The sequence below is a fragment of the Thermodesulfobacteriota bacterium genome (genome assembly GCA_030583865.1).
GTDB lineage: Bacteria > Desulfobacterota > GWC2-55-46 > GWC2-55-46 > GWC2-55-46 > UBA5799.
Genome location: CP129479.1, coordinates 2,591,138 through 2,648,147 on the forward strand (window position 1 = coordinate 2,591,138; position 57,010 = coordinate 2,648,147).

At 58.6% G+C, this 57,010-nt stretch carries 52 protein-coding genes, 2 tRNA genes and 1 other RNA gene (2 of these 55 cut by a window edge); 7 read left to right on the forward strand and 48 right to left on the reverse strand.

The window, feature by feature from the left end; translation table 11 throughout:
* From QY316_12345 to QY316_12505, 33 genes are all read right to left on the reverse strand, one after another.
* Nucleotides 1-562, reverse strand: the 5' portion of a protein-coding gene (locus QY316_12345; protein ID WKZ32685.1) for an NGG1p interacting factor NIF3. 392 nt of this gene lie to the left of the window's left edge; the window shows 562 of its 954 coding nt (coding positions 1-562); it begins with the start codon at nt 560-562; its stop codon lies beyond the left edge, outside the window.
* Between the two features lie 686 nt (nt 563-1,248).
* Nucleotides 1,249-1,695 (reverse strand): GatB/YqeY domain-containing protein, encoded by a 447-nt coding sequence (locus tag QY316_12350; GenBank protein ID WKZ32686.1) that lies wholly within the window; start codon nt 1,693-1,695, stop codon nt 1,249-1,251.
* A gap of 157 nt (nt 1,696-1,852) precedes the next feature.
* Nucleotides 1,853-2,440, reverse strand: coding sequence for a GTPase domain-containing protein (locus QY316_12355; protein WKZ32687.1), 588 nt, complete (start codon nt 2,438-2,440; stop codon nt 1,853-1,855).
* A gap of 229 nt (nt 2,441-2,669) precedes the next feature.
* Nucleotides 2,670-3,152: a roadblock/LC7 domain-containing protein gene (locus QY316_12360; GenBank protein WKZ32688.1), complete on the reverse strand. Its 483-nt coding sequence runs from the start codon at nt 3,150-3,152 to the stop codon at nt 2,670-2,672.
* Between the two features lie 221 nt (nt 3,153-3,373).
* Complete coding sequence (locus tag QY316_12365) at nt 3,374-4,309, reverse strand: thiamine pyrophosphate-dependent enzyme (protein WKZ32689.1); 936 nt, start codon at nt 4,307-4,309, stop codon at nt 3,374-3,376.
* Nucleotides 4,310-4,376: 67 nt separating this feature from the next.
* Nucleotides 4,377-5,567 (reverse strand): pyruvate ferredoxin oxidoreductase, encoded by a 1,191-nt coding sequence (gene porA / locus QY316_12370; GenBank protein WKZ32690.1) that lies wholly within the window; start codon nt 5,565-5,567, stop codon nt 4,377-4,379.
* On the reverse strand, nt 5,567-5,848 hold the full coding sequence (locus QY316_12375; protein ID WKZ32691.1) for a 4Fe-4S binding protein: 282 nt from the start codon (nt 5,846-5,848) through the stop codon (nt 5,567-5,569). Before QY316_12375 ends, porA begins: the two co-directional genes overlap by 1 nt.
* Nucleotides 5,849-6,039: 191 nt before the next feature.
* Nucleotides 6,040-6,645 (reverse strand): 2-oxoacid:acceptor oxidoreductase family protein, encoded by a 606-nt coding sequence (locus QY316_12380; protein WKZ34123.1) that lies wholly within the window; start codon nt 6,643-6,645, stop codon nt 6,040-6,042.
* A gap of 83 nt (nt 6,646-6,728) precedes the next feature.
* On the reverse strand, nt 6,729-7,325 hold the full coding sequence (gene recR, locus QY316_12385; protein ID WKZ32692.1) for a recombination mediator RecR: 597 nt from the start codon (nt 7,323-7,325) through the stop codon (nt 6,729-6,731).
* A gap of 104 nt (nt 7,326-7,429) precedes the next feature.
* On the reverse strand, nt 7,430-7,753 hold the full coding sequence (locus tag QY316_12390) for a YbaB/EbfC family nucleoid-associated protein (protein WKZ32693.1): 324 nt from the start codon (nt 7,751-7,753) through the stop codon (nt 7,430-7,432).
* Nucleotides 7,746-9,425: a DNA polymerase III subunit gamma/tau gene (dnaX, locus tag QY316_12395; protein WKZ32694.1), complete on the reverse strand. Its 1,680-nt coding sequence runs from the start codon at nt 9,423-9,425 to the stop codon at nt 7,746-7,748. Before dnaX ends, QY316_12390 begins: the two co-directional genes overlap by 8 nt.
* 212 nt (nt 9,426-9,637) lie before the next feature.
* An RNA gene (gene ffs, locus QY316_12400) (signal recognition particle sRNA small type) lies at nt 9,638-9,736 on the reverse strand.
* 242 nt (nt 9,737-9,978) lie between these two features.
* Entirely contained in the window at nt 9,979-11,436 is a 1,458-nt protein-coding gene (locus QY316_12405) for an efflux transporter outer membrane subunit (GenBank protein ID WKZ32695.1), read from the reverse strand.
* A complete protein-coding gene (locus tag QY316_12410) occupies nt 11,433-14,552 on the reverse strand; it encodes an efflux RND transporter permease subunit (GenBank protein WKZ32696.1) in 3,120 nt (1,039 codons plus the stop codon). Before QY316_12410 ends, QY316_12405 begins: the two co-directional genes overlap by 4 nt.
* Nucleotides 14,553-14,564: 12 nt before the next feature.
* The gene (locus QY316_12415; protein WKZ32697.1) at nt 14,565-15,689 is read right to left on the reverse strand and encodes an efflux RND transporter periplasmic adaptor subunit; all 1,125 of its coding nucleotides are present in this window, start codon (nt 15,687-15,689) and stop codon (nt 14,565-14,567) included.
* 191 nt (nt 15,690-15,880) lie between these two features.
* Nucleotides 15,881-15,968 (reverse strand) — tRNA-Ser (locus tag QY316_12420).
* Between the two features lie 235 nt (nt 15,969-16,203).
* Nucleotides 16,204-16,293: transfer RNA gene (locus QY316_12425), tRNA-Ser, on the reverse strand.
* 345 nt (nt 16,294-16,638) lie between these two features.
* Complete coding sequence (locus QY316_12430) at nt 16,639-17,214, reverse strand: hypothetical protein (protein ID WKZ32698.1); 576 nt, start codon at nt 17,212-17,214, stop codon at nt 16,639-16,641.
* A gap of 77 nt (nt 17,215-17,291) precedes the next feature.
* Entirely contained in the window at nt 17,292-18,662 is a 1,371-nt protein-coding gene (locus QY316_12435; protein WKZ32699.1) for a peptidase MA family metallohydrolase, read from the reverse strand.
* 12 nt (nt 18,663-18,674) lie between these two features.
* Nucleotides 18,675-19,385 (reverse strand): GAF domain-containing protein, encoded by a 711-nt coding sequence (locus QY316_12440; GenBank protein WKZ32700.1) that lies wholly within the window; start codon nt 19,383-19,385, stop codon nt 18,675-18,677.
* Nucleotides 19,386-19,544: 159 nt separating this feature from the next.
* On the reverse strand, nt 19,545-20,489 hold the full coding sequence (locus QY316_12445) for a DUF4115 domain-containing protein (protein WKZ32701.1): 945 nt from the start codon (nt 20,487-20,489) through the stop codon (nt 19,545-19,547).
* A 361-nt stretch (nt 20,490-20,850) separates the two neighbouring features.
* The gene (locus QY316_12450; protein WKZ32702.1) at nt 20,851-21,606 is read right to left on the reverse strand and encodes a tetratricopeptide repeat protein; all 756 of its coding nucleotides are present in this window, start codon (nt 21,604-21,606) and stop codon (nt 20,851-20,853) included.
* Nucleotides 21,607-21,663: 57 nt separating this feature from the next.
* The gene (locus QY316_12455) at nt 21,664-22,575 is read right to left on the reverse strand and encodes a PfkB family carbohydrate kinase (protein WKZ32703.1); all 912 of its coding nucleotides are present in this window, start codon (nt 22,573-22,575) and stop codon (nt 21,664-21,666) included.
* An 88-nt stretch (nt 22,576-22,663) separates the two neighbouring features.
* Nucleotides 22,664-23,536 (reverse strand): S-methyl-5'-thioadenosine phosphorylase, encoded by an 873-nt coding sequence (gene mtnP / locus QY316_12460; GenBank protein WKZ32704.1) that lies wholly within the window; start codon nt 23,534-23,536, stop codon nt 22,664-22,666.
* Nucleotides 23,537-23,786: 250 nt separating this feature from the next.
* A complete protein-coding gene (gene rlmN / locus QY316_12465; GenBank protein WKZ32705.1) occupies nt 23,787-24,812 on the reverse strand; it encodes a 23S rRNA (adenine(2503)-C(2))-methyltransferase RlmN in 1,026 nt (341 codons plus the stop codon).
* A 64-nt stretch (nt 24,813-24,876) separates the two neighbouring features.
* Nucleotides 24,877-25,761, reverse strand: coding sequence for a protoglobin domain-containing protein (locus tag QY316_12470; protein WKZ32706.1), 885 nt, complete (start codon nt 25,759-25,761; stop codon nt 24,877-24,879).
* A 13-nt stretch (nt 25,762-25,774) separates the two neighbouring features.
* Nucleotides 25,775-26,194: a nucleoside-diphosphate kinase gene (gene ndk, locus QY316_12475; protein ID WKZ32707.1), complete on the reverse strand. Its 420-nt coding sequence runs from the start codon at nt 26,192-26,194 to the stop codon at nt 25,775-25,777.
* A gap of 18 nt (nt 26,195-26,212) precedes the next feature.
* Nucleotides 26,213-26,998 carry a hypothetical protein gene (locus QY316_12480; GenBank protein ID WKZ32708.1) on the reverse strand — a complete coding sequence of 262 codons (786 nt, stop codon included), beginning with the start codon at nt 26,996-26,998 and terminating at the stop codon, nt 26,213-26,215.
* A 618-nt stretch (nt 26,999-27,616) separates the two neighbouring features.
* A complete protein-coding gene (gene nth, locus QY316_12485; GenBank protein ID WKZ32709.1) occupies nt 27,617-28,276 on the reverse strand; it encodes an endonuclease III in 660 nt (219 codons plus the stop codon).
* A 330-nt stretch (nt 28,277-28,606) separates the two neighbouring features.
* Nucleotides 28,607-30,163, reverse strand: coding sequence for a TerC family protein (locus QY316_12490; protein ID WKZ32710.1), 1,557 nt, complete (start codon nt 30,161-30,163; stop codon nt 28,607-28,609).
* A gap of 321 nt (nt 30,164-30,484) precedes the next feature.
* Nucleotides 30,485-30,850: a hypothetical protein gene (locus tag QY316_12495; protein WKZ32711.1), complete on the reverse strand. Its 366-nt coding sequence runs from the start codon at nt 30,848-30,850 to the stop codon at nt 30,485-30,487.
* 357 nt (nt 30,851-31,207) lie between these two features.
* Nucleotides 31,208-32,857 carry a chaperonin GroEL gene (groL, locus tag QY316_12500; protein ID WKZ32712.1) on the reverse strand — a complete coding sequence of 550 codons (1,650 nt, stop codon included), beginning with the start codon at nt 32,855-32,857 and terminating at the stop codon, nt 31,208-31,210.
* A gap of 48 nt (nt 32,858-32,905) precedes the next feature.
* Nucleotides 32,906-33,193 (reverse strand): co-chaperone GroES, encoded by a 288-nt coding sequence (locus tag QY316_12505; protein ID WKZ32713.1) that lies wholly within the window; start codon nt 33,191-33,193, stop codon nt 32,906-32,908.
* 428 nt (nt 33,194-33,621) lie between these two features.
* Here QY316_12505 and QY316_12510 point away from each other — a divergent pair, with 428 nt between their 5' ends.
* Together QY316_12510 and QY316_12515 are read left to right on the forward strand one after the other, a co-directional pair.
* Nucleotides 33,622-33,822: a cold-shock protein gene (locus QY316_12510; protein WKZ32714.1), complete on the forward strand. Its 201-nt coding sequence runs from the start codon at nt 33,622-33,624 to the stop codon at nt 33,820-33,822.
* A gap of 292 nt (nt 33,823-34,114) precedes the next feature.
* Nucleotides 34,115-34,687, forward strand: a complete 573-nt coding sequence (locus QY316_12515; GenBank protein WKZ32715.1) for a hypothetical protein — start codon at nt 34,115-34,117, stop codon at nt 34,685-34,687.
* Between the two features lie 174 nt (nt 34,688-34,861).
* On the opposite strand, the gene QY316_12520 is transcribed toward QY316_12515, so the two are convergent.
* The gene (locus QY316_12520; protein ID WKZ32716.1) at nt 34,862-35,701 is read right to left on the reverse strand and encodes a Clp1/GlmU family protein; all 840 of its coding nucleotides are present in this window, start codon (nt 35,699-35,701) and stop codon (nt 34,862-34,864) included.
* 206 nt (nt 35,702-35,907) lie between these two features.
* Here QY316_12520 and gcvT point away from each other — a divergent pair, with 206 nt between their 5' ends.
* The 4 genes from gcvT to gcvPB are packed head-to-tail and all read left to right on the forward strand — an operon-like array spanning nt 35,908 to nt 40,313.
* On the forward strand, nt 35,908-37,005 hold the full coding sequence (gene gcvT / locus QY316_12525; protein ID WKZ34124.1) for a glycine cleavage system aminomethyltransferase GcvT: 1,098 nt from the start codon (nt 35,908-35,910) through the stop codon (nt 37,003-37,005).
* A gap of 43 nt (nt 37,006-37,048) precedes the next feature.
* On the forward strand, nt 37,049-37,435 hold the full coding sequence (gene gcvH, locus QY316_12530) for a glycine cleavage system protein GcvH (protein WKZ32717.1): 387 nt from the start codon (nt 37,049-37,051) through the stop codon (nt 37,433-37,435).
* A gap of 6 nt (nt 37,436-37,441) precedes the next feature.
* On the forward strand, nt 37,442-38,785 hold the full coding sequence (gene gcvPA / locus QY316_12535) for an aminomethyl-transferring glycine dehydrogenase subunit GcvPA (GenBank protein WKZ32718.1): 1,344 nt from the start codon (nt 37,442-37,444) through the stop codon (nt 38,783-38,785).
* Between the two features lie 52 nt (nt 38,786-38,837).
* Nucleotides 38,838-40,313 carry an aminomethyl-transferring glycine dehydrogenase subunit GcvPB gene (gene gcvPB, locus QY316_12540; protein ID WKZ32719.1) on the forward strand — a complete coding sequence of 492 codons (1,476 nt, stop codon included), beginning with the start codon at nt 38,838-38,840 and terminating at the stop codon, nt 40,311-40,313.
* Between the two features lie 101 nt (nt 40,314-40,414).
* Here the strand turns inward: gcvPB and QY316_12545 are convergent, their stop codons facing one another.
* From QY316_12545 to QY316_12560, 4 genes are all read right to left on the reverse strand, one after another.
* Nucleotides 40,415-40,753 (reverse strand): cupin domain-containing protein, encoded by a 339-nt coding sequence (locus QY316_12545; GenBank protein ID WKZ32720.1) that lies wholly within the window; start codon nt 40,751-40,753, stop codon nt 40,415-40,417.
* Between the two features lie 185 nt (nt 40,754-40,938).
* Nucleotides 40,939-41,550: a redoxin domain-containing protein gene (locus QY316_12550; GenBank protein ID WKZ32721.1), complete on the reverse strand. Its 612-nt coding sequence runs from the start codon at nt 41,548-41,550 to the stop codon at nt 40,939-40,941.
* 37 nt (nt 41,551-41,587) lie between these two features.
* Nucleotides 41,588-42,613, reverse strand: coding sequence for a hypothetical protein (locus QY316_12555; GenBank protein ID WKZ32722.1), 1,026 nt, complete (start codon nt 42,611-42,613; stop codon nt 41,588-41,590).
* Between the two features lie 222 nt (nt 42,614-42,835).
* Nucleotides 42,836-43,207 (reverse strand): hypothetical protein, encoded by a 372-nt coding sequence (locus tag QY316_12560; GenBank protein WKZ32723.1) that lies wholly within the window; start codon nt 43,205-43,207, stop codon nt 42,836-42,838.
* Nucleotides 43,208-43,453: 246 nt separating this feature from the next.
* Between QY316_12560 and QY316_12565 the strand changes: the two genes are divergently transcribed.
* Nucleotides 43,454-43,966 carry a DUF2062 domain-containing protein gene (locus QY316_12565; protein ID WKZ32724.1) on the forward strand — a complete coding sequence of 171 codons (513 nt, stop codon included), beginning with the start codon at nt 43,454-43,456 and terminating at the stop codon, nt 43,964-43,966.
* 115 nt (nt 43,967-44,081) lie between these two features.
* Here QY316_12565 and QY316_12570 read toward each other — a convergent pair whose 3' ends face one another.
* The 10 genes from QY316_12570 to uvrA form a co-directional block, all read right to left on the reverse strand.
* Nucleotides 44,082-45,623, reverse strand: a complete 1,542-nt coding sequence (locus QY316_12570) for a sodium-dependent transporter (GenBank protein ID WKZ32725.1) — start codon at nt 45,621-45,623, stop codon at nt 44,082-44,084.
* 109 nt (nt 45,624-45,732) lie between these two features.
* Nucleotides 45,733-47,262, reverse strand: coding sequence for a mannose-1-phosphate guanylyltransferase/mannose-6-phosphate isomerase (locus tag QY316_12575; protein ID WKZ32726.1), 1,530 nt, complete (start codon nt 47,260-47,262; stop codon nt 45,733-45,735).
* Between the two features lie 220 nt (nt 47,263-47,482).
* A complete protein-coding gene (locus tag QY316_12580; GenBank protein WKZ32727.1) occupies nt 47,483-48,277 on the reverse strand; it encodes a glycosyltransferase family 2 protein in 795 nt (264 codons plus the stop codon).
* Nucleotides 48,274-49,407 carry a glycosyltransferase family 1 protein gene (locus QY316_12585; GenBank protein WKZ32728.1) on the reverse strand — a complete coding sequence of 378 codons (1,134 nt, stop codon included), beginning with the start codon at nt 49,405-49,407 and terminating at the stop codon, nt 48,274-48,276. Before QY316_12585 ends, QY316_12580 begins: the two co-directional genes overlap by 4 nt.
* Complete coding sequence (locus QY316_12590; GenBank protein WKZ32729.1) at nt 49,404-50,354, reverse strand: GDP-mannose 4,6-dehydratase; 951 nt, start codon at nt 50,352-50,354, stop codon at nt 49,404-49,406. Before QY316_12590 ends, QY316_12585 begins: the two co-directional genes overlap by 4 nt.
* Nucleotides 50,347-51,312 (reverse strand): GDP-mannose 4,6-dehydratase, encoded by a 966-nt coding sequence (gmd, locus tag QY316_12595; protein WKZ32730.1) that lies wholly within the window; start codon nt 51,310-51,312, stop codon nt 50,347-50,349. Before gmd ends, QY316_12590 begins: the two co-directional genes overlap by 8 nt.
* 280 nt (nt 51,313-51,592) lie before the next feature.
* On the reverse strand, nt 51,593-52,009 hold the full coding sequence (locus tag QY316_12600; protein WKZ32731.1) for a helix-turn-helix domain-containing protein: 417 nt from the start codon (nt 52,007-52,009) through the stop codon (nt 51,593-51,595).
* A gap of 76 nt (nt 52,010-52,085) precedes the next feature.
* Nucleotides 52,086-53,528 (reverse strand): phosphomannomutase/phosphoglucomutase, encoded by a 1,443-nt coding sequence (locus QY316_12605; protein WKZ34125.1) that lies wholly within the window; start codon nt 53,526-53,528, stop codon nt 52,086-52,088.
* Between the two features lie 54 nt (nt 53,529-53,582).
* Nucleotides 53,583-54,068 (reverse strand): tRNA adenosine(34) deaminase TadA, encoded by a 486-nt coding sequence (tadA, locus tag QY316_12610; GenBank protein WKZ32732.1) that lies wholly within the window; start codon nt 54,066-54,068, stop codon nt 53,583-53,585.
* A 140-nt stretch (nt 54,069-54,208) separates the two neighbouring features.
* Nucleotides 54,209-57,010, reverse strand: partial view of an excinuclease ABC subunit UvrA gene (uvrA, locus tag QY316_12615; GenBank protein WKZ32733.1) — the 3' portion only. It continues 42 nt past the right edge of the window; only the last 2,802 of its 2,844 coding nucleotides appear in the window; its start codon lies off the right edge, out of view; its stop codon occupies nt 54,209-54,211.

Consider the following 57,010-nt stretch of genomic DNA (forward strand, 5'->3'; position numbering starts at 1 on the left):
CAAAGAGCCTCTGGAGGTATTCGGTCACCGCGTTGTCAGAGGGCGTGTGCACGCACATGAGCGGGATATCGAGGAGGCGCGCGGCGTCTACCGCCCTCGTATGGTTCGTGGGCATGAGCCTCCTCTCGACCTCCCTTATGCGCTCGTCCATTATGTCCTCTGCGACGTTAATGGGCACGCCGTACTTCAGGAGTATTCCCGACTGCATGTCCATGACCTCGTAGAGCTTGGCCATTGCCATGCCCTCGGGGTGGTGGGCGATTATGAGGTCTATCCGCTCGCCCCTTTCCCTGAGCCTGTCCGCGAGCACTATCTCGCCTACCTCTATGTCTATCCCGACAAGGACCCGTTTGACCTCACGTTCCGGGTCGCCGTAGAGTATGCGCGAGTCGGAATAGGGGTTCTTCAGGCGCTCGACGTCGAACCATCTGCGGTCCTTTTCCTTGAGCTCGTCATATTCCTTTTTCGCGCGCTCAAGCTCGGCCCTGACCTCCTCGGCGCCCCTTGGGTCGAGCTCCATCCCCCTCTTTATCGCCTTCTCGTATATGTCTTTTATCTTCATGTCCCTGGAAAAACCCCTTCCCCAAGTGTGGGGGAACATTATAGCCCGATTATATCGTAAGTTCTATATTTTTGCGCTTGTGGCAATGCCTTGCAAAGGCTCTTAACGCGCTGCCGCGCTCTTTTTGGGCATAAGCTAAAGGCCCTTTCCGCACCGCCGTGGGGTTTCGAGGGTAAAGCTCGCTTGCTGTCTACCTCCCCCACCCCGTGAACGGGCCCTTAAAGTCGCTTTGCTCCTGACTTCCCCGGCCCGTTTACGCTCAGCCTCCCCTTATGCAGCGCTCGCCTTACCCTCAGGGGTTTGTGAAAGACAAAAAAATCTGCGCGAGTGGCGGGATTGCGTTTATGTTTCGTCTTTCAAAACAAACCCCGGGGCATAAGGCGGAGCGAACATAGGGATGGGGGAGGGGCGGGCGAGGCGGGGCTGTTAGGAGCGAGGCCGAAGGCCGAGCGACATAAGGGCCGAGCCCGGAGGAAGGAGGCGGAAAGGGCGCGGGGCCTTATGCCCAAAAAAAGCGCGGCAGCGCGATAAATGGCCTTTTCAGCAAAGCGTGCATACCGGATTTTCAGTGGCTCCGCTCACCTGAATACTGCACTAAAGGAAAACTCAAGCCCTGATGATTCCTGAAATGATAAAGGGCCCAAGCTGCAGGCTTGAGCCCCTGAAAATGCCCTAGAGCGCGGGAGCTAGCCCCCCAGCACCTCTTTCACTATATCGTTCACGAGCTTGCCGTCTGCCTTGCCCTTTACAAGCGGCATTACGGCCTTCATGAGTTTGCCCATGTCCCTGGGCCCGGCTGCGCCGGTCTCCTGGGCGGCCTTCTTTATTATGTCCCTCACCTCGTCGGCCGAGAGCTGGGGCGGGAGATAGCCCTTGAGGACCTCGACCTCCTTCGACTCCTTCAGAACGAGGTCCTCCCTTCCGCCTTTCCTGAACTGGTCGATCGAGTCCTGCCTCTGCTTTATGAGTGTCGAGAGTACGGAGACGACCTCCTCGTCGTTCAGCTGGTGCTTTGCGTCCACTTCCTTATACTTGATGGCGCTAAGGAGCATCCTCAAGGTGGAGAGCCTGTCCTTGTCCCCGGACTTCATCGCGGCGACCATGTCCCTGTTGATATCGTCTCTCAAGCCCACGGCAAGCCTCCTTTGGCATTATTTTGATTAGCTCTGAAATCAGCTGTTTTTTTCTGAAGTCAGGGAAGGGCGGAAATAAAACGCGGAGCGTATATGAAAACATGGAGCACTTTTATTTGCGCCTGACGCAGAGGTCAGGGAAAACTGCGGTTTTCATCTATGAGCTTTTCTTCAACTCTATCAATACGAGCTTGACTATCGTCTTGAGCGTCTCGAACACGCCGGTGCCGTCGCTTGCCACGGCCTCGAAGTCCGGGACGCCTTCGGGATTAAGGACCTTCTTAAGCTCCGCGACCGGGACCGCGCTCGGGAGGTCCCTCTTGTTGTACTGTACGACATAGGGCACCTGGGAAAGGTTATAGCCCTGGTCCTCGAGGTTCACCTTCATGTTCTCGAAACTCTCGATATTGGCGTCCATCCTCTCGGCCTGTGAGTCGGCTACGAAGACGATGCCGTCCACGCCCTTCAGGATGAGCTTCCTCGAGGCGTCATAGAATATCTGGCCCGGGACGGTATAGAGGTGGAACCTGGTCTTGAAGCCCTTTATATCGCCCAGGGCGAGCGGCAGGAAGTCGAAGAAAAGGGTCCTTTCGGTCTCGGTGGCAAGGGTAATCATCTTGCCCTTGGCGTCCGGCCTGGTCTTCCGGTAGATATGCTGCAGGTTCGTGGTCTTGCCGCAGAGGCCCGGCCCGTAGTACACGATCTTGCAGTTTATTTCCCTCGAGGAGTAATTTATGAACGACATTTTTCCTTCGTCTCAAGAAACCCCCCGGGGTCTTCCGGGACGGCTGCCGCAAGCTCGAAAAAAGGACGGCACTGAAAGATTAAAGAACCTCAAAAATCAGAGATCTTCCCTGAAATCAAGGAAGGCCGGGAATAAAAAGCGGAGCATATATGACAATATGTGAGCATTTTTATTCCCGTAACTACGCAGAGTCCGGGGAAAAGATCAATTTTTAGAGCAGCCTGCCAAGCTAATTGAAGAGCTTCTCAATATCCTCGTCGGATATCTCCTCGAGGAGGCTCTCTTTCTCGCTCCCGCCGGCCATCCTGGCCAGGAGCTTCTGAATGGAGCGGGCCAGGTCCTCGCTAGCCTTCCTCACCCTGAGCCGCACAAGCCCCAGGGACGACCTTTTGTCGAATATGACGACCAGGATGACGCGCTGCTCTATGAGTGATATATGGATGTTGTCCTTCTCGCCTTCATGGAAGAGGATGGAGAACTCTTTTTCGCCGATGAGTTTCGCGAGGCCGCCGGTGGCGGCTATGTTGCCTGCCGTGAGGGAAGCAAGGGAAGTGGCGTCAATGTCCCTCGTTTCGCCGCTCGATGCTATGAGCTGGCCGTCCTTGTCCACGAGGTACACGCACTTCGCGTTAGCTTCCTTGAGGAGCTTGTCGATCGAGGAGGTTATCTCCCTGTACTCCTCCTCGTACATCACGAATGAGCTCTGAGGCATTTACCGACCTTCTCCTGACGGATGGTGAAAAAGAGCCCCTCCGCCTTCTTCCGCCGCTCCCTGCCGGAAATAGGGGGGGCGGCAAACAGTTCGACCTAAGGGGCTCGTCCTTTTTTATGTACAGATGGGCTACGTCCCGGAGAGCGCGGGCCGTTAACGGCGCGACCGCCCGGCTTGAAACGGCCCTCAAGCTTCCTGGAGGGCCTCCCCCTTACGCGGCTTTACAGGCGCTTGCCTTCGAGGTCCAGCAGGCGCTGCCACTCGGCATCGACCCGGTTCTGGAACTCTTCAAGAAGCCCAGCGTTCTCTGGCTTGAAGAGGTGCTTGAACCTGCCCTGGGGCTTGAGCCAGTCTACGAGCGGCTTTTTTTCCTTGGGCTTGTAGTTTATCTTCAGGACCCCGTTCTCCACCTCGTAGATGGGCCAGTAACATGTATCGACGGAAAGCTTCGCCAACTTGATAGAATCTTCCGATTTCGTGTACCAGCCGAGCGGGCAGGGGGACATGACGTTCATGAAGGTCGGCCCCTGGGTCTTAAGCGCCTTCTCTGCCTTTTTCGAGAGGTCCGACCAGTTGTGCGGGCTCGCCTGCGCCGCGTACGGGATGTCGTGCGCTATGACGATCCTTGTAAGGTCTTTCCGCCACTGCTTCTTGCCGGGTATGACCTGGCCGGCTGGCGAAGTGGTGGTGCTGGAATAGAAGGGCGTCGCGCTCGACCTCTGGATGCCCGTATTCATGTAAGCGCCGTTGTCGTAGCAGACGTAGAGGAAGTTGTGCCCGCGCTCCAGCGCGCCGGAGAGGGCCTGAAGCCCTATGTCATAGGTGCCGCCGTCGCCGCCGAAGGCCACGAACTTTATGTCCTTGTCGCCTCCGGGGAGCGCGCCCTTTTTCTTGAGCGCCCTGTAGGCCGATTCGATCCCGCTTATGGTCGCGGCCGCGTTCTCGAAAGCAGAGTGTATCCAGGGCACCCTCCAGGCCGTGTACGGGTATATGGTGGTGCCGACCTCGAGGCACCCGGTTGCGGTGGTGGTTACCACGGGCCCGTTTGCCGCGCGGAGCACCAGCCTCACAATGGGCGGGATGCCGCAGCCCGCGCAAAGCCTGTGCCCGCCGGAGAAAAGCTCCTGCTGTTTCGAAAGATCCTTGAGGGTTGCCATATTTTAACCTCTCCAAGCCCCGAAGGGCCTTGTTTTCTTTTTATAGGCGCCGTTTTCAGGCGCGTCATTACAGGGTGATGTACTTTACGAGGGTATCCACTCTGCCGGTCTCGGCGGCCTTGAGCGCCTCGTTGAAGACCTCCACCGCGTCCTTTACCTTGTAGTCCCTTCCGCCGAGGCCGTATATGCGGTTCATGACCCTGGGCCTTGGGTCCAGGTCATAGAGCGCGGAGCGGACCTCTGAGAAGACCGGCCCGCCGAAGGCGTTCATGGAGTCCGCCCTGTCGAGCACGGTAACGGCCTTGCAGCCCTTCAGGGCCCCGGCTATCTCCTGCCAGGGGAAGGGCCTGAAGAGCCTGGGCCTCAAGAGCCCGACCTTCTTCCCCTCTTTCCTTAGCGCGTCCACGGCGACCTTTGTGGTGCCCGCCGCGGAGTTCAGGACCACTATCGCGGCCTCGGCGTCCTCGAGCCTGTACGTCTCGAAGAGGCCGTACTCGCGGCCGAACCTCTTCCCAAAGTCCTTCATCACCTCGATGGCAGCGCCCTTGGCCCTTGTCATGGCCTCGGACTGCTGGCGCTTGAACTCGATATAGGTGTCAGGAAGGGTCATGGCGCCGAAGGTCGGGGCCTTGTCCGTGTCCAGGAGCGAGGCCTTTGCGTTGTACGAGCCTATGAACTGCCTGACCTCCTGGTCTTCAATGAGCGAGATGTTCTCTATCGCGTGGCTCGTTATGAAGCCGTCCAGGCATACCATCGCTGGCAGGAGCACGTCCTTGTGCTCGGCTATCCGGAGGGCCATGAAGACGTTGTCATAGGCTTCCTGCACTGTCTCGGAATAGAGCTGCACCCAGCCCGAGTCCCTTGCGCCCATCGAGTCCGAGTGGTCGCAGTGTATGTTTATGGGGGCCGAGAGGGCCCTGTTCACGTTCGCGAGCACTATCGGGAGCCTCATGCCCGAGGCTATGTAGAGCATCTCCCACATGAGGGCAAGTCCCTGCGAGGAGGTCGCGGTCATGACGCGCGCCCCGGCGGCCGCAGCGCCTATGCATGCGCTCATGGCCGAATGCTCGCTCTCGACGGTTATAAGTTCTGTTGTGACCTCGCCGTCGGCCACGTAGCCCGAAAAATCCTCCACTATCTGGGTGGAGGGCGTTATCGGGTAGGCGGCGCAGACGTCGGGGTTTATCTGCTTCATGGCATAGGCCACGGCGGAATTCCCCGTGAGCCCCGTCTGCCCCTTGGTCGCCGTTATAGCCATTATTCGGCCTCCTCTACCATTTTTATCGCCTTCACCTTGTCCGGGCACTCGACCGCGCAGATGCCGCAGCCCTTGCAGTGCTCCAGGTCGAACCCTGCCATCTTGCCCTCTTCGGTCACGACCGCGGAGTCCGGGCACATGACCCAGCATATGAGGCAACTGGTGCACTTATCGAGGTCCACGACCGGACGGAGCTTCCTCCAGCCGCCAGTCGAATAATCATGGGCCGTGCCGCCCTTTGGTATGACCCCGCCGAGGGGGTATTCCTTTTTCTCGACCATTTATAGAATCCTTTCCGGGATTATGCTTTCTATCAGGCTGCTGAAAAAGTCCATCTGCTTCGAAGGCTACGTCGCTCGTCACTAAGGCGTATACAAACATACGCCTCACTCCTCGCTCCCCTGTTCCTAATGGGGCCTCGCATCTGGAACTTTTTGAGCAGCCTAGCGATTTACTTTTTTTCCGTAAACTGCTAGCCTTTTACTTCCTCGTAGCCCCTGCCCATGGCGGCCACGTTCCCCTCTATAACCTTGGGGCTGAACTTCTTGGAGTAGTTCTCCTTGAAGTTCTCGACAAGCCCCTCGAGCGTTATGAACGACGTGGCCTTTGCGAGGGCCCCGAGCATGGGGGTGTTCGGCATCATCCTGCCGATGGTTTCGATGGATATCTTCGCAGCGTCCAGGGTGAAGACCTTTACGTCCTTCCTCCCCTCGAGCCCCAGCTCTTTCCTCATCTCCTCCGGGCTCTTGGGCGTGTTTACTATGAATATCGCGTTCTCAGGGGTCCCCTCCGTCACTCCTCCCGATGACTCCATGCCGCCGGAGAGGTTCATGCCGATGAGCGTGGGGTCTGCTATGAGGACGTATCTCGGGTTCGTCACCTGGCAGTGGAGCCTTATCGGCTCTTCCGATATCCTGTTGTAAGCCTTGACCGGCGCGCCCATCCTCTCAGGGCCGAACTCCGGGAAGGCCTGGACGAATTTGCCTGACCGGAGGCACGCTTCCCCAAGGACCTTGGCCGCGGTCACGATACCCTGCTGGGCCCTTCCATGCCATCTTACCTCTATGTAGTTCTCCATCATCCTCTTCCTTTGGATTATTTTTCATTCAAGCGCGCCCCTGATTTCCAGTTCCGGCGCTCTATCCTCACCCCGGCCTCTCCCTACAGCTCTCTTCGCCCTTCGAGCGCCCTGCCGAGCGTTGCCCCGTCCATGAACTCGACGTAGCTCCCGACTGGTATGCCGGAGGCGAGCCTTGTGACCCTCGCCCCGTAGGGCTTGAGAAGCTTCGTAAGGTAGGTGGAGGTGCCTTCACCTTCGGAGTCGAAGCCGGTGGCGAGAATGACTTCGCTTATGCCGCCGGCCTCAAGCCTTGAGACGAGCTCGCGTATCCTTATCTCCTCGGGCCCGACGCCCTTAAGAGGCGCGAGGCTCCCGTGGAGCACATGGTACCTCCCCCTGTAGCCGCCCATGGACTCTATGGCCATCATGTCCTTGAAATCGGAGACCACGCATATTATCGAGGGGTCCCTCTGCGGGTCGGCGCATATCCTGCACGGGTCTTCCTCGGAGAAGGTCATGCAAACGGAGCAGAGCGCCACCTTGTCCTTGACCGAGGCTATTGCCCCGGCAAGGCCGGCGGCGAACTCCCTGTCCGAATTCAGGATGAAAAGCGCGAGCCTGGTGGCCGTCTTCTCCCCTATGCCCGGGAGCCTCGAAATAGCCCTTATCAGGTCATTTATAGGCCCCGCGTACTGCATCCTTTAAAATCCATCCTTGTTCCGCCGGGCAGCAGCCCGGAGATTCTCAACTGGGTTTACGGGCCGCATTAAAGGGAGGCCCCTGAAACCCCGGTATTTGGTGATTAGAAGAGTCCGCCCGGAAGGTTGAGCCCCAGGCCCGAGGTAAGCTTGCCCATCTCCTCCTGGACCATCTCCTTGCTTTTCCTCAAACCCTCGCTGACTGCAGCCACTACAAGGTCCTGGAGCATTTCGATGTCCTTGGGGTCCACAACGGAAGGGTCTATCTTGAGCGCGACCAGCTCCTGGCTGCCGTTTACCGTAGCGGTAACCATGCCGCCGCCGCTTGAGGCTTCGACCGTCTTCGAGGCAAGCTCCTTCTGCATCTCGGCCATCTTTTCCTGCATCTTCTGGGCCTGCCTCATGAGATTGCCCAATTGCTTAGACATTGGTCCTCCTCCGGTCCTCTATGATCCTACCGCCGAGGATGCGAAGAGCATCCTTGACGACTGGGTCTGCATCCTTTTTCGCTGCGGTGAGCGCGCCTGCGGCAACGCCGTTTATCCTTACCGAGACAGGCCGCCCGTAAAACTCTCCCAGGCACGCCTCCAGGGTTTCCCTGTTTACGGAAAGCCTTGCCCCTGTCCTCGCCCCGGCGCTGATGCTTACTATGCCGTCCTGGAGCTCAAGGGCCGCGTCTTTCAAAAGCTCCTGGAGCTCCGGCTTTCTCCTGCTTACGAACTCGATCGGCCCGGGGGCTCCGGAACCGCATTCCGGTCTCTTATCCCGGGGCCGGGCATCCTTCTCAGCCCCGGCCTTTTCCCCTTGCTCATCCAGGGAAGCGCTCCCGGCCTTCGCCTTCTCAACCGGCCTTGCTTCGTTCTGCCCCTCTTTTTTCCAGGGGAGCGGGCCTCCGCTTCTTTCAGCGGCTGCCGGCTTCGGGGCCGAAGGGACACTGCCTGAGCCCGGTCCCGGACCGAGCCTTAATGCCAGCGACTCAAGCCTTTCCATTACCGAGCCCAGGGGTTCGAGCTCGTCAAGGTGTGCCGCCCTGAGGAGCGCCATCTCGAGCGCATACCTCGGGTGGGCTGACCTTGACACCTCTTCATAGCCCTTCGAGAGGACCGTGAAGATCATCTGGAGCCTCTCGTGCCCCACCCGCTCCGATATCGCCCGGAGCCTCTCGATTTCGCTGTCAGGGAGGTCGAGGAGAGCGCTTTCCCCGGTTGCCTTGAGTACGGCCAGGTCCCTCACATGCTCAAGGAGGTCGCTCAGGGCCTTCTTAAAATCATACCCAAAATTATATACTTTTTCAACAATATTCAAACACGCGCCGGTGTCCTTGCCTATGACCGCCTCGGAGAGTTCGTACAGGACGGTCCTGGCCATGAGGCCCAGCGCCTCGGCCACGTCCGCCTCCCTGAGCTCTCCCCCGGAGAAGGCCAGGGCCTGCTCAAGGAGGCTCTGGGAATCCCTCATGCTCCCGTCCGCTTCCCTCGCTATTAGATACAGGGCCTTGTCCTCGAAATTTATCCCCTCGCGCCCCGCTATCTCGACCAGGCGCGACTGGATGTCCCTGAATGGTATCCGCTTGAAATCGAAGCGCTGGCATCTCGAAAGTATGGTCGCGGGAATCTTATGCACCTCGGTGGTGGCGAAGATGAAGACGGCGTGGGGCGGCGGCTCCTCGATCGTCTTAAGTAGCGCGTTGAAGGCTGCCGTCGAGAGCATGTGGACTTCGTCGATGATATAGACCTTGTACTTGCCCTCGGACGGCACGTACCTTACGCTATCGGATATCTCCCTTATATTGTCTACGCTGTTATTGGAGGCGCCGTCTATCTCGAGGACGTCGACTGACGAGCCGAGCGCAACGCCCCTGCAGGACGGGCATTCGTTGCAGGGGTCCGCCGTGGGGCCCCCGGAGCAGTTCAGGCACTTGGAAAGGATTCGGGCCGCGGTGGTCTTCCCGACGCCCCTCGGCCCGGAGAAGAGGTACGCATGGGCAATTCTCCCGGAGGCGATGGCGTTCCTCAAGGTCCTCGTGACATGGGCCTGGCCCACGACCTCGTCAAAGACACCCGGACGCCACTTCCTCGCTATTACCTGGTAGGAAGACATTCAAATGGCCCTTGGCAACATCTAAAAATCGATCTTTTTCCCGGACTCTGCCGTAAAATAAAATGCTCACATATTAACAATATGCTCCGCATTTTATTCCCGGCCTTCCTCGATCACGGAAAAAATCTCAATTTTTCAGAGATTGCCTTTTATTTCCATCAGGGGATTTTGCCCGACAGAAGGATGGAACAGGTCGGTTTGCGGACGCCGTTGATAGCCAGGCACCCTTGCGGCACATGGGCGGAACTGCTACCGTTGCTTCCTTCCGGACCTGGCGGGGTTTACAGCCCTCCATTGCGCAAGACCCGGCTATCAACGGCTGCCGCAAACCTCTCCCGGACACGCTGTCCGGGCCTATTGATTATATACCAGAAAAAGTCTTAAAGACCAAGCGCTCTTTTGAAACCGCCCTGAAATAGGCAGACCCCGCCTTTGAAGGCCTCGAAGGACCGTCTTTCCATAAAGGCGGCATATGCGGAAGACGCAGCATGCTCGCCTAAATCCTTGAAATATAACGGAATTGCCGATAAAAGGCAGGTCGGGCAGGGGCTTCTTATTCTTCAGCCGCTCTAGCCGGCTCTTCGAAGGCCTCCCATCCTCCGCCGAGAGCGGTATAGAGCGTTATGAGGTTGAGTATCGTATCGGTTTCGCTCCGCACCAGTTCGTCCTCAGCGTTCACGAGCTCCCGCTCGGCATCCAGCACCGAGAGGAAATCTTCTTCGCCCGAGTCGAAAAGAGCGCGCGCAAGCTCTACGGAACGCCGGCGGCTCTCGACCGCGTTTTGCAGGCGGTTTCGCGTATGGAGCTTCTGGGCGTAGCGGGTGAGCGCGGTCTCGGCGTCGGCCAGCGCCTCAAGTACGCTCTGCTCATAGAGCGCCTCTGCCTGATCCGCCTCGGCCCCTTCGGCCTTTACGCGGGCGCGTAGAGCGCCGCCTTCGAATATCGGCCACCTGAGGAACGACCCGACGGAGAAGATGGCGCTCCCGGACTGGAAGAGGTCGCTTAGTACCCTTGCGCTACCGCCGACCACGCCCGTCAGGGTGAAATCCGGGTAGAGGCGGGCTGTCGCGGCGCCGATATCGGCTGTCGAGGCCGCCAGCTCCCGCTCGGCCGCGCGCACATCGGGCCGGCGGCGGAGCATGTCGGAGCGAAGCCCCACGGGAACCACGTCAGGAGGCGTTGGGAGCGGCTTTACGGCGCTCATCTCATTGAGGAGCGCCTCGGGCGGCTGCCCGAGGAGGACCGAGAGGCGGAATATCCCGGCCCTCATCTCGGCCTCGAGGTCGGGCAGGCGGGACTGTGTAAGCTCGAGCTGCCCCCTCGCGCGGCTTAAGTCGAACGCGCTCGCCTCCCCGAGCTGGAATAGGGTGTCTACAAGCCTATAGGTGCGCTCCTGCAGCCCGATATTCTTCTCTGTGATGGCTATCCGCTTCTGAAAGCCGCGAACGGCGTAGTAGTTCCGGGCGGTCTCGGCGAGGACGGAAAGGAGGACAGCGCGTCGGTCCTCCTCCGCGCCCTCTACGCGCGCGCCGGCGGCTTCGGTAGCGCGCCGCGTCCCGCCGAATACGTCCAGCTCCCACGAGGAATCGAGGGTGCCAGAAAAGGCGCTCGAAGTCTCTCCCCCGGACCTCTGGCGCGCCGCTGCGGCGTTTGCGCCCAGTGTCGGATAGAATGGCGCCGCGGACTCGCGGCGGAGCGCGCGGGCGCGGATGACTGCCGCACGGGCGGCCTCAAGCTCTTTATTCTCGGCTGCCGCGGCGTTGACGTACTTCTCGAGCTGGGGGTCGCCGAGGACCGTCCACCAGTCCCGGGCCGGCTCCCGCATGCCTGCCTCGTTTACCTCCTCAGAAAACCATTTGCCCTCCACGAGCGGCTCTGGTTTCACGTAATCCGGCCCGACCGCGCAGGATGAAAGGAAAAGAACGGATAAGGCCGCTGACCCTATAAGCTTTAGCCGGGTGAGGAGCCCGCTATCGACGGCCCCCAAGGTCCGTTTCGCCTCTGCCTTCACTTGTCGGCCTCCCGGAGGTGGAACCTGTCCATCTCTTCTTCGAGCGCGCGCCTTACGTCGCCGGGGGAGCCGGTCTTTCTGGCGAGGAGGCTATAAGCCACCGGCACGACTATAACCGTGAAGACCGTCGCCGAAAGGACGCCGAGGAGGACGACCACTCCAATCGCGGCCCTGGTCTCCGAGCCCGCGCCCGAGGCGAGTATGAGCGGCATCGAGCCGGCGGCCGTGGTCACGCCGGTCATGATAATGGGGCGAAGGCGGATGGAGGAGGCCTCGAGGACCGCCTTTCGGAACTCCATGCCCTGGTCCCGGAGCTGGTTTATGAACTCGACTATCAGGATGCCGTTCTTTGCGGCGAGGCCCACGAGCATTATGAGACCGACCTGCGTATAGATGTTGAGGGTGCCGCCCAGGAAATAAAGCCCCGCGAGCGCTCCAGTCATCGCTAGCGGCACGGTGGTCATTATGACGAGCGGGTGGACGTAGCTTTCGAACTGGGCGGCCAGCACCAGGAAAACGATGCATATGCCCATCACGAAGATGAACATCATGGAAGAACCGCTGCCCTTGAAATCGAGCGACTGGCCCTTGTAGTCGATTACGGCCGTCTCGGGCAGGTCCTCGCGCACAAGCCTCTCAAGGTGGGCGAGCGCGTCGCCTAGCGCGTAGCCCTCGGCCAGGTTGGCGTCGAGCGTGATGGCCCTTACGCGGTTATAGCGGTTGAGCGAGCTCGAGTCAGCGAACTCGTTGACGCCAATTATGTTTGATAGCGGAATCATGCGGCCCGTGGTGGCGGAGCGCACGTAGATGTTCTGCATGTCCGTCGGGGTGCGCTGCCTGTCGCGCTCGCCCTCGATGATGACGTCGTATTCCTCGCCGTCCTCGATGAAGGTGGTGACGCGCCTGCCCCCGAGCATGGACTCCAGCGTCCTTACCGCGGCAGTCGCGCTTATGCCCAGGTCGGCGGCCCGGTCGCGGTTTACGGAAATTCCCAGCTGCGGCTTCGTCTCCTTGTAGTCGGAATCGAGGCCCACGAAGCCCGGGTTGTCGGCGTCCACTTTTTCAACGATAAGGTCGCGCCAGCGTGCCAGCTCCTCGTATGTGCCGCCGCCGATTACGAACTGCACGGGCTTCTGGGTGCCGCCCCCGAAGCCCTGCCTCATGACCGGGAAGGCGCGCACGCCCGTAAGGTCCGACAGGCTTTCCTGCACGTCAGACATGATCTCCCAGGCCGAGCGGCGCTCCTCCCACGGCGTAAGGACGGCTATGACCATGCCGTCGTTAAAGCGCGAAAGGGTGCCGAAGCCTCGGGGAGAACGCACAAGCTGTATCTTTATCTCGCCCGCCTCCACGAACTTCATAAGGCGCTTTTCTATCTCGTCGATGTACTCTCTCATGTAGCCGTGAGAAGAGCCCTCCGGCCCGTTCACCATCACGAAGAACGCGCCCCGGTCCTCCTTGGGCGCGTATTCGGACGGTATGCTCTTGAATAAAAGCCCTGCCGCCCCGAGGAGGACGAAAAACGCTGCTATGACGACCAGCGGCCTGTCCAGGCAGAAGCCGAGCATCCTCATGTAGCCGCCGCGCATCCGGAGGAATGCGCGGTCGACAAGCGCGCTCAAAGAGCTCCGCCCGGTCCTCTTAAGGAGCTTGGAGGCGAGCATGGCCGAGAGCGTGAGCGCGACGAGGGTCGAGAAGAAGACGGCGGCTGCCATGGTAAGCGCGAACTCGGAAAAGAGCCGCCCGAGATCGCCCTGCAGGAAGGCGATGGGCACAAAGACCGCGATCAGGACGACCGAGGTCGCGACGACCGCGAACCCCACCTGGCGCGTGCCGTGGAACGCGGCTACGAGCGGGGTCTCCCCCTCCTCGATGCGCCGCGAGATGTTCTCGAGGACCACTATGGCGTCGTCGACCACGAGCCCTATGGCGAGGACAAGCGCCAGGAGCGTAAGGAGGTTTATGGAAAAACCCATCACCAGGAGCGCGGCGAAGCTCGATACCAGCGAGACCGGGATCGTAACCGCGGGTATCAGCATCGCCCGCCCGCTCCCGATGAAGAGATAGATGACCAGCACGACGAGACCCACGGCTATGGCCAGGGTCTTGTAGACCTCGTCTATCGCGTTCTGGATGAATACCGAGGTGTCGTAGGCGGGCTCGAGCTTCATGCCTTCGGGCAGCGTGCCGGAGACGCGCTCGGCCTGGGCTATGGCAGCCTTCGCTACCGCTATCGTGTTACCCTTAGACTGCTTTATGACGCCTATCCCGACCCTGGGCTGGCCATTCCCGCGGAATATTATGCGGTCCTCCACAGCCGCCTTTTCAACGCGCGCCACGTCTCCGAGCCTTACGAGGTAGTCGCTCCCGGCGTCCCGCCTCAAGACGAGCTTCCGGAAATCGTCCTCGGTCCTGTATGCGCGCTCCGCGCGCGCGGTGAACTGGCGCTCGAGCGACTCGATAGAGCCGGCCGGGAGCTCGATATTCTCGGTCCTGAGGGCCGACTCGATGTCCTCGACCGTTATGTTCCGGGCCGCCATCTTGGTGCGGTCGAGCCATATGCGCATGGCGTAGTCGAGGCCGCCGCCGACCCTCACGCGCGCAACACCCGGAAGTATGGAGAACCTGTCCACAAGGTAGCGCTGCGCGTAGTCGGTAAGCTCTATTACGCTCATACTGTCGCTCGTGAGGCTCAGCCACAGTATGACGTCGTCGCTCGAATCCGCTTTCTCTATCTCGGGCGGGTCGGCCTCGGAAGGCATCCTGTCGAGGACGCCGGACACACGGTCGCGGATGTCGTTTGCCGCGTCGTCGATGTCGCGCTCGGTAGTGAACTCGACGGAGATGCGAGAACGGCCGTCGCTGCTCGTCGAGGATATGAACTGTATGCCCTCGACCCCGGCGATGCTGTCCTCGATCACCTGCGTTATGCGGGTTTCGACGACGTTCGCGGAGGCCCCCGGGTAGGACGTGTCGATCGAGACCACGGGCGGGTCGATGTCCGGGTATTCGCGAAGAGGGAGCTGGGTAAAAGAGACGACCCCGAAGATTATGAGGAGGAGCGAAAGGACCGAGGCGAATACGGGGCGCGTTACGGAAATATCTGAAAGCTTCATTGGTCTTCCGGGCTACGGTTTGCGCTGCTTCAAGAGTTCGTCAAGGGACTGGCCGCCTTCGTCGACGGCGCGGACGCTTATCTCCTGGCCGTTACGCACCTGCATGAGGCCGTGGACGATGACGCGCTCGCCCTCCTTGAGGCCCGATGTTATCTCCACCCTGCCGGGGACGCGGCTGCCGATAGTGACCTGCTTCTGCACGGCAATTGGCTTGCCGTCCTTGGAAGCCTCCGCGAACACGAAGAACTTGCTCTCCCTCTGGATCAGCGCCTTTTCCGGCACGAGGAGCGCCTGGCGGGGGTTCTTGAAAAGCACGATGCTCATGAGGAGGCCGGGCCTCAAGACCCCGTCGGGGTTGGGAAGGATGGCCCTCACCCGCACTGTGCGAGTGACCGGGTCGACCTGCGTGCCAACGGTGCTCACCTCGCCCCTGAAGACATTGTCCCCGAACGCCTCGACCCGGCCCTCGACGCGGAGGCCCTGGCGGATGTCATTCAAAAACACGGAAGGCACGTCGAAGTCGACCTTTATCCGGCTCAGGTCGTCGAGGGTCGTTATCGCGTCGCCAGGCCTGACGAGCGCTCCAGGGCTTACGTTACGGAGCCCCAAGATGCCGTCAAAGGGGGCCCTTATGATACGGTCGTTTATGCGTGACTGTATGGCCTCTATCTCGCCCTCTATCTGGCGAAGGAGCGCCTGGCGCTCCTTGAGAGTCGCTGTGGACAGGGCCTGCTGCTTCTCAAGGCCCTGGGCGCGCCTGTACGAGGCCGTGCGCTCTTCGAGGAGCGCCCTGGCGGCCTTTAGGTTGGCCTCCTCCTCGCTCTTTTCCAACGTAAGGAGCACATCTCCCTTTGAGACGCGCCCACCGTCCTCGAATTTTATCTCCGTAACCGGCCCTGCCACGACCGCGGTTATAGTGACCGTCTCGTTGGCCCTGGTCGTGCCCAGGGCCTCGACCATGTCCGCGAAATCAGTTTTCTGGACCGGGGCCACGATGACCGGGAGCCCGGATGGCGCGGCTTTCCCGACGGATGCCGCATGCGCGCCGCCCGCTGTCAGCATGGATGAGAGGGAAAAGAAAAGAAGGATAAGAAGGGTGCGGATGCTTTTAGCGGCTGGTTTACCCGCGCGGTTCATTTTGCCAGGTTCTTGCATTCACACCTTGATAAGGCTGCACGGAGTACGGGCTCCACTCGCGGGCCCAGGCAGGCCCTGAAAGGCAGGCGGTTCGGGATTGCCGGACCGCATGGACGACTGTTGTTAAACCCGTCTTGTTCAATAACGGATAAGGCGGAGCTTTTGTTCCGTGCGCGGCCTTAAAATAAAAATGGCGGAGAGAGAGGGATTCGAACCCTCGATACATTTCTGTATATACGATTTCCAGTCGTACCCCTTCGGCCTCTCGGGCATCTCTCCGTGCCGGCCTGCCGATCCCGTCTTGGAATTTTCAGGCGAGTGCGGGGCGCCCTCAAAACCTGCGGAATCATCGAAAATATGGCGGAGAGGGAGGGATTTGGCCCTCTCTCGTCGGCGTCCTGCCTCCTCTCTCGGGCCCCGCGCTTTCGCTTCCGGGCGCGTCCATGCGCCCTCTTCCTCGCTCCGCTCGGCACTCAAGCGCCTTCAAATCCCTGCGAAGCGCATCGGATAAATATGGCGGAGAGGGAGGGATTTGAACCCCCGGTGCCGTTTCCGACACAGCTGATTTCGAGTCAGCCACCTTCAGCCTCTCGGTCACCTCTCCCAAGTACCCCATAAAAAGCCCGGTTCAAGAATAAACGAGGGACGCGGAAAAAGAACGCGCCCCCTTCAGGCAAGACCGGGTTACTTTACCCGAATGAAAAATTAACCATATTTCACTGCGGTTGTCAAAAGTTTTAAAAGATCGCCCAAACTCAAAAGCTCGTTCAGGCTGCTCAAAAAGCTCAAGGTGCAAGGAGTCGAAAAATGTGGATTGAGGGCGTACTTACCTTGTACGTTTGCAGTGACGAATCTTTAAGGCGAGCAGCAGTTTGGGCTTTTTCAGCCTTTTGAAGCCAAAAAAAGCCCCCGGACTGGAGCCCGGGGGCTTTCGGCAGGAAAACAGGCCTTATTTCTTTGCCGTTACGGGCCCGGCTGAGAGGAACCTCATCGGGAACCTCCTGTCGTTATAGGAGTTGAACTCCGGGTAGTCCCTGAAAATCCAGCCCCTGGAAACGCTCTTGTCGTTCTCGACGAGGTCCACGAGGACCGCGGGGTTGTTGAGCTCGTTGGACCTGGTCTCGATCCTGCTCTCGGCGATGGTGTAATCGGGGACGACCACCTCGACCTTGAGCCTTACGCCGTCCTTGAGCTTTATGTCGCTGCCGACCTTCACGGTTACGGTCTGGCTCGCGCCGGATTCGGCGTCCAGTATCTCAAGCTGCGCTTCTTTCCACTTCGCCTTGACCTCGTCGGAAATGGAAACGGCCTTCTGCGTCTTTATATTCGCGTGCTGGACCTTGCTTATGTCCTCCTGCATGGACGGGACCCCGGGATGGCCCTGGGGCATCTGCTCCTGCGTGGCGGCTGCAGGGGCCTTTTCCGCGTTCTCGGCCTTTTTTTCCCCTCCGCAGCCCGAGACCGCAAGAAGGATGACGGAAGCGGAAACCAGGAACATGCCTTTGTAAGAACCTTTCAGACTCATGAGACAATCTCCTCAAGGGTTTATAATCGAATCAATACCGGAATATACCATACAAGTGCCCTTTGCAAAAGAATTTTTTAGCCCCCTGCCAGGGAATCCCTCCATGCCTTTTCAAGGTCCTTATAGGAGAGGCTTATGGCGGAGTAGACGGCCTCGTCCATCGCCATTCCGCGCCCCAGGTTTTCGAGCATGTTACGGACGGAAAAGATCCCGAACTCGCGGATTATGTATTCGGTTGCAGAGAGGCTAAGAAGATATGCGAGCTCCGCCTGGTCGCTCCGAAGCCCCATGAATGAGCCCTCCAGGGACCTGAGGCTCAGCTTCCCACTGTTTGCGGCCCTCCGTAGCACATCTTCGTAGCCTGACGTGCTCCTGCCCTCGAAATGCTGGGCTATGCCCTCGTTTAGCCATACCGGCGCCCTTCCGTTCGAGGCCTCCTTTACCACCGCATGCACGTACTCGTGGTATATGACCCGCTCCAGCAAGGCGGTCTTTTCGGTTATACCGCCGGCCGGGAGCTTTATCCTGCCGTCGTATATGGCGCCCGCCCAGGAAGGGCTCCGGGTGATGTCCCTGAATGCGTCCTTCGAGTAAAGGAGCGTTTCCACACGCTCTTCCGGCCATATGCCTAGCTCGCTCCCCACCTTTATAAAGGCCTCCTCAAGGAGGATGCCTATTACATAACCGGCGACCGCGTTCTCGCCGCCCTCGAACCTGACGAGGAAGCGGCTCCCTTCCCTTATCCCCATCCTGTCCTCGGCCTCTTTTTCGCCGGCGACCTTGGCTAGCTCGGACTTGAGCCCCTTATCCGAAGGGTCGAGACCGAGCGCCTTTTCGAGGAATTCCGCCGCCCCGGAAAGGTCGCCCCTGGAGTACCGCTCCCTCCCGAGCCGGTGGTATATGCGCTTGAGCTCAACAGCGGCTCCCGGATGGCCGGAGGCCGTCTCGAGCGTTTCAGCCGCATCCTCAAGCTCCCCTGCGCTGGCCTGCACCCGGGCGAGGTTTATGATTATGACCGGGTCGGATGAGAGCGCTTTAGCCTCCCTGAGGAGCGCTACCGCCTCATCGAGCCTGCCGAAGCGCGCCTCTTTAACGGCCATCTCGTTAAGGGCCGCGGCGCGGCGCAGGTCTCCTCCTTCGCGCCCGCCCCCCACTTCACGGGCCGCATCGCCTGAATATGCGGCGCTCTCGTCAGGACTCACGTCTTCTGCTGCCCCGGCTTGAGCGCCGGGTCCGGTGTCTTCGGCAATGCCGTCATTTTCAGTGACGGCTGCGCGCTCCGGGTAAGCTGGTTTTACATACGTGGGCCCGCCCTTCAAGGAGAAAAAGAGGAACGCAAGAGCGGAAATGGCGAGCAATAAGGCTACAAGGAGAAGGACCGCGCCCCCCTTGTCGTTCCATCGGGGGGCCGCTCCGTAATGAAGCCGGGTTTTTGCGGGTGTCTTCACGGCCAGGCGGGCCTAAAGGCGCTTTCTCATCTTTACGGCGCCGAGGATAATATTGGCTATCGTGGACATGAAGTATATCTCGTCGTCCGTGAACTCGCGCGTTACGACCGTCTGAGCGTTAAGGACGCCGAAGGGCTTCTCACCCAGGAATATCGGGTACGAGTACATGGTCTTTATGCGGTACTGCTCTTCCTTGGTCTCGGGGAAGTACCTGTATCTCTCATCCTTCGAGACGTCGTCTATGAGGAGCGGCCTCCTTGCCTCGACCGCCGAGCCAGTTATGCCCTCGCCGATCTTAAGTCGCGCCTTGCCCACGGCCTCCTGCGCAAGGCCGTACGTGGCCCGGAGCACAAGGTGCTCGCCGTCCCAGAGATAAATCGAGCAAATATCGACCCCGAGCCTCCGGGCCGTCTTCTCCGCTACCCTTTTAAGGACGTCCTCGAGGTTATAGTCCGAGGAGGCGAGCATGCTTATCTCCTCGAGCGTTATTATCTCCTTCTGCTCGCGGTCGGCCTGCTGCTGGAGAAGGAACCTCCCGGTGTCGTCAAAGGTAAGCGGCAGCAGGCTCTCCTTGGAGAAATGGGGGTTTATGGCCTTTGAGGCGGCCGGGGCGGTCCTGTACTCCGAAAAACCGCAGCTGCAGGAGAACTTCATCCTGTAATCGTCGACACGGAGCGGCTTCATCTTCTTACCGCATTTCCTGCACCTTAAAATCGACTCCATATGTGCTCCTTCCCGGTCCTCGCTTGCGAATTCGCGTCGTGCCGCTTTGGGCCAGTCCGTCCCGAAAACGTGTTAACGGCCCCTCGGCAGTGGTTTAGTATAGCCGAACCTGCGCCTTTTTGCATTACCAATGTCCGCGAGCGCCGCGGGGTAGTTGTCTCAGGCAGCCTTTTCAGGCGCCCCTTTCTTCTGACGGTCGCCCGGCGGAAGCTCAAGCATTATGACCTCGCCCTGGGACCCGAGGGCCGGAAGCTCACTTCCGTTATAGGTAAGGGTAACCCCGCCGGCGTTCCCTACCACGACGGAGAAGCCCTCGGCGCCTGTCCATGTAAACCTTTCCCCCTCGCGGAGAAGGACCTCTTTAGGCTCGCCCCCGTCTATCCCTATCTTTATCCAGACCATTTCGCTCGCCCTGGCGGTAAGCGTATGAATGGACTTCGGGGCAGCCTCTGCGTTTACCGAAGCCGCCTGCTCCCGGGCGTCTTTCTCGACCGCTTTCTCAGGCCTGGCCTTTGCGGGAGAAGGTGCGACTACCGCTCTGGGGGTAGCTTCAGGCGCGGTCTTTTCTGGAGGGCCGGCAGGGCTTACGGGTATGGCAGAAGGCTCAGGAATGTCAGGGCTCAAGGACGGCGGGGCATCGGCGTCTTCGACCGCCGTTATTCCGCTCGCATCTTCTACTTCGACCTCGACAGGCGCGTCCTTTTTGAGGGATACCGCGTAGGCCGCGGCTATTATGAGGACAGCTGCAGCGACGAAGGCGTACGTCCTTAGTTTCTTAGGCAGCCTTACGGGAGTAGACTGCGCGTTCTTTTTCGCCCTTGAAGGCCCTGATACGGCCTTTCTTTCGTCGGATAAGGCCTCGGCCTCCCTTTCCTTCAGATAGACCTCATATCTCAGGACCGCGTCATTTTCGTCAAGGCCCAGGACCTTGCAGTACGACCTGATGAAGCCCTTTACAAAGGCCTTGTGCGGAAGCCCCTCAAGGCTATCTGCCTCTATGGCCTCGAGGAACTTCATCGGCACCCGCGTGGCCTCGTATATCTTGGCGAGGGACACCCCCCGCAGCTCCCTTTCTCTCCTAAGGTATTCGCCTGGACTCTCCATTTTACCCCCTGAGGATGCGGAAAGGCGTCTCCGGCTCTTCCGCCGCGCCCCGGCCGAGGCAAGAAAGGTCGAGGCTCAGAGGACCGCCCTTGCACTTCAGGCGGTCCCGTATGTTTTCAATGCCCGGTCTCTATAAGTTGAAAAAGTCCCTCCTGGACTTTTTCAACCACGGCTTGGCCGGAATGAATCCGTCCAAGCCTTACAAATTGCTCGACTTGGATAGTCTTCGCAATCTGGCAATCCATCCGTGGATTGCCGAGCAGGGTGTTTTTCAACACCTGCTCGGCCCTGTTAAAATTCGAGCCATTGGGCCAGGCGGCCTAATGGCTTCGGCTTGAAAGGAAAAAAAGTTTCCGCATGCCTATTTGATGAGGTTGATGTACTCTCTTGCCGACTGGGCCTTGTCGCTCTCCGGCGCAAGCTCTATTACCCTGTCGAACGCCTTTACGGCCCCGGCCTTGTCCTTGTATTTCGCGAGCGCCATGCCGAGGTTGAAATGGGCGTCCAGGAAGTTCGGGGCAGCGTTCACAGCCGCCCTGTACGCTTCGACCGCTTCCTTGAGCCTTTCGGCCTTTTCATAGGCAAGGCCCATGTTATAGTGGGCGAGAGCGAAACCGGGGTTTGCCTGGAGCGCCTTGGAGAAATACTCGACCGCGCCCCTGTAGTCCCTCTTGTTGTAGTAGGCCCAGCCCATGTTGTTATAGGCGAACTCCGGGCTCTTATAGAAGATGTTCTCAGCGGCCTTGCCGGCAGCGGCTATGGCCCTGTCCCATTCCCCTTCCTCGAGGTATAGGGCGGACTTGTTCAGGTGGGCGTCTGAAAGAGCGGGGTCGAGCGAGATGGCCTTGTCAAAGGCCTTATGCGCCTCTTTGCCCATGCCCCTTACGAAATAGGCGTAGCCGAGGGCGTTCCGATAATGGGCGTTGTCAGGCTGGAGATCTACCGCCTTGGTAAGCTCCTTCAGCGCGTCGGCGATGTTCCTTTCCATAAGGTGGACCTCGCCGAGCCTGTAATGTATATCGGCCTGCGCCTTCTTTTTGGCGAGCGAGGCCCCGCACGCGGAGAGGGCCGCAGACAAAAGGACCAGGAGAACTATACTTGAAAGCCTTCCGTTCATTTATCCACCGTGCCGGCCACCGCGCCGGTTAAAGTTCGTAAGTGCTTGAAAATAATATCATATGCCTTCAAAATGGGTCAACACCTTAAATTGCGCGAACCTCTCGTTTATTTCCGGCAGGGTCAGCTTTTCAAGCCTCTCCAGGCTAAAGGCCTCGACATTGAACGAGGCCATGACAGAGCCGAATATTATGGCCCGCCTGATGTTCTTCTCGCTTATGTCGCCGGTATTGGCAAGATAGCCCATGAGGCCGCCGGCAAAGGTGTCGCCAGCGCCCGTGGGGTCGAATATGTCTTCGAGCGGATAGGCCGGGGCCGAAAAGACCGAGCCGCCGCTGAACATGAGCGCGCCGTACTCGCCGCGCTTCACGATAAGCGTCCTGGGACCGTAGCCCAGTATCACCCTGGCCGCCTTCACGAGGCTCGCCTCTCCCGAGAGCTCCCTTGCCTCGCCCTCGTTTATGACGAAGAGGTCGACTTTCTTGAGGAGCTCCTTTAGCGCCTCGGGCTTCCCCTCTATCCAGAAGTTCATCGTGTCGCAGGCGACGAGCTTCGGGCCCTTGACCTGCTCGAGCACCTTCATCTGGAGCTCCGGGTCTATGTTCGCGAGGAAGACGAACGGCGCGTCCGTGTATGCCGCGGGTATCTCGGGGTTGAAGGAGCTGAAGACGTTGAGGTGAGTCTCGAGCGTGTGCGCCTGGTTAAGGTCGTATCCGTAATACCCCTTCCACCTGAATGTCTTGCCAGGGACCTTTCTCAATCCCGCGAGGTCGATGCCCTTCGTAGAAAGGCTTTTTATGTGAGCTTCGGGGAAGTCCTCGCCCACGACCGCAACGAGGTTCACCCCGGCGAAAAAACTCGCGGAGGTCGAGAAATACGTGGCCGAGCCGCCGAGCACCTCTTCCGCCTTGCCGAACGGGGTCTCTACCGAATCGAAAGCCACAGAGCCTACCACTAATATCCTGGACATCAAGAAAGCTCCTTAATGGGATTGGCTGACATAATATTCCGGGGCCGAAAGAAGGCCCGTCCGAGCGCGTTTATAAGAGAGCGGGACCTTACGCAACCGTATCCGGCGCGAGATATCTGCCTATGAGGAGGCCCATATCTTCCCTGACCCTGTCGGGTATGGCCTTGGGGTCCGTTATGGTTGCGTACTTGAGGGCGCTCGCGCACTTGCATTTCCTTTCAGCCGCGATAGCCGGGACCGCCTTCCTTATTATCTCCTTTGCCATGGCCACGTTCGCCTTGAGTGTGGCTATTATGGCCTCGACCGTGACCGACTCCTCGGTCGTGTGCCAGCAGTCGTAGTCGGTCGAGAGGGCTACCGTCGAATAGCAGAGCTCCGCCTCTCTCGCGAGCTTGGCCTCCGGGAGGTTGGTCATGCCGATTACGTCCACGCCCCAGCTCCTGTATATCATCGACTCCGCCCTTGTGGAGAACTGCGGCCCTTCTATGCAGACATAGGTGCCGCCCTTGTGTGCAGTCGCGCCGGCCTCTATGGCCGCCCTGTGGAGCACGCCCCCGAGGTCCTGGCATACCGGGTCGGCGAACTCGACGTGGCCCACTATGCCGTTCCCGTAGAAGCTCGACGCCCTGCCCTTGGTCCTGTCGAAGAACTGGTCGACTATCACGATGTGGCCGGGCCTTATCTCCTCCTTCATGCTGCCCACGGCCGAGACCGATATCACCCATTCGGCCCCGAGCTTTTTCATGCCGTAGATATTGGCCCTGTAGTTCACCTCCGAAGGGAGGAGCCTGTGCCCCCTGCCGTGCCTGGGGAGGAATATCATCTTGACGTCGCCCAGCATGCCGGTTATGTACTCGTCGGAGGGCTCCCCGAACGGCGTTGAAACGGCGACGAGCCTGACGTCCGTAAGCCCTTCCATCTCGTAAAGGCCGCTTCCGCCTATTACCCCGACTACCTTCATGGCCGCATTCTCCTTTTTAAAAAAATAAGCCGAACCCTAACAAGTTGCTGAAAAACCAAAACCTTTTTCAGGCTGCTCAAAAAGCTCAAGATGCAAGGAGTCGAAAAATGAGGAATGAGGCGTACTCTCCTTGTACGCCGGAGTGTCCAATTTTGAAGACGACGCCTTGAAGCGGGCTTTTTCAGCAGCCTGATAAACTTTTAACATCTGCGCCCCTTTTTGGCAAGGCCATTAATGGAGCGGCCCGGCCTCAGCCGGGGTAAGCGCCCCGGAGCTGGCCGCAGGCGGCCTGTATCTCGGAGCCCTTGCTCGCGCGCACTATTACCGTGTATCCCGCTTTCTTGACTATCGAATGGAAGGAATCGACTCTGGCCTCCGAAGGCCTCTCGAAAGGCGCGCCCGGGAAGGGGTTGAAGGGGATCAGGTTCACCTTGCAGCGTATGCCGCGGAGCATCCTTATAAGCCTCCTCGCGTCGTCGTCTGAGTCGTTCACGCCGGAAAGGAGCACGTATTCTATCGTAATATATCTCCTGGGCTTGAGGGGATATGAGCGCAGGGCGGAGAGGAGCTCTGAGAGCGGGTACTTCTTATTGACCGGCATGAGCCTGTCCCTCGTCTCGTCCGTAGTCGCGTTGAGTGATACCGCAAGGTTTACGTTCGAGTCCGCTCCGAACCTTTTAATCGCGGGGACAAGGCCTGCCGTAGAGACGGTGACCTTGTTATGGGAGAAGTTGAATCCCAGGTTGCTCGTGAGGACACTGGCGAACCTTGCCACGTTATCGTAATTTGCGAAGGGCTCGCCCATGCCCATGAGGACGACGTTCGAGATTTCCTCGCCCTCGCCGAGTATGTCGTAAGCGGTGAAGACCTGGCCTGAGAGCTCTGAAAGAGAAAGGTTCCGCATGAAGCCGCCCATGCCGGTCATGCAGAACCTGCACCCGAGCGCGCACCCGGCCTGCGAGGATACGCAGAGGGTGAGCCTGCCGGATTCCGATATGAGGACAGACTCGATGCGTGAGGAGTCCTCAAGCTCGGAGAGGAACTTCCTGGTGCCGTCGGATGAGCGCCTTACGTCGACGAGCCTGTTCCCCCGTATCTCGTAGCCTTCGGCGAGCCTGACCCTGAAGGCCTTCGAGACGTCGGTCATGGCCGAGATGTCGGAGGCGCGCCTCATGAAGACCCACCTGAATATCTGCTCGGCCCTGTAGGGTCGCTCTCCCATGGAGGCCACCTCCGAGGCGAGCTCCTCTATCGTGAAATCCCTCAGGTTCTTCATTAGCGCCTTTTTGATATTAAAAGTCGGGGGAGGGGAGAAAGGACTGGACTGGAAGAGCGGTCCCTCAGTGCTCGACTCTGGAAATCAACCAGTAGACGCCGCCCAGGACCGCGACAGCTGCGACGAGCGAGAGCTGCGCGCCGACCGCCTCGCTCGAGAGGCTCGTGACGAGTATCTTTCTTATGACGGCCACGAGGGCTACGCTTATGAAGACTCTTATCGCGAACTTTCCGCCCCGGAGGTGCTTTATCTCGGTGTTCATCAGTTCGATGACGACCCACAGCATGAGGAGGCTCCCGAGTGTGCTCAAGAGCCCCTTCTCAATGTCGCCGTCGAGTATGTGGAGGATATCGTAGGCGAAAAGCCCCATGACCATGAAGCCCAGGAGCACGAGGCCGATTACCAGGATGAGGTTCAGGCCGTGGGAAAAGCGGTTCGCCATCTGCACGAGGTACGATTCGACCCTCTGGGAGAAGAAGAACTTTTTCTCCTCCTCGACATACGAGTTCGTGAAGACGTCGAGGTTTATGTCCAGTATCTTCTCGACCGACTCGAGCATCCGGGCGCGCTCGTTTACGTCAGGCACTTCCCTGTGGAGGATGCCGTGTATGTATATCTTCACGAAATGGAAGGCGGCGTTCACGTAATGGGTGTGTAGGCCCACTCTCACGTGGACCTCTCCGACTTTCTTCAGTTCGGAGAGGTAGTGGCCGCCGTAGGTGCCGGAAAAGAGCTTCATGAACCAGAGCTTCAGGGCGTCCTGGTGGCGCTTTACCGTGGCCTCGTCCTTCAGGAACCGCTTCGTCTCCTCGAAGTCCTTGACGAAGTTGTAGAACTCCTCGACGAACTCCTCCCTGTACCGCTCCATCACGGGCCTAAGCCTCATGAGGAGCGATACGTCATCGTCCGTGAAGCGGTAATGCTCCTTTATCCTGTCTATCGAGTCCATGCGGCCTGCGTCTCTACTCGAAAATCTCCATTGCGCTGAAAAAATAGCCTATCTCGAAGGCGGCGGTGTCCGGGCCGTCCGAGCCGTGCACGATGTTCGACTCTATCGAGTCCGCGAAGTCCTTCCTTATGGTGCCCGGAGCTGCCTTCGCCGGGTCGGTAGCGCCCATGAGCTCCCTGTTCTTCGCTATGGCGTTGTCGCCCTTCAATACCATGAGGACCACCGGCCCGGAGGACATGAACTCGGTAAGGCTCCCGAAAAAGGGCCTTTCCCTGTGGACGGCGTAGAAGCCCTCGGCTTCTTTCCTTGAAAGGCTCGCCATCTTCACGGCGGCGACCCTGAGCCCCGCGGCCTCGAATCTCTTTATTACCTCGCCTATTATCTTTTTCCTTACACCGTCCGGCTTGATTATCGAGAGCGTCTTTTCAACCATCTTCCGTTCACATCCTCCTTAGGGTATCCTCTGCACGAGAGTTTCTATCGCGTATTTGGTTATTTCCTCGAAGGGTATGGGCCTGGCCATGAGCTTCTCGCTCGCCATGTTAGCCTCTGCCGAGCCCACCCATGCTATCCTTCCCGTCTCCGTGTTCCAGATCTCCATGTAGAGCTTTATCTGTGATTCGTGCGTCTTGAAGATGCTCAGCCCGAAAACGCTCAGCCTGTTCGACTGGCCCTGCGAGAACTCGACGAGCTTCGGGTAGATTATGTAGCTTACTCCCAGAAGGCGCCCTATCTTCTGAAGGCGCGTGCTCTCCAGTATCCCGGTCGAGTAGTATTCCTTGAGCATCCTGGCGAAATCGGCTGAAAGCCCGCCGCTGTTTATGATGCTCAGTGTGTCCCAGTAGGGTACGACCCTTAACTCAGGCCGCCTGCTCCGCAGGGCCTCCTCCGTGAAATCGCCCAGGAGTTCCCTGTACTCGAACCCCCTCTCGGAATTGGAAGCGGCAAAGAGCGCGACCGATGTCCCGTTCCCGAAGAACGAGTCAGGGGAACGGAAGGGCTCCCTTGCCCTGAAGTTCGTCTGCGTGAGCGGGTCAGCGGCGCAGGCGGTCAAAAAAAATATCAGGAGCGCCGGAAAAAGAAGCCTCGCCCTTTTCAAGAGAGACCCGCGCCGCGCCCTTTCTCCATGCCCGCCGTGCGGCATGCCTGTCCGGGCCGGGCGAATTCCGCGCAAAAGCCCGGCGCCGGCTTGCCGCATTTCGTCAAGACCCTTGCCCGAAGCACCCCCTTGCTCCATGTGAGCTTTTCCTCCTTTATTAAGGAGCGGCGATAACCTGCAGACTATTGTCGGACAGGCCCACTGGGCTGCGTGCCGAAAAAGCTGTCCTGCCGGACAAATGCTAATTATACCCTAAAAAGCTCCTGGCAGGAGGCGCCGGGGCCTCAAAATATAACACTTAACAGGTACTTTTTACAAGTTTTTAAAAATGGATGGGCGGGGACAGCCCGCCGACCCGATTCGATAGCTTGAGACTTCCTGATGGGAGGGGACTGAGGGGAGGGTGAAGATTTGGCTCGTCATTGCGAGCATGCGAGCGAAACGCGGCGGGAAGCAATCTCGTCTTTATGAGGAATAACCTGCTTTGAAGCCAAAAGCTCCGAACTGGCTACGAAACTATTTTGCCTGTCATTCTGAGCGAAGCGAAGAATCTCGGGCTGTCAAATTACGAGATTTTTATCTCGCCCCGTCCTGGGGCTCGACCCTTCGGGCTGCCTCGCCAAGAGGCTCGGCATTCAATTTTTGCTGTCCTGCAAAAATTGTCGTCGCCTTCGGCTCCTCAGAATGACAACTTGGAACGCCGCAACCTGTTAAGCAATGACTCGAATTCATTAGAACCTATTTGCAATCGAACTCTCACCGGCTCTTTTCCACTCCGGCCCTGGCGCAATAGGGAGCGATGCGGCAGGAGCCGCAAAACGGCGAAGCTGGCCTGCAGAGGTTCTGCCCATAGGCCACCAGAAGGTCGTTTATCTCTATCCAGTGCCTTTTGGGGAGCTTTTCGCGGAGGGCGCGCTCGGTTTCGTCCGGGGTCTTCGTCTTAACAAATCCCCAACGGTTTGTGATCCTGTGCACGTGTATATCTACGCAAATGCCGGGTTTCCCGAAGCCCAGGGTCACGACCAGGTTCGCGGTCTTCCGGCCCACGCCTTTTAATTTCAATAGCTCGTCTATCTCGTCGGGGACCTTCGAGGAATATTTTTCAACAAGCTCCCTTGAGATGTCCCGTATGACCTTCGCCTTGGTCCTGTAGAACCCTGCCGGATATATGGCCTTCTCTATCCGCGCGATAGGGAGCGAGGCAACAGCCTTTGGCGACTCTCCGAGCCTGAAAAGCCTCTCGGATGCCTCTCTTGTCACGTCGTCTTTCGTACGGAGGCTTATTATGCAGGAGACGAGGACCTTGAAGGGGTCGCGTCTTATCCTCTCCGAGACCTCGGTAACGTAAGGAGTGCGGAAACGCTTATACTCGGCCCTGAGTATCTTGATGACCTTCGGGATGTCTTCGAGGCGCATGGGGGAATAATAACAGATCGGAGGCGCGGGGGGGAAGGTCTAAAAAGCCCGATTCATTGCAGGACGCGCTGGAACAGGAAAACGGCGGTCTTGACCGCGGCGATGCGACTCCCTATTCATCGTTTAGTAGTTGTGGGCCGCTCCAGAAGTGCGTGGGACAGGATGACTCGTCGTTACGCCGGCGTCTGCGCTTCGGGACATGGCAAGGTCCGGGCAAAGTCCGCCTGAATGCCCGCCAGCAGGTCGAGGTAATATTCGCGCATGAAGGGTTAAACCGCTCGGCGGTCATCAGTATCCCTACCAGGAACCGTCCGGGATATAAGAAAAGCGCTATCGCTCCCCCTGCTCGCATAGCGCCCGCGAGATGCGCACCAGCTCGATGCGTCTATCGGATATCTCCATGACCTCGAAACGGAAATTGCCAAAACGGAAAGACTCGCCGACCGTTGGTATCTGCTCGTGCTGGGCGAGCAGCAGGCCCGCCAGGGTCACATACTCGTCGTCCGGGCTGACGAGCGAGACCTCTCCGCCAAGCGCCTGCTCCAGCTGGTGCAGGTCTGCCGCGCCGTTCACAACCCACCCGTCTCCGTCGCGGACGATATCCGGCGTCTCGTCGGCGTCCGGAAACTCGCCTGCTATCGCCTCCAGGAGGTCAAGCGGCGTAACCAGGCCCTGGACCGTGCCGAACTCGTCGACAACCAGCACCAGGCTCCCCTTTGCCTTCCGCAGCACACCGAGGATCTTGATCACGTCGATCCGGTCCGGCACAAGGATGGGCGGATGCTGCGCTGCGCAGGCCGCCAGGTCGTGTCCGCTGTCCAGCGCCGTGACCAGCTCCTTGGCCCGTACGATCCCGACGACATTGTCCAGCGCCCCGCGGCAGACCGGGAACAGGCTATGCGGGGTCTCAAGCAGCTGCGCGCGGACCGTCGCTGCGTCGCTTGCGCAATCGATCCACGATATGTCCGCGCGCCGCGTCATTATGGTCCTGATGGACCGTTCGGCCAGGGTCAGCACCCCGGAAATCATGTTGCGCTCTTCTTCTCCGAAGGCACCGTGGGGGGCCCCTTTCACGGCTGCAGCCGGCTTCTCGTCCGCGCTGGCCTCGCTTCTTCCCCCCATAAGCCGCAATATGGCGTCCGCCGTACGCTCGCGAAACGGCAACCGGGCCTCGTTCTTGGCGAAATTGCGCCGCGCGACCTGGTTGAACGTTTCGATAAGGATGGAGAAGCCAATGGCCGCGTAGAGATACCCCTTTGGTATGTGGAACCCGAAGCCCTCGGCAACGAGACTGAAGCCGATCATGAGGAGGAAGCTAAGGCACAGGACAACTACCGTCGGGCGCTCGTTGACGAATCGGGTCAGCGGCTTTGAGGCGACTATCATCACCACCATTGCGATCACGACAGCCGCCATCATGACGCCCAGCTGCTCCACCATGCCGACGGCCGTGATTACCGCGTCGAGCGAAAAGACCGCGTCAAGGGCGATGATCTGCGCCACGACCAGCCAGAAGCCAGCGTAGGCGGACTTCGGTCCGCTGTGGCGCATATTGCCTTCAAGGCGCTCATGCAGCTCCATGGTTCCCTTGAAGACCAGAAAGAGTCCGCCGCAGAAAAGGATCAGGTCGCGCCCTGAGAAGCCGAGCCCGGCGACGGAGAAGAGCGGCTCGGTCAGCGTGATTATCCACGAAATCACGGACAGGAGCCCCAGGCGCATCAGAAGCGCAAGCGAGAGGCCTATCAGCCGCGCCCGGTCGCGCTGGTGCGGCGGCAGCTTGTTCGCCAAAATCGCGATAAAGACGAGGTTGTCGATGCCAAGGACTATTTCCAGTATGACAAGCGTTAACAAACCGACCCATATGGATGGGTCCATCAGAAATTCCATGCATTGCTCCTGATTAAAAAGCCGCTGTTCGGAAAGAACCGGCCGGCGTGCTTTCGGCTGCCCGAGTTAGAATCTGTGAGCGCGGGCCTGAGTGGTCTATCGGTTTGCGGGTCGGAAGGCGTCGAAAATAAGGTGCTGGCGTTTAATGCGGCAGAATAAAGGCATGATCGATAGCAGTCCACGTGGATAATCAGAGCCCCTTATTAGGGAATTACAGCGAATTAGAACATAGCAAAAAGACGTGCTACGCGCAACAAGGGAAAAAGCGGCAGAAAGAGCTCTTTCGCTCGGGCTGACATGCAAGGCGCATGGCCGGGGATATCAGTTCAGCACCTTCGTCTTACTGACGAAAAAACTAGTCGCATGGAACGGCTCGCCGTCGAGGTACATCGTGAAATCATATTTGCCTTCGAAGTGCAGGCTGAATGGCGATATCAGGAAGTTCACGTGGCTGTAGCCGTCTTTCCTGGCGGTTATGTTGAACGGGGAGAACTTTGAAAGCATCTCGTCTCCGTTCGGGTCTTTTATGCTGAACTTCACGCTGAAATCCCCCTCGCCGCCCTTAAGCCTTGAAAAGAAACAGAGCTTGCTCAGGAGCGCCGGAAGCGCCTCCACTATGATGTCCTGCGTGTAAAGCCCTATGAGGGAGAACTTCCCGCCTTTCTCCTCTCTTATGTCGTCCAGCATCAAAGTCAGTTCGTGTTTGGGCAGGGCCTTCGGAGACATAACCACCTCGCGCTTTCTATTTTTTTCCCGTAAATGTGCCTGGATTCTGCTGACCTTAAAGCATTTCCACAATGAGATGTCAACAATTCCGGCCCGCCAATGCCGTCCCCTCTTTCCTAAAGAGGTGCAGGGGAGATTCCCGAGTGCATTCATGATCAACCTCTCTTCCCCTTTAGAAAGGGGAAGTTCGACCTAACCCTTCATGCCCTCGGGCCGCATTTTTTTGCTTCGCTCAGAATAACAATGTATCTTTCAGAAAAAAAAGGGGGACGGAAAAAATCCGTCCCCCTTCCCTATCCGCATTAATGCGAAACAGGCTTACATCATGTCCATTCCGCCCATTCCACCCATGCCGCCCATTCCTGCGGGCATTCCGCCGCCGCCCTTCTCTTCCCTGGGCTTCTCGGCAACCATGCACTCGGTGGTGAGCATGAGCGAGGCTATCGAAGACGCATTCTGGAGGGCGATCCTCGACACCTTGGTAGGGTCGATGACGCCGGCCTTCACGAGGTCCTCGTAGGCCTCGGTCGAGGCGTTGAAGCCGAAGGCGTCCTTGCCGCCCTTCACCTTGTCGACGACTATCGAGCCTTCGAGGCCCGCGTTCGCCGATATCTGGCGGATGGGCTCCTCGAGGGCGCGGAGCACGAGCTTCACGCCGAACTGCTGGTCGCCTTCGAGGTTGAGTTTCGATATGGCGTTAAGTGTGCGGAGATATGCAACTCCGCCGCCCGGGACAACGCCTTCCTCGACAGCTGCCCTGGTGGCGTGGAGCGCGTCCTCGACCCTGGCCTTCTTCTCCTTCATCTCGGTCTCGGTGGCCGCGCCGACATTGATTACGGCAACGCCGCCCGCGAGCTTCGCGAGCCTCTCCTGGAGCTTCTCCCTGTCGTAGTCGGAGGTCGTCTCCTCTATCTGTGCCCTTATCTGCTTTATGCGGCCCTCGATCTCGGCCTTCTTGCCGGCGCCGTCGATGATGGTGGTGTTCTCCTTGTCGATGACCACCCTCTTGGCCCTGCCGAGGTCCTTTATGTCCACGCTTTCGAGCTTTATGCCGAGCTCCTCGGCAATGAGCTTGCCTCCGGAGAGGATGGCTATGTCGTCGAGCATGGCCTTCCTTCTGTCGCCGAAGCCGGGGGCCTTTACCGCGGCTGCCTGGAGCGTGCCGCGGAGCTTGTTGACGACGAGGGTGGCAAGGGCCTCGCCCTCGACGTCCTCGGCGATGATGAGGAGGGGCTTGCCCATCTTGGCGATCTTCTCGAGCACGGGGAGGAGTTCCCTCATGTTCGATACCTTCTTCTCATGGATGAGTATGAAGGCGTCCTCGAGCACGCACTCCATCCTCTCGGGGTCGGTCACGAAGTAGGGGGAGAGGTAGCCCCTGTCGAACTGCATGCCCTCGACCACGTCGAGCTGGGTCTCCATGCCCTTGGCCTCTTCGACGGTGATGACGCCCTCCTTGCCGACCTTGTCCATTGCCTCGGCGATTATCTCGCCGATGGTGCTGTCGCCGTTGGCGGAGATGGTGCCGACCTGCGCGATCTCCTTCTTCTCCTTCACGTTCTTGGAGAGCTTCTTGAGCTCGCCTATCGCGACCTCGACGGCTTTCTCGATGCCCCTCTTAAGGTCCATGGGGTTGTGGCCCGCGGCCACGAGCTTGCTGCCCTCCCTGAATATGGCCTGTGCAAGCACGGTCGCGGTGGTGGTGCCGTCTCCGGCAACGTCAGAGGTCTTGCTCGCGACCTCCTTCACCATCTGCGCGCCCATGTTCTCGAACTTGTTCTCGAGCTCTATCTCCTTGGCCACGGTAACGCCGTCCTTGGTGATGAGCGGCGAGCCGAAGCTCTTCTCTATCACGACGTTCCGGCCCCTGGGCCCTAGGGTTATCTTGACCGCGTCGGCAAGGGTGTTTACGCCCTTGAGTATCGCGCTTCTCGCATTATGGCTAAAGGAAAGTTCTTTGGCTGCCATTTGGTTCCTCCTTGGTATTAAATGTTTTTACGGGTTTTCCTTCCCGGATTATTTCTCGACGACGCCCAGAATGTCTTCTTCCCTCATGATGAGCAGGTCCTCGCCTTCGACCTTTATCTCGGTGCCGGCGTACTTGCTGAAGATTATGGTGTCATTGACCTTGACGGCCATGGGCTCTACCTTGCCGTCCTCCTTCTTGCCGGGGCCTACCGCTATCACCTTGCCCTCGGCCGGGGTCTCCTTCGCGCTCTCGGGTATTATGATGCCCCCCTTCGTTTTCTCCTTCTCTTCGAGCCTCTTTACAATGACTCGATCGTGAAGCGGTCTGATCTTCATTCTCTGCTCCTCCTTCTTGTGTTTAAGTTTTCAGATTATTGTCTTATCCGGCAGGGTGTAAACATTATTTTCGGTCTAAATATATGGCCCACTCCGGACTTTGTCAAGGCGTTTTTTAGCACTCGCAAAAAAGAGTGCTAATATATCGAAATAGCTCGGTTTTTATCCAAATCCCATGTTTTTTGCCTATAGGCAGGGGCCAGTGAAAGCTTTTTACAGGCTGAATAAAGCGGGTGCCAAGGGAACAGGACGGGGCTTTAATGGATTACGCAGGGCAGAGAGGCGCGGAAAAACATTTGACAATAGACCGCCAATAGGCTACAGTGTTCAGGAATAAGTGGTTGCAGGTCGGTATTTTGCTGAAAAAAGCTTTGTCTTTCCAGGCAGGACCTCAAGAACTTATATACTTAGAAAGGAGGTCCTGAACAATGGCAAAAGGCAGAGTGAAATGGTTCAATGAGTCCAAGGGTTTCGGGTTCATTGAGAGGGAGTCCGGGGACGATGTTTTCGTCCACTACTCCTCGATCCAGGGTGATGGTTTCAAAACCCTGAAGGAAGGCCAGGAAGTAGAGTTCGAGATAGCCAAGGACGCCAAGGGTTCCAAGGCGGTGAACGTAATACCCCAGTAAGGCCTGAAAACGAAAGCCCCCGCGAAAGCGGGGGCTTTTTTTTTCAAAGCTTCGCTCCTGCAAAAGACCACGCCGCCTGTCAGCTCTACAACGCCCCTAAAGCCACGCCCTCCCATGCCGGTAAAAAACCTTTTAATTCATCGCGTTACGCCTGTTTTGCCTACGGATATGCAACTTTCCTATTGTAAGCCGGACCACCTTTGAAGTATAATAACTGTAACTTTTGTAACCTGCTATAATCAGATTTGAAGAAGGACGGGCAAAGCGGGTTACTGGCAAGGAGGTGTGGGCTATGGTTACCGAGATGAATCCCATAGAGCACTTCAAGGAGCTGGTTTCCGACGCGATGAAGCACCAGAAGGTCAAGGCCGGCGAACTGGCCGAGTTCTATCTCTCATCCCTCCTCACGAGCTTCCTGACCATCGAGCGGCTGCCGGACGAGCCCCTGGCCACCACCTACCTGAAGGCCCTGGGCGCAACCAGGGAGGTGCAGTTCCAGCAGATGAAGCAGCTCGGCGACGTCTCGCTCTTCACCTCAGGTTTCTTCTCGGACAGCCTTAAGAGGAAGATAGTCGACATAGACTATTACATGGCAATGGGCTCGGCCTCTTACGGCTTTCTGGCGAACATGCACAGGGGCGGCAGGAACGAGGAGGTCTCAAAGCTCTTCGGCGAGCTTGCGGAGAAGTTCGCGGCCTTTGCCGACGTGCTTACAGAGGTAAGCGAAAGGAGCAGGCTCACCTCCCCGGTTGACATACTTCGCATCTACGAGAGGTGGCTCCGCACCCGGAGCAGGCTTGCCGAGAAGGTATTGCGCGAGTTGGGCATAGAGCCGCAGGAGGCGAGCACGAGGTCGATACACTGAGGCCTTTAAAACTATTTAGCAGTTAACATGAAAAAACTCAAAATCACATTCAGGCTGCTCAAAAAGCTCAAGATGCGAGGAGTCGAAAAGTGAGGACCGAGGCGTACTTTTATAGTACGTCGCAGTGACGAACCTTGAAGACGACACAGCAGATTGGGCTTTTTCAGCAGCCTGCTAGAACACCGCCCTGGCCGCCCCTACTATTATGGTCGTAAAAGCCGTCCCGGCCGGAAGCGGCGAGCGGGCCACGAGCCTTCCTTTTTGAAGGCCGTCTTCCGTTATATAGCCTAGGGCCAGGTCCTTCTGCTTATCGTCCCTGAAGGATAGAAGCCTCCCCTCAAGGCCCTCCTCTGCTTCCTTCGTGAACCTCAGGCCCACTGAGCCGATGTTTATATCTATCTCCCTCGCGTCCTTGAAATACTCCCTGAACCTCTTTGCCCTCCACTCTGTCCTTACAGCCGCGCTCTTGGGGACTGCCTGGGGCAACACCCGCACCCTTAAGACCCTGGGCCTGGACTGGAACCTGTAAGCGTCCAGTATGTGCCCGAGCTCGTCTTCCATTTCGATCCCCACGACCAAGTCAGGGGAAAGGAGGTCGATCTTGTACTGTTTGTATATCCTCCCTATGCTTCCGGTCACGAGGCCTGAAGTATCCATGACAAGTCTTTCGCATCTTTTCAGGGCCGCGTCCATGAGGAGCTTCGCGCCCGCAAGGGAGGGGACGAGGCTACCGGGCGGGCTCAAGGCCCCTGTGAAGTAAAAGCCCTCGACCGCTATCTCCTCCCATCCCCTGAAACCTCCTTTCAACAGCCCCCATGCCATTGTCGCCGGAGGGCCTATGTGCGATTGCCCGGTATCGAGGTCGAGCGCGCCCGCTTCGCCTTCCCTTGAAAGGCGGTCAAGGAGCCTGCCCGCCATCGCGGTCTTTCCCGTGTCCGCGCTGCCTACGAGCATTATGCTCATCGCATTGACAGAGGAAATAGCTTCCATGATATCGTCCTCAGGGCTGGTCATGCCTTGCATATGGGCTCCAACGACTCGTTCAAGCGCCTTTTATGCGTATGATACCAGAAAAAAGATGTTCGGCACGCGTACTCGAAATAGGCGCCGAAAACTTCCGATTTTTTCTTTGACATTTTTAGACCTTTTGGTAATATTCAAACTGCCTTAATAATCCGGAGGTAATTTCCAAGGCTTTTACGCCTGTTTCGCTCACTTACCTGGTGCTTAAAAGAACCCCGTTATATGACACTCACGTTTCCCTGGGGGCCCGGATGGTCCCTTTCGCCGGCTGGGAAATGCCCGTACAGTACGCTGGAGTGAAGGAGGAACACCTTGCGGTGCGTTCCTCCTGCGGGCTATTCGACGTAAGCCACATGGGCGAGATAGAGGTCTCGGGCGACCGGGCAATCGACTTTGTCCAGCTCCTCATAACAAACGACATAGAGCGCGTATCCGACGGGCAGTGCCAGTACGCGCTACTTTGCAGGGACAGCGGCGGCGTGGTGGACGACCTCATCGTCTACCGCTTCAATATCGACCGGTACCTTTTTGTTGTGAACGCCTCCAACGCCGGCAAGGTACTTGACTGGATGAAGGAGGTCCAGGCAAGGGAAGACTTCCCGGACGTGGGGATAGAAGACCAGGGCGGGCAGTACGCCCAGCTCGCGCTCCAGGGCCCGGCGGCGGTTGAGATTCTAAGGCCCCTCCTGGATATAGACCCGGACGGGATAGGGCATTTCCGGTTCCACATGGGCCTCATAGGCGACGATATCGAGGCCATTGTATCGAGGACGGGCTATACCGGCGCTGACGGGTTCGAGATATACCTGGCGCCGGAGGACGCGGAGGCGGCCTGGAAGACGATAATGGAGGCTGGGAGCGGCCATAATCTGCGGCCTGCGGGGCTCGGGGCCAGGGACACTCTCCGGCTTGAGATGGGCTATCCCCTTTACGGCCACGAGCTGGGAGAGGAAATAACCCCCATAGAAGCCGGCCTCGGCAAATATGTGAGGTTCACCAAGGACTTCATCGGAAGGGACGTCCTTGAAAAACAGGCCAGGGAAGGCGCGGGGAGGACCCTCGCGGGAATAAAGATGCTCGAGCCCGGGGTGCCCAGGCAGGGCTATGAGATACACGCTGGCGGGAAGAAAATAGGCGAGGTCACAAGCGGGACCGTCTCCCCTTCCCTCAATGTCGGAATAGCGATGGGGTTCGTTGCGCCGGAGGCTGGCAAGCCGGGCGCCGAGGTCAGCATAGTAATAAGGGGGCGGGCCGCTAAAGCGGAGATAACCACCCTGCCGTTTTATAGAAAGTAGCAGTTAATATCGTACCCAAAAGCAGGAAAGGAGAAGCACCGTTATGGAGTTCCCGAAGGACCTTAAGTACACCAAGGAGCACGAATGGGTTAAGGTCGAAGGCAAGATAGCAACCATCGGAATTACCGACTACGCCCAGGACTCTCTTGGAGACGTGGTCTACGTGGAACTGCCGCCCGAGGGCGGCTCGGTCACGAAGCACGAGCCCTTCGGCGTGGTCGAGTCCGTAAAGGCGGTCTCGGACCTCTACTCGCCGGTGAGCGGCAGCGTAACCGAGGTGAACGACGCCATCATCGACAGCCCAGAGGCGATAAACGAAGACCCGTACGGTGACGCCTGGATGATAAAGGTGGAGATAGCCGGCCAGAGCGAGCTTGACGACCTCCTTACCGCGGACGAGTACCAGAAGTTCATCGAGGAAGAGAAGTAAGCCGCTGTGCCCTACATCCCCCATACCGAAGAAGACATCGGAAAAATCCTTGAAGCAGCCGGCGCGTCCAGCATAGACGACGCGCTATCGGCGCTTCCGGCAAACCTACGCTCCAGAAAACCGCTTGATGTGCCGGCGGGCCTCTCGGAGCAGGAGCTCCTCGGGCATCTTAAACAGCTCGGCTCAAGGAACTCGACGGTGGAGGATTATTCGAGCTTCCTCGGCGGCGGGGCATACAACCATTACATACCGGCCATAGTAGACAGCCTCATTTCAAGGTCCGAGTTCTACACATCCTACACGCCTTATCAGCCCGAGCTTTCGCAGGGCACGCTCCAGGCAATTTTCGAGTACCAGACCTTAGTGTGCCAGCTTACCGGCATGGACGTGAGCAACGCCTCCCTTTATGACGGCGCAACGGCCGTGGCCGAGGCCGTGCTCATGGCAAGGAGGATAACCGGCAGGAACGGGATCGTCCTTTCAGCCGCCCTGCACCCGGAGTACAGGGATACGGTCCGGACCTATCTATCCGGGACCGGAGACCACCTGTCGGAAGCGGCCTTTTCAGCTGGGACTGGAACGACTCTTGCGGAAACCATCGAAAACGCCATAGATGGCGATACGGCCTGCGTGGTCGTGCAGCACCCGAACTTTTTCGGCTGCATAGAGGACGTGGGGGCGCTTGCGGAGATTGTCCATAAAAAAGGCGCCCTATTGATAGTGGCCGTAAGCGAGGCCGTTTCCCTGGGTTTATTAAAGCCCCCGGGCGAGATGGGCGCCGACATAGCCGTGGGCGAGAACCAGTCTTTCGGAAACCCGCTCTCCTACGGCGGCCCGTACCTGGGCTTCATGGCCACACGGACGGAGTTCGTCCGGCAGATGCCGGGGCGCATCGTCGGCCAGACCGTAGATAAAAACGGCAGGAGGGCCTTTTGCCTGACCTTCTCTACAAGGGAGCAGCACATAAGGAGGGAAAGGGCGACCTCCAATATATGCACGAACCACGGCCTTTCGGCGCTCGCGGCGTCCATTCATCTGGCGGCGCTCGGCGGCGTTGGCCTTAAAAGGCTCGCGGGACTCAACCTTTCCAAGGCCGAATACCTCAAGAAGAAACTCGTCGAAGCCGGGGCAGAGCCCGCGTGGAGCGTGCCCACCTTCAACGAGTTTACTGTCAAGGTCAGGAAAGACCCTGAGGAGGTGCTTGAGAAGCTCCTTCTGAAGAAGATAATCGGCGGCATCCCGCTCAAGCGGTTCTACCCCGCGCTCGACCGCCATATCCTCGTGGCCGCGACCGAGATGAACTCGAAAGAGGAGATTGACAGGTTCGCCTCGGAGCTCAAGAGCGTATAGTTTTCAGGAAGGCGCCCCCTTCCCCCAATCTTTTTCTTACAGGTTGTTTATAATGGAAGCCAACGGCACAAGAGGCCTCCTCCTTGAGGAGCCGCTGATATTCGAGAAGTCATCGCCAGGCCGCATTGGCATTGGGCCGGCCCATTCCGACGTCCCTGAGACATCGCCTGCCCAGGCGATACCGGGCAGGTTCCTGAGAAGCGACCTGGACGGCTTTCCCGACCTCGCCGAAATAGACACTGTCCGCCACTATACGAGGCTGTCGCAGTGGAACTTCGGCGTGGACTCTGGCTTCTACCCTCTCGGCTCGTGCACCATGAAGTACAACCCCAAGATAAACGAGGCGGCCTGCCGCCTTCCGGGCTTCTCCCATATCCACCCGTACCAGCCGGAGGAGCTTACCCAGGGCGCGCTCGAGCTCATGCACTCGCTCGAAACATACCTTTCCGAGATTACGGGCATGGAGGCGATCACTCTCCAGCCTTCGGCAGGCGCTCACGGAGAGCTATGCGGCCTTCTCATGATGGCCGCCTATTTCAAATCAAAGGGCAAGCCGCGCACAAAGATAATAATCCCTGATACGGCACACGGCACCAACCCCGCGAGCTCGCACCTGGCGGGCTTCAAGGTGGTGCCTGTAAAATCCGAAGGCAAGGGGGTCCTCTCGGTCGAGGCGGTTGCCGCCGTGATGGACGAGGAAACCGCCGGGCTAATGCTCACGAACCCCAATACCCTCGGCCTCTTTGAGAGGAACATAAAGGCGATTGCCGAGGTCGTCCACTCGAAGGGCGGGTTCGTCTACTGCGACGGCGCGAACATGAACGCGCTCATGGGGCTTACGAGCCTCGGCGAGCTGGGCGTGGACGTTGTGCAGTTGAACCTTCACAAGACCTTCTCGACGCCCCACGGCGGCGGCGGTCCCGGGAGCGGCCCGGTGGGCGTGGGCAAGGCGCTTGAGCCGTTCCTTCCCGTCCCGAGGATAAAAAAGGAAGGCGGAAAATACAGCCTCGATTCCGGAAGGCCCAATACCATAGGCAGGATGAAGTCCTTCTACGGCAACTTCTCCATCATGGTCCGGGCCTACGCTTACATAAGGCGGATGGGCGGAGAGGGCCTGAAGCGCGCGTCCATCGCCGCAATCCTTAACGCCAACTACATAAAAGAGAGGCTTAAGGGCGCCTATCACCTCGCCTTTGACGAGCCCTGCATGCACGAATGCGTCTTCTCGGACAGGATGCAGCTCGGCAGCGGCGTTTCCACGATGGACATAGCCAAGCGCCTCATCGACTACGGCTACCACCCGCCGACCGTATACTTCCCGCTGGTCGTCCCTGGCGCGATAATGGTAGAGCCGACCGAGACGGAATCGATAGAGACGCTTGATAAGTTCATCGATGTAATGAAGGCGATAGCCGAAGAGGCGAAGGCCAATCCTGAGCTACTCAAGAGCGCGCCCACGAGGACAAAGACCGCACGGGTAGACGAGACGCGGGCCGCGAGGGAACCGGTCCTGAGGTGGAAGAAATAAAGCTCAAAAAGCTATATGCCAAAAAATGAAAGGGCAGGGAAATAATCCCTGCCCTTTTTGCATCGCCCTAAAACTTTTATCAAGGCATCCGGCCCTTGCTCCTATCCCCTCTTCTCGAAACCCGCGGGCTGGCCGGTCGCCTGCGAGACCACGAGCTCGCTCTTGGCGACTATCTTGTGCCACTCGCCCTTGGGCGCGAGCACTATGACGCCGGGCTTCAACGCAGTGGTCGATTCCTTCCCGTTATCCAGGTAGTATGTGCCCTCTCCCTCGTGGACGAAGAATATCTGGTCGCCGCCCGGGTGCCTGTGGTAATCGAGCACCTGGCCGGGCTTGAAGTAATAGGTGTCCTGCGCGAGCTGCTCGGTCTTTATGTAGGTGACCTTGTTTACCGCATCGTCCTTGAATTCCTTTTTAGCCGCCACGTCCGCCTGCTGCATGTCCGTACCTCCTGAGTTTTATCTCTTTATTTTTTAATTTGGGGCCGCCCTTAGGCAGCATACGTTGTAATTATACACAATGGCATGGAGAGCGCAAGGAAAATTTTGGACTATTTAGGTCTTTTTTTACCTATTTCTCGCCGCAGGGCTATTTCAGCTTGTTTTTCAGGCAGTTACCCGAAAACTTATTTCAAGCTTGTATCAAAAAATTCCATTGCCGCGGGGCTTCCATAATCCCTCGGCCCCGCAAGGACGCCCTCCACCCTGCCGCTTTTTCCGATTATCACCGACATGGGGATGACGCCCACCCTGTAGCTCTTTTTTGCCTCGCCGTACTGGTCGATGAGCACCGGAAAGCCCGCGGTGCTTTTTTCGAGGAACTCCATTACGCGCTTCCTCGAATCCACCGCCACGCCGATTACGACCAGGCCCTTGTCCCTGAAATCGGCTGCGAGCTTCGATAGCGCGGGGAACTCCTCCCTGCACGGCTCGCACCAGCTTGCCCAGAAGTGGAGGAGTACGGTCTTGCCCTTGAACTCCGAAAGGCTCCGCTCAATGCCGTCCAGGTCCTTGAGCCTGAAATCCGGCGGAGCGTTGCTTTCATTCGAGGGCTGGACTATGAAGGGAAGGAGTATATGCTTTTGGTGCCGCTCGTCCGCATGGGCCCAGGGCGCGTAGACCACAAGAAGCAGGATAAGGCTTGCGAGGACCGGTGCGGCCTTAAAGGCAATAGATGCCCGCGCACTTTCCGCGCGCCCCCATTCATGGGGGGCGCGCGGAAGTGCTGAAGCCGTCAAGTGCCGGATGCCTTTCAACTCGATTTGCCTCGACATGTTAAAAAACCCAAACGAGTGTCGCGAATAGCCTCCAGTCAATCACCTGCTGGAAGCCGTTTACCCTCTGGTATACGGGGACCTGGTATTTGATCTCCGCGCTCCCGCCGGTCTTGGGTATCTTGGCCTGGACGGCCGGGGTTATGAAGACGGAATCAAGGCCAGTGAAGTCGGGATTGTCGGCCATCGAGGTTACGGGCCGCGAATACCTGCCCTCGTGGTCCCTGTCCCTTTCGGCGTGTATGCCGTTAAGCTCAAGGCCTACGTTGATATAATTCGAGGCCTGGTACCTGGCTATGAGGTCGAGGGTGGTCTTGTCTCCGAACTCGTAGCCGTTATTGCCCTCGGTCGTGAGCTGGTGAAAGAGGTTCGCCTGCAGGACGAGCGGATAGAGCCCCCTCGTGTAGCTCAGGAGAAAGAGCGGGTCCCAGGAGCCGCTCCCCGGCTGCATCATCGCGTGGACGAGATTTCCGGAGGCCGTCCTCTCGCTTGTAGCGCCGGTCGGCGTCTTGATGCCCAGCCCAGCCACCAGCCTGTGCCCCGGCCTTATCGGCGCGTCGGTGTAGAGCGTGTAGAGGCCCATGAAGGATATGTCGCCTATTCCAGAGACCGTGTCCATTGTCATGTCCATCGTCATTCCCATCGCGCTACGCCTTCTCATGTCCATGTCGTTTATGATATAAGGGACAGCGGCCATGAGCTGAAGGCGCTCGGTTACAGGCAGCACGCCGACAAGCGATATCTTCTGCATCCTCATCTCGGTGGGGACGCTGTATGACTGGCTCATCTGCTGGTTCTCCGCGATCGCCCCGTCCGGGCTTACGCTCCTCGTCCCGTTCCTTATTGTCTCCATGTGCATGTACTCGTATGCGAGCGAGAGGCCGAAGTTCTCGGCCAGGGTCACTCCCGATGAGGCCGCGCCTGCTATGCAGCACGAGAGGCCGCATTCGCCTGCCGCGCCTGCCTGCCTGCCGTTGAAAAGGGTTACTGCGACGATTAAAAGCAAAAAGAGGGTACACTTCCTCATCTCGAATCTCCTGTGAACGATTTTTGAGCGCGCAGGGCGCAAGCCCATGCCTTACAGAAGCCGCAAAGACACTCCTGCCAGCCAGGTCCAGGCAGCTCTTTCGGCGCACAGCTGCCCGGAGGTGCGGACGCGCGATGAAGAAGGCGCAGTCGTTCAACCAGACCGCAGGGCGCAACGTGAGCCGCTTGCAACTGCCGTAACCGGCGCGGGAATGACTTTTATTCAGGATACGAGAGAGGCTTCGGGGGGTTCTTCGCTCGCGGCTGCGAACGGGTCTGCGAAGAAAGAGCGGGTATGAGTGACAGGCGCTACCGAATGGTCCGGGCCGGGTGCGAGCGTCTTCCCGGCAAGGTAAGGCATATCAAGCGGGCTGAGCGCGCCCGGCCCGGCAACGTCATTTCCCAGGTACATCCCGCAGCGCAAAGACTCGGGGGCATGCGCCTCACCATGCCCTTCTGTATGGCCGGTATGGCAGACCACTGTCTCGATGTCCTTTGCCATGACCGGGCACCTCTCGCCGTGAGTGCAGTCCTCGCCCATGTGTAGGCAGACGCTCCCCGAAAGGGGCGAGATGACCTGGAACAGGAAGAACATGATGAGTAATGGCGCAAGCCTTTTCACGGGAATATTATATCGGAAACCGGGCTGAAGGGCATGGTTTTTTACAAACGGGCGCGCCCTGATGCCTTTGATGGGAGTGAAACGGCCTGTCCTCCCGGAAGGGAGCGCTTTATTTCAGGGTGCCTCCGATTAGCCTTGCGGAGCGCACTCATGATGGTTTATCCTGATATATAATACTCTTATCTTATTAATATAATTATTATAACCCGGCCCCACTGAATGAAAAAAGAAAGACCGAGAAACGGCGACAAGAAACGCCTTCTCTCCAGGTTCAGCAGGAGGGCGAAACTCGTCTATTACAGGATACTCAGGCTCGAAGACCCGCCCGAGCGGATCGCCAGGGGAGCGGCTATCGGCGTGTTCATGGGGGTGCTACCCACCTTCGGCCTGGGCGCACTCCTCTCGCTTGCAGCCGCCTTTGCGCTAAAGGCAAACAAGGCGGCTGCCATCCTCGGAAGCCTCATCATGAACCCGCTTACCGCGCCATTCTTCTGGGCGCTCAGCGCCTTCGTGGGAAGCTTCCTTCTGCAGGAGAACTATTCGTCCATATACGCGAATATCAAGGACGAAGGCCTTGTCACGGGCGCGGGCTGGGCCTACGCCGTGTTCCTCATCGGGAACGCCATAGTCTCGGTATTGACCACGGCGGTCTCATACTACATAGTAAAGCACACGGTCATAAGGCACCGGAGGAGAAAGGCCGAGAAGCTCAGGAAAAAAAGGGGGCATTGAAGCTCGAAGGCCGCCTATTTGAGCCCGACCTTTCTTATGAGCTTGTAGAAGCAGAACGCCGTGAAGGCGATAACCGTCCCCCACGAGAGCACGAGGAAAATCCATCCCCCTGCAGTCATACCCCCCTCCTTTTCCATGCAACCCTTACAGATAGGACAAGGGCCGCCAGAAGCGCTGCCAGGAACGCCCTTGCCGCCCATACACCGGCCTCGCTTTTTGCGAGCACGGAAGGGAGCTGCTGGTAGGTCCAGGCCGCGAGTATGATCATGAGGAAAGCGGGCGTCACGTATTTCATCACGTAGAAAAAGAGCCTCGATATCCTTATGTGCGCGCCCCTCGTTATCTCGCTCCAGGCTTTTTCAGACCCGAATATCCAGAAGAATATCACGACCTCCATGAGCGCCAGCACAACGAGGCCGAAGGTCCCTGCCCAGAAGTCCATCTCGTCGAGCGCGCCGCTTACGAATATCGGGAGGTGCGCCGATACGAAGAAGACGGCCCCGAGCACCATGACCGATTTTTTCCTCTCCCATCCGAACTCGTCCTCGAAAAATGCCATCATGGGCTGGGAGAGCGCGACTATGGAAGTAAGGCCGGCGAGGAAAAGAAGGAGGAACCAGATGAAGCCGAAGAACTGGCCGTAGCTCATGTAAGAGAAAACCGCGGGCATGCTCATGAAGCCGAGCTTGAAGGCGCCGCCGGAGGCTATCTCGGAAGCGCCCTGCATCCCGAAGAAGATGACGGCGGAGGTGAGGGCGATGGTCGAGCCGAATATCACCTCGGCGAAGGTATTGAGGCTAGCCGTCGAGAGGCCGTCGAGAGCGATGTCCTCGTCCTTTTTCACGTAGCTCGCGTATGTGAGGATCGCGCCCAGGCCGAGGGACAGGGTAAAGAAGACCTGCCCGGCGGCCGCCAGCCAGACCTTGGCGCTCGTTAAGCCGCTCAAGTCAGGCTCCCAGAGGAAAGCAAGCCCTTTCCTGATCGTGAATGACGGGTCAGTCGGCGAGCTCAAGGTAAATACCTTTATAAAGAGCACCAGCGCCATTATGAAGAGGGCCGGTATGGCTATCTTGTTAAGCGCCTCTATGCCGCCGGAAACACCCCTGCCGAGTATCCAGAGCCCCAGTAAGAGCGTACCGAGAAAAAAGGCGTAGGCGAGGGGCCCGGGCGTAAGCATGTCCCCGCCTCCGGTTGCGCCGATGTAGCCGTAGAGGAAGTCCTGATATGGCTTGAGGTACTCGGAAGCCGAGGCCGCTCCCGCCAGGCTGTCAGTGCCAGGGAAGCTCCCCATTATGGAGAAGATGCCGAAGGCGAGGGTCCAGGAGCATATGTAAGTGTAATAGATGACCACCACGAGCGGCAGGAAGACGCCCAATATGCCGACGTACTTGGCGGCCCTGTTCTTCCAGAGCTCGTCGAACATGCCCGGCGCGGTGCCGTGCCCCCTCGAGCCGCCGTACCTGCCGATGCCCCATTCTATCCACATGAGTGGTATGCCGAGCACGAGGAGAGATATGAAATAGGGTATCATGAACGCCCCGCCGCCGTTCTCGGCGGCCTGGACCGGGAACCTTAGGAAGTTCCCGAGGCCGATGGCGTTCCCGGCCATCGCAAGTATAAGCCCTATCCTCGTGCCCCACTGCTCGCGCGTCCTCATCTTCTCCTACGCCCCGCAAAATGTAATTCGGCCCTGCGTAGACCAGCGCCGATTGCGGCCTCCCGGACCGCAAAAAAACCGGCCGCCCGCGCGCATAAACACGAGGGCGTCACTTCCTCTGGAAGTCGTCCTCGAAGCGCACGATGTCCTCTTCCTCCACGTACTCGCCGTTTTGCACCTCGATTATCTCAAGCGGCACGCCTGTCGCGTTCTCAAGCCTGTGCTTTACGCCCCTGGGAATATAGGTGGACTGGTTTATCGCGATGTCCACCACCTCCTCACCCCTCTGGACCCTCGCGGTCCCGGAGATTACCACCCAGTGCTCGCTCCTGTGGTGATGGAGCTGGAGGGAAAGCCTCTTTTTCGGCTCGACCCGTATCCTCTTTATCTTGTAGCCATCGCCGGTTTCGAGAAGCGTATAGGAGCCCCAGGGCCTCTCGACGGTCCTGTGTATCTCGTGCTCGGTGTATCCCTTCTTTTTGAGGACCGAGACGACCTCCTTTACCTCCTGGGCGCGGTCGCGGGGGCAGACGAGCGTAGCATCGGGCGTGTCCACCAGAATCATGTCCTTCAGGCCTATGGTGGCGACCGCCCTGTCAGAGCCGAGTATGATGGAATTTTTCGAGCCGATGTCCACGACCCTGCCGCGGACGATATTGCCGTCCGAGTCGGGCTTCAAGACCGCGTTAAAGGAGCTCCAGCTGCCCATGTCCGACCACGGGAAGCTCGCGGGTATCATTACCACGTCCTCGGCCTTCTCGAGTATGCCGTGGTCTATGGATATGTCTTTTATCGACTTGTACGCGGCGATGAGGCTCTCGGTGTCTTTGCAGGCTGAGAGGGCTTCGAAGGTCTCGGGCAGGTGCTTTTTTACCTCCTCGAGTATCCTCTCGGCCTTCCAGAGGAAGATGCCGGAGTTCCAGTAATAGCCGCCCTCCTTGAGGTACCTTTTGGCCCTCCTTATGTCCGGCTTCTCGACGAACTTCTCAACGCTCCGTATGCTGAAGCCGGATATCTTCTTTACAGCCCTCGGGAACGCCTTTATGTATCCGTAGCCCGTCTCCGGGTGCGTGGGCACTATGCCGAAGGTCACGAGGCGGCCTTCCCGGGCGGCCTGAAGGGCCGCCTTCATGGCGGTCCTGAACGACTTGCCGTCCTCTATGACGTGGTCTGCGGGCAGTACCGCCATCACGGCGCCGGGGTCTTTCCTGTACAGCTCGAAGGCCGCGAGCGCAATGGCCGCGGCGGTGTTCCTGCCCATCGGCTCTATGACGTAGCCTGGGTCCACGGCCTTGCCGTCGTAGGAGAGGTGCAGCCTTATTATCTCGGCCTGCCGGGCGTTGGTGACGATAAGCACCCTCTCTGACGGCACGAGCGGGCTCAACCTCTTTATGGTCGATTTAAGGAGGCTCTCGTCGCCCGCGACCTTAAGGAGCTGCTTCGGGGTGGTCTCGCGGCTCAAGGGCCAGAACCTGCTCCCTATGCCTCCGGCCAGTATTGCGGCATAGAGCCTGCCTTTTGAAGCCGGCCTTCTCCTCACGCCGGCCCCCTCTGCAAGCGCCTTTTTAAGGGGCTTGATGCGCCCCGCAGTGATTGCGCCCGACAGTGCCGCCTTGCTCCCTGAACCGTTCCGCGACATGGCTATTCCTTTCTCCGGACTCCGGATTCATTTATGCGGAGGTCCGCGATGGGTTGCTCATAAACGTAATCGAATCAAGGCAACCTCTAAAAATTAGAGATTTTTCCCGCAATCAAGGAAGGCCGGGAATAAAAAGCGGAGCATATATGCAAATATGTGAGCATTTTTATTCCCGGCCTGACACAGGGTCCGGGGAAAAGATCAATTTTTAGAGGTTGCCTCAAGATACCTTCCGCCTTGCGGCCGCGTCGAGGACCGTATAGGCGGCGCGGATCCCCAGGTAGCTCAGGTAATGGAGGCCGTTAAGGACCGCGGAATCCGTATACTTCCTTGCCACTTGAAGCTCCTCCTTGAACGTGCGGTGGAAAGAGCTCGAAGTCTTTGAGCCTGGATGCACCCTGAACAGGGCGAGCCGGTCGTCTATGAACCCCGGCGGGTATTTACGCCCGAGCCGGAGCCAGAACTCGTAGTCCATCACCCTGTGCTGCGACTCGTCAAAAAGGCCGAGCTCGCCGAAGGCCTCCCTCCTTATGAAGGTGGCCGGCTGCGATATGAAGTTCGTGACAAGGAGTATATTATAGCCGTACCGCCGAAGCAAAAAGTTCTTGTACGCTGTTATATAGCGCCTCGTCTCCCTGCCCTTTGCGTCTATTATCCCGCACTTGCCGGTAAGCCACAGGCATTCCGGGTGCGCCTGAAAGTACCCGGCGACTTTCTCAAGGGCCCCCGGCTCGTAGAGGTCGTCCGAGTTCAGATAGGCGATTATGTCCCCGGTCGCCTTCCTTATGCCCTTGTTTATGGCGTCGGACTGGCCCCGGTCGCGCTCCGAGACCCAGGCGAGCCGCTTCTCATATCGTTTAAGGACATCCAGCGTTTCGTCTTTCGAGCCGCCGTCGACTACGAGGTATTCGAGTTCCGGATAATCCTGGCCGAGTACGCTTTCGATCGTGTCGCCTATAAAGCCCCCCTGGTTGTAGGAGGGCGTTATGACCGTTATCCTCGGAGGGTTCCTCATGCCCTTGGCCCCGCGATTGCGCCGGATATGGCCTGAAAGGTCTGCAGGGCCGTGCGCTCCCAGCTGAACCCGGCTGAGCGCTTGAGGCCTTCCGCGGCGAGCCTTTTCCGTAACGCCGGGTCTTCGAGGACCCGCAGCATCCCGTGCGCTATGCTCTCTACGCTCAGGGGGTCGACGAAAAGCGCGGCATCGCCCGCGACCTCGTCAAGGGGCTCGATGCCTGAGCAGACGACCGGGACGCCCGAGGCCATTGCCTCGAGGACAGGTATGCCGAAGCCCTCATGGAGCGACGGGAAGACGAAGAGGCCGGCGGCCGAATATACCAGGGGTATGTCCTCGTAAGGGAGCCACCCCAGGAATATGATATCCTCCTCGAGGCCGAGCTCATTTATCTTCCCCCGTATCGATTCGTGCCCGTAGTCCCTCGCGCCGATGAGGACGAGCTTAAGGTCCGGCCTGCTTATCTTTACGAGCTTGAAGGCCTTCAGGAGCCTTTCATAGTTCTTATGCGGAAGCGACGAGGCGATGTACAGGACGAAGCCAGGCGGAAGCCCGTATTTCCTCCTTATGTCAGCGGCCTCCCCCGGCGGCCTCGCCATGAAAACCGACTTCTCCGAGGCAAGGTGCGTGACCGTGACCTTATCGGGGCTTATGGAATAGAAATTCACTATGTCCCTCTTGGACTTCTCCGAGAGCGTGAGGACCGCGTGCGCGCTCTTCGCGCTCATGTAGATTATGGATTTGAGAAAGAGGAGATACCATCTGTTGAAGTTCCCCGGCTGGTTCACGTGCTGCAGGTCGTATACCATGACGAGCGACGGGACCGGAGACAAAAAAGGTGCCGTCATGCCCGCGGAAAAGAGGGCGTCGAGCCTGTGTCTCCTGGCGAGGAGCGGCAGCACCGCCTGCTCGTAGGCTATCCTCATGGGGCGGTTCGAGGCCCTGACCTTGCAGCGCACCACTTTCACGCCCTCTTCGCCCAGGAGCCCCTCGGATTCCCTGTTTACATAAAGCAGGAACTCGTGCCCGGGCGCAACGCGCGGGAGCCACTTGATGAGGTTCCTCAGGTACACCTCGCTACCGCCTACCCTTCCGGGGAGGAGATAGAGCGCGTTTATGCCGACCCTCATCTCCGGACCGCGCCCCTCCAGTACTCGAGTATCGATTCGAGGCTCTCCCTGAGAGTGTACTTCGGCGCCCAGCCGAGCGCCTTCATTTTCGCGGCGTCGCCGTATATGGCGGCGGTCTCCGTGGGGCGCCTCCTGGAGGGATCCTCCCTTATTGTGATGTTCTCGGTCGAGAAGGATATCAGTGTCTCTGCTATCTCCCTTATGCTCGTGGCCCTGCCGGAGCAAACGTTATAGGCCTCACCGAAGCTCCCCTTCTCGACAAGGAGCTCGTAGGCCGCCACCACATCCCTGACGTCCAGGAAGTCCTTTGCGGTCCTTAGGTTCCCGACCCTGAGGGCCTTATCCTCCCTTATCCCGGCCTCTATTTCGGCTATCTGCCTTGCGAACTCGGAAGTGACGAAGCTGTCCGACTGGCGGGGCCCGAAGTGGTTGAAGGGGCGCGCCCTCACGGCCTTTAGGCCGCGGCTCCTCCAGTACTGGAAGGCCAGGAGGTCCTGGGTCACCTTGCTCACCGCGTAAGGGTTCAGGGGCTTAAGCTCGGCCTTTTCGGGAACCGGCAGTATGTCAGAGGCCGCGTCCCCGTACTCGTCGCCAGAGCCTATGTTGAGGACCACGGCCTCGGGCACGGACTTGAGGACCGCCTCGAAAATATTGAGGGTCGAAAAAATGTTTGTCTTGAGGGTCTCTTCAGGGTGGCTGAACGAAAAGGCGGGTATGGATTGCGCGGCGAGGTGGAAAACGACGTCGGGCTTAAGGCGGTCGATTACCTCCTCGACGGCCTTCCTGTCGAGGAGGTCGCATTTCGAAAGGTTTACGCCTTGTATCCCGGAGAGGTTCGCGGTCTTCTCGTCTATCCGCGTACCCCAGACCTCGAACCTCGGGGCGAGCCTTTCAGCCAGGTGAGAGCCTACGAACCCGGCTATCCCGGTTATGAGTACCTTACGCACACTTGAGCCTCTCTATGTCGGCGTCCACCATCATGCGGACGAGCTCCTCGAACGAGACCCTGGGCTTCCAGCCGAGCACCGTCATGGCCTTTGAGGGGTCGCCCACAAGGAGCTCGACCTCCGCGGGCCTGAAAAAGGCCGGGTCTATGACAACGTGCTTTTTCCAGTCGAGGCCGGCGCGGTCGAACGCGAGCTCCACGAATTCGCGGACCGTATGGGTGTCGCCCGTGGCCACCACGTAGTCGTCCGGCGCGTCCTGCTGGAGCATCATCCACATGGACTCCACGTAGTCCCCGGCAAAGCCCCAGTCGCGCTTGGCGTCGAGGTTCCCGAGGCGGAGCTCTGTAGAAAGCCCGAGCTTTATCCTGGCCACCCCGTTCGTAATCTTTCTCGTCACGAACTCGAGCCCCCTCCTCGGCGACTCGTGGTTGAAGAGTATCCCGGAGCAGGCGAATATGTCATAGCTCTCGCGGTAATTCACGGTTATGTAGTGCCCGTAGACCTTCGCCACACCATAGGGGCTCCTCGGGTGGAATGGCGTAAGCTCGTTCTGGGGGACCTCCCGCACCTTGCCGAACATCTCGCTCGAAGAGGCCTGGTAGAACCTCGTGTCCGGCTTTATGCGCCTTATGGCCTCGAGGACCCGGGTCGTGCCGAGGCCGGTGAATTCTCCGGTGAGCGTCGGCTGATTCCATGAGGTAGGCACGAATGACTGAGCCGCGAGGTTGTATATCTCGTCTGGCATTATCCCCTTAACGGCCTCGTCAAGCGAGGACTGGTCCATGAGGTCGCCCTGCACGAGACGGATTTTCTCCCTTATGTGCTCTATCCTTTCGAACTTGTCTATGCTGGACCTCCGGACCATGCCGAAGACCTCGTACCCCTTCGAAAGAAGGAATTCCGCGAGATACGAGCCGTCCTGTCCGGTAATGCCCGTTATCAAAGCCTTCTTTGCCATCCGACTTTTCGAGCCCCTTTCCATGTAAATTGAAGCCCCGGAGCAAATTTCAGGAAAATACAATCATACCACTCCATGCCCGGGTTTTCACCAGCAAAAAACCCGCTCTTGGGCCTGGACCTGATTGTATGTTCACGAAATGAACGATACCACGGGAAAGGAACTCGCGTCAAGAGTGAAGAGCTTGTTTTCCGGAACAAAACCGTAGAGATATCCAGCCTGAACCCGCAGGCGAGATTCAGGGCGGAGATCTTGAAGGAAAGGCGGCTGGTTGTAGGGGCTATTCCCTGTCAGAGGCTTTCAAGACCGCGTCTATGGCCGACTTTATGGCCCTGGAATGGGACTCATCCGGGCTTCGGAGTACCTTGAGGAGTTTCATTATATAGGCGGCCTCTTCCGCCTCGGGCGAGCCGACATCCACGGCCTGCCCCCTGGGTGCGTAAAGGGCCGGGCTTTCGCCTGCCAGAGGGGCTTTCCCGGGCTTGTAGATCTCGCCTCTGCCGTCAATAAGCCAGTCGAGGCCCACCCCGAACCTCTCGGAAAAGGCGAGCACAAGGCCCGAGGGCATCTCTCCGCGCTTTTTATAGTTGGAGAGCGCCTGCGGGGTGACCTCCAGGGCCCGCGCAACCGCAGAGTCGTTCTTGAGGCGCGCAGCCCACTTCATCCTCTCTATCACATCCGCGTAATTTACGCCCATCGCGAACCTCTCGTAAATAGGTACTTAAGGCAGGCCTGACACAGAGTCCGGGGAAAAGATCCTTTTTGAGGTTGCCTTAAGCCTCAAGCTCCACCGTACCGCCGGGCAACGAGGCCTCAAGCCGCTCCTTTATGAAGGCCTTTGCCTTGTCGAGCTTCTCCTGGTCAACTGCCTCGAACCTCAAGACCAGTACAGGCTGGGTGTTCGAGGCCCTTACAAGGGCCCAGCCGCCATCGAAGTTCACCCTGAGGCCGTCTATCTTGATGATGTCCCTTACCCGGAAGTCGTCCGAGCCCTGGCCGATTTCTCCCTCGAGCTTCTCGATTACCGAGAACTTGACCTCGTCAGGGCAGTCTATCCGTATCTCCGGGGTCACTACCGTCTCGGGGAGCCCCGAAAGCATGGAGGAGAAGCGGAAGGCGGGGTTTGCGGCCCTTTCCCTTGCGGCTATCTCGGCCACCCTGCACGAGGCGTAGATCGCGTCGTCAAAGCCGAACCATTTGTCCGCGAAGAAGATATGCCCGCTCATCTCTCCGGCCATCGCAGCGCCGAGCTCCTTCATCTTGGCCTTTATGAGCGAATGCCCGGTCTTCCACATCACAGGGTTCCCGCCCATGCGCGCTATCTCGTCGTACATGACCTGCGAGCATTTTACCTCGCCCACGATGGTCGCGCCCGGCTTTTCCTTCAATATGGATTTTGAAAACACCACCATGAGCTTGTCGCCCCAGATTACCGACCCCCTCTCATCTACCATGCCAATTCTGTCAGCGTCGCCATCATAGGCGACCCCGAACTCGGCCCCGGTCCTCCTTACCGTCTCGATAAGGTCAAGGAGGTTATCCGTGACGGTCGGGTCCGGGTGATGGTTCGGGAACGAGCCGTCGGGCTCGCTATAGAGCTCGATCACGTCGAACCCGAGCCTCTTGAGGAGCTTCGGGGCGACCGGCCCCGCGGTGCCGTTCCCTGAATCGAGGACGATCCTCATGCGCTTGGGTAATTCCGGTATATTGAAGGAGCCAGCGACGTAATCGATATAAGCCGGTATTATGTCGTGGATCTCGACAATGCCTGGCATCGCATCAACCGGCGGCTTCCCGAGGACCTCTTCCCTTATTATCTTTTTTACAGCCTGTATCTCCGAGCCGTGAATGGTCTCTTTCCCGACGCTCACCTTGAAGCCGTTATACTCCGGGGGGTTGTGGCTTCCGGTTATCATTATGCCGCCGCCCACCTTTAGCGTGTGCATGGAGAAATACTGTAGCGGCGTGGGGCACTCCCCTATGTCGATGACGTTTACGCCGCTCTGTGTGAGGCCCCGGACAAGCGCGTCCCGTATGGGCTTGGAGCTCGTCCTTACGTCCCTTCCGACCGTGATCTTGAAATCCGGGCCTATGTTCGCGCCCCGCCTTTGGGCGTATATGGCATAGGCCCTGCCCAGTAGCTCCGCGACCTCGGCGGTAAGGTCCTTCCCCCATGTGCCCCTTATGTCGTATTCCCTGAATATCGCGTCAGAAATGCTCATGGATATAACCCCCGGTTTATTTAAACAAGGAAGGCACCGCCGGACCCGCTAAAGCGTTCTCTTCCCGGAGCGCTTCTCCTCCCTTAGCTTCCTGAAAAACGATTTCAAGACCTCTTCCGATTCCGAGGCAAGCACCCCGCCGGTCACATGGACCCTGTGGTTCAGGCGCGTATCCGTTGGGATGTCGTAGAGCGAGCCCGAAGCGCCCGCCTTGGGGTCAAGCGGGCCGAATACGAGCCTCGGTATCCGGGCGAGCACTATTGCCCCCATGCACATCAAGCAGGGCTCGAGCGTGACGTACATGGTCGCGCCGGAGAGCCTCCAGGTCTTGAGCTTCCTTGCCGCGCTCCTTATGGCCAGAAGCTCGGCGTGCGCGGACGGGTCGGCCTTCGATTCCCTCAGGTTATGCGCCCTGGCTATGACGCGCCCCTCGCGGACGATGATTGCGCCCACCGGGACCTCTCCCTTCAGGGCGGCCTTCTCCGCCTCCCTGAGGGCCTTTGCCATGAAGGCCTCGTCCAGCTTTATGCTCAAAACACCTACCTTCTTACCTGCGAAAGAGTAAAAGGTACATTAAATATGAGGTGTTGTCAACCGGGGTACAGGCAGCCCAGAGCCTAAATGCCAATCCATGAATTGTGAAGGGAATTTCCGGAGCAAGCGGGAGAGAGATTTTACCTGAGGGCGAACCCTTTTTGCCCCAGGACGCCTTTTAGATACGCCCCGGTGTGCGAGCCCTTGACCCCAGCGACGTGCTCGGGAGTACCTTCGGCCACTATCTCGCCGCCCTGGTCGCCGCCCTCAGGGCCGAGGTCGATTATGTGGTCCGCTGATTTTATGACGTCGAGGTTGTGCTCGATTATGATGATGGTGTTGCCCGCGTCGCGGAGGCTTTTCAATACATCGAGGAGCTTGTGTATGTCAGCGAAGTGGAGGCCCGTGGTGGGCTCGTCGAGTATGTAAAGGGTCTTCCCCGTGGCCCTCCTTGAAAGCTCCCTGGCAAGCTTTATCCTCTGCGCCTCGCCTCCCGAGAGCGTGGTCGAGGCCTGGCCGAGCTTTATGTAGCCGAGCCCGACGTCATTGAGGGTCTTGAGTTTTTCCCTCACCTGGGGGATGTTCTCGAAGAAGACGAGCGCCTCGGCTACCGAGAGGTCGAGGCACTCGGAGATGTTCCTCCCCTTGTACCGTATCTCAAGGGTGTCGCGGTTATACCTTTCCCCGCCGCACGCGTCGCAGGTGACGTATACGTCCGGGAGGAAATGCATCTCGACCTTTATAAGGCCGTCTCCCTTGCACGACTCGCACCTGCCGCCCTTCACGTTGAAGCTGAACCTGCCGGGGCTGTAGCCCCTTACCTTGGCCTCGGGGAGCTGGCTGAAGAGGTCCCTTATGGGCGTAAATAGGCCGGTGTAGGTGGCCGGGTTCGAGCGCGGCGTCCTGCCTATGGGGGTCTGGTCTATGTCAACGACCTTATCTATGTGCTCGAGCCCTGCAATCGAGGCCGCCTCTCCGGCCCGCTCCTTCGAGTCATAGAGCTTCCGGGCGAGGTTTCTATAGAGCGTATCCACCACGAGCGTGCTCTTTCCAGAGCCCGAGACCCCGGTTACGCAGGTCATAAGCCCGAGCGGGAAACGGACGTTAAGGTCTTTGAGATTATTCGCCCTCGCCCCTTTTACGGTAAGGAACCTCTTGTCAGGCATTTTCCTCTTCTCCGGCACAGGTATCCTTAAAGAGCCGGAGAGGTACTTGCCCGTAAGCGAACTTTCGTTTGCGGCTATCTCATTGAATGTCCCCTGGGCCACTATGCGTCCGCCCGAGAGCCCGGCCCCGGGGCCCATGTCGATTATGTGGTCGGCGTCGTTCATGGTCTCCTCGTCGTGCTCGACGACGATGACCGAGTTACCCATGTCCCTGAGCCGCTTAAGGGCCTCAAGGAGACGCCTGTTGTCCCTCTGGTGGAGCCCTATGGAAGGCTCGTCGAGTATGTAGAGCACGCCGACGAGCGAGCTCCCTATCTGGGTTGCGAGCCGTATCCTCTGCCCCTCGCCCCCTGAAAGTGTCGCGGCAGGCCTGTCGAGTGAGATGTAGTCAAGCCCTACTTTCGAGAGAAAGCCGAGCCTCTCGCCTATCTCCTTCAAGACCCTCCGGGCTATCTCCTGCTCGAACGTCGTAAGCCTCAGGCTCTTGAAGAACTCGAGCGCATCCTTAATGGACATGGCCGCGATATCCCGGATGGACCTCGCCCCTATCTTTACGAAGAGCGCCTCTTTCTTGAGCCTCGAACCCTCGCATACCGGGCAGGGCTGCGAATTCATGAACCGCTCAAGGTCCTCACGGACGTCCTCCGAGTCGGTCTCGCGGTAGCGCCTCTCCAGATTGGCGAGCACGCCCTCGAAAGGGGCCGTGTAGGCGTACTTGCTCTTCTCTCCCTCGTGCCGGAACTCGACCTCCTCTTCTCCGGAGCCGTTAAAGATTATCTCCCGGATCCTCGGCTGGAGTTTCTTAACCGGCGCATCCAGGCTGAACTTATAGTGCCTCGCGAGCGAGGAGAGCATGTTCAAATACCATGAAACGGCCTTCTTTCCGCCGGACCTGCTCCAGGGGGCTATGGCCCCCTCGCGTATCGATAGCTCCGCGTCCGGTATGACGAGCTCAGGGTCGAAATAAAACTTCTCGCCGAGGCCCTTGCACTCCGGGCAGGCCCCGTAGGGGCTGTTGAATGAAAATGTGGTGGGGCTTATCTCGGGGTAGCTTATGCCGCACTGGGCGCAGGAGAGCTTCTCGTTAAAGAGGAGTTCCCTTCCGCCGACGACCTCCACCTTTACGAGCCCGCCCGAAAGCCGCGAGGCGGCCTCCAGGGAGTCGGTAAGCCTCCTCAGTATCCCCTCCTTGATGACGAGCCTGTCTATGATGACGTCTATCGAGTGCTTCTTCCTCTTGTCGAGGACGATTACGTCCTCGAGGTCGCGCGCCTCGCCGTCTATCCTGGCCTTGGTGTAGCCGTCCTTCCTGAGGGATTCGAGCTCCTTCCTGTATTCCCCCTTACGGCCCCGGACTATCGGGGAGAGGAGGACTATCTTCGAGCCCGGCGGAAGGGCCGCCAGCCTGTCGGCCATCTCCTGTATGGTCTGGGATGTGATTGGACGGCCGCAGCTGAAGCAGTGGGGCTTCCCGATCCTTGCGAAGAGGAGGCGGAGGTAGTCGTATACTTCGGTGACTGTTCCGACAGTCGAGCGGGGGTTCCTGGAGGTGGTCTTCTGCTCTATCGATATGGCGGGCGAGAGCCCTTCAATGGACTCAACATCAGGCTTGTCCATCTGCTCGAGGAACTGCCTGGCGTAGACGGAGAGGCTCTCGACGTACCTCCTCTGCCCCTCTGCGTAAATGGTGTCGAAGGCCAGCGAGGACTTGCCGGAGCCTGAAACGCCTGTTATGACGACGAGCCTGTCTCTCGGTATCTCAAGGTCTATGGACTT

Excerpts from the sequence above, each read along its gene's own strand:
- QY316_12355 (WKZ32687.1), bottom strand. The coding sequence starts at position 2,440 with ATGTCGTTCATAAATTACTCCTCGAGGGAAATAAACTGCAAGATCGTG.
- QY316_12360 (WKZ32688.1), bottom strand. The coding sequence starts at position 3,152 with ATGCCTCAGAGCTCATTCGTGATGTACGAGGAGGAGTACAGGGAGATA.
- QY316_12365 (WKZ32689.1), bottom strand. The coding sequence starts at position 4,309 with ATGGCAACCCTCAAGGATCTTTCGAAACAGCAGGAGCTTTTCTCCGGC.
- porA (WKZ32690.1), bottom strand. The coding sequence starts at position 5,567 with ATGGCTATAACGGCGACCAAGGGGCAGACGGGGCTCACGGGGAATTCC.
- QY316_12375 (WKZ32691.1), bottom strand. The coding sequence starts at position 5,848 with ATGGTCGAGAAAAAGGAATACCCCCTCGGCGGGGTCATACCAAAGGGC.
- QY316_12380 (WKZ34123.1), bottom strand. The coding sequence starts at position 6,645 with ATGGAGAACTACATAGAGGTAAGATGGCATGGAAGGGCCCAGCAGGGT.
- recR (WKZ32692.1), bottom strand. The coding sequence starts at position 7,325 with ATGCAGTACGCGGGGCCTATAAATGACCTGATAAGGGCTATTTCGAGG.
- QY316_12390 (WKZ32693.1), bottom strand. The coding sequence starts at position 7,753 with ATGTCTAAGCAATTGGGCAATCTCATGAGGCAGGCCCAGAAGATGCAG.
- dnaX (WKZ32694.1), bottom strand. The coding sequence starts at position 9,425 with ATGTCTTCCTACCAGGTAATAGCGAGGAAGTGGCGTCCGGGTGTCTTT.
- QY316_12410 (WKZ32696.1), bottom strand. The coding sequence starts at position 14,552 with ATGAAGCTTTCAGATATTTCCGTAACGCGCCCCGTATTCGCCTCGGTC.
- QY316_12415 (WKZ32697.1), bottom strand. The coding sequence starts at position 15,689 with ATGAACCGCGCGGGTAAACCAGCCGCTAAAAGCATCCGCACCCTTCTT.
- QY316_12430 (WKZ32698.1), bottom strand. The coding sequence starts at position 17,214 with ATGAGTCTGAAAGGTTCTTACAAAGGCATGTTCCTGGTTTCCGCTTCC.
- QY316_12440 (WKZ32700.1), bottom strand. The coding sequence starts at position 19,385 with ATGGAGTCGATTTTAAGGTGCAGGAAATGCGGTAAGAAGATGAAGCCG.
- QY316_12445 (WKZ32701.1), bottom strand. The coding sequence starts at position 20,489 with ATGGAGAGTCCAGGCGAATACCTTAGGAGAGAAAGGGAGCTGCGGGGG.
- QY316_12450 (WKZ32702.1), bottom strand. The coding sequence starts at position 21,606 with ATGAACGGAAGGCTTTCAAGTATAGTTCTCCTGGTCCTTTTGTCTGCG.
- QY316_12455 (WKZ32703.1), bottom strand. The coding sequence starts at position 22,575 with ATGTCCAGGATATTAGTGGTAGGCTCTGTGGCTTTCGATTCGGTAGAG.
- mtnP (WKZ32704.1), bottom strand. The coding sequence starts at position 23,536 with ATGAAGGTAGTCGGGGTAATAGGCGGAAGCGGCCTTTACGAGATGGAA.
- rlmN (WKZ32705.1), bottom strand. The coding sequence starts at position 24,812 with ATGAAGAACCTGAGGGATTTCACGATAGAGGAGCTCGCCTCGGAGGTG.
- QY316_12470 (WKZ32706.1), bottom strand. The coding sequence starts at position 25,761 with ATGGACTCGATAGACAGGATAAAGGAGCATTACCGCTTCACGGACGAT.
- ndk (WKZ32707.1), bottom strand. The coding sequence starts at position 26,194 with ATGGTTGAAAAGACGCTCTCGATAATCAAGCCGGACGGTGTAAGGAAA.
- QY316_12480 (WKZ32708.1), bottom strand. The coding sequence starts at position 26,998 with ATGGAGCAAGGGGGTGCTTCGGGCAAGGGTCTTGACGAAATGCGGCAA.
- nth (WKZ32709.1), bottom strand. The coding sequence starts at position 28,276 with ATGCGCCTCGAAGACATCCCGAAGGTCATCAAGATACTCAGGGCCGAG.
- QY316_12490 (WKZ32710.1), bottom strand. The coding sequence starts at position 30,163 with ATGGAATTTCTGATGGACCCATCCATATGGGTCGGTTTGTTAACGCTT.
- QY316_12495 (WKZ32711.1), bottom strand. The coding sequence starts at position 30,850 with ATGCTGGACGACATAAGAGAGGAGAAAGGCGGGAAGTTCTCCCTCATA.
- groL (WKZ32712.1), bottom strand. The coding sequence starts at position 32,857 with ATGGCAGCCAAAGAACTTTCCTTTAGCCATAATGCGAGAAGCGCGATA.
- QY316_12505 (WKZ32713.1), bottom strand. The coding sequence starts at position 33,193 with ATGAAGATCAGACCGCTTCACGATCGAGTCATTGTAAAGAGGCTCGAA.
- QY316_12510 (WKZ32714.1), top strand. The coding sequence starts at position 33,622 with ATGGCAAAAGGCAGAGTGAAATGGTTCAATGAGTCCAAGGGTTTCGGG.
- QY316_12515 (WKZ32715.1), top strand. The coding sequence starts at position 34,115 with ATGGTTACCGAGATGAATCCCATAGAGCACTTCAAGGAGCTGGTTTCC.
- QY316_12520 (WKZ32716.1), bottom strand. The coding sequence starts at position 35,701 with ATGACCAGCCCTGAGGACGATATCATGGAAGCTATTTCCTCTGTCAAT.
- gcvH (WKZ32717.1), top strand. The coding sequence starts at position 37,049 with ATGGAGTTCCCGAAGGACCTTAAGTACACCAAGGAGCACGAATGGGTT.
- gcvPB (WKZ32719.1), top strand. The coding sequence starts at position 38,838 with ATGGAAGCCAACGGCACAAGAGGCCTCCTCCTTGAGGAGCCGCTGATA.
- QY316_12545 (WKZ32720.1), bottom strand. The coding sequence starts at position 40,753 with ATGCAGCAGGCGGACGTGGCGGCTAAAAAGGAATTCAAGGACGATGCG.
- QY316_12555 (WKZ32722.1), bottom strand. The coding sequence starts at position 42,613 with ATGAGGAAGTGTACCCTCTTTTTGCTTTTAATCGTCGCAGTAACCCTT.
- QY316_12560 (WKZ32723.1), bottom strand. The coding sequence starts at position 43,207 with ATGTTCTTCCTGTTCCAGGTCATCTCGCCCCTTTCGGGGAGCGTCTGC.
- QY316_12565 (WKZ32724.1), top strand. The coding sequence starts at position 43,454 with ATGAAAAAAGAAAGACCGAGAAACGGCGACAAGAAACGCCTTCTCTCC.
- QY316_12570 (WKZ32725.1), bottom strand. The coding sequence starts at position 45,623 with ATGAGGACGCGCGAGCAGTGGGGCACGAGGATAGGGCTTATACTTGCG.
- QY316_12575 (WKZ32726.1), bottom strand. The coding sequence starts at position 47,262 with ATGTCGCGGAACGGTTCAGGGAGCAAGGCGGCACTGTCGGGCGCAATC.
- QY316_12580 (WKZ32727.1), bottom strand. The coding sequence starts at position 48,277 with ATGAGGAACCCTCCGAGGATAACGGTCATAACGCCCTCCTACAACCAG.
- QY316_12585 (WKZ32728.1), bottom strand. The coding sequence starts at position 49,407 with ATGAGGGTCGGCATAAACGCGCTCTATCTCCTCCCCGGAAGGGTAGGC.
- gmd (WKZ32730.1), bottom strand. The coding sequence starts at position 51,312 with ATGGCAAAGAAGGCTTTGATAACGGGCATTACCGGACAGGACGGCTCG.
- QY316_12600 (WKZ32731.1), bottom strand. The coding sequence starts at position 52,009 with ATGGGCGTAAATTACGCGGATGTGATAGAGAGGATGAAGTGGGCTGCG.